Genomic DNA, 56654 nt, shown 5'->3' with positions numbered 1-56654 from the left:
GGTTTGATAATGGCTGCAAACGAGGTCGGAATTAAATCCGTTTGCATTCAACACGGTAGTTTTAGGGATGAAAATATCATTGCTGAGCGAGATGGTTTTCTCTGTGCACATAATATTGTTAGGAGCGCCGAAGACGCAAGTATTATTTGCAAAGCGAATGATGCAACTAAAATCCATCTGCAGATCGATTTTTTTAAATTAAAGATTGGTGGAGGGAATGGCAAGTCTATTGGCCCGACAGTTCTTCTCTTGGGGGAGGGTTATCATATCGTCGATAAGTATTTTAATGAACAATACTTAACTTATCTCGAGTTAATGCAGGATCAACTTTTAAAGCATAAGTTTAATGTTGTATTTCGACCGCACCCTTCAGAAAGAAATTTGAGGTGGAATGATAGATTCTCAATTATTAGCAGGGAGCCCCTACAATCCTGCTTGTCTAAAGTTGATGCCGTAATTGGTTACTCTTCTACATTGCTGCAAGAATCTGCAGAAGTAGGTATTCCTGCTTTTTATGTAGATCCCTTGGGTGATGGTCATCACATAATGGGCAGAAATGGGGTGATCATTCATAGGTATGCTGATGTGGCGCAAATTGACCAAGAAATTACAAAAAAAATAAGAGCCAGTGGGAATTTTGAATTCATCGATAATCGGCCCGAATCATATGAGGAAGTAGTGAATATCTTGGTTGAATGACTCGATTAAGGCGATCTAATATTTTTTGGATAACATTAGTGCAAATAAAGAAAACTTTAGAAAATACACACTTGGCCGTCCTTTGGCTTTTAATATTTTCTCCGAAGATTGTTATAAGCTCAATCCCTGGCCTATCATCGGCTATGCGTATTGATGTTATTCTTGCGCTGATATATTCGGTAATTTTTTTGCTCAAGATTGTTTTGAAAAAAGATTGCCAAAAAAATAAATCATTATATTTATTGTTTTTGTTTTTTGGGGCTTGTGCTTACGTCTTTAATTCGAAAGATTATATTGTTGCGGTCGGTCAATTTCTTTTATATATTTCCTTGGTTGGTGCATTTGCACATGGTGCATCATTTGTAGGTAAGGAAAGTTGGGATGTAAAAAGAATAATTTTTTCTCTTCTTAAGTTAAACATCATTATCCATATTTTATTTTATTTTCTTGATATTGGGACGTATTCTGGTACATATGTAAATGATGCCGGTCTTGAAGAAAATTATTATATCTTTGGGTTGTATGGAATATCTAGCATGCCATTTCAGTTTGCAGTGTATGTAGCTGCATTTGTTTTTATTCTTATGCATGGCGGGTTGGGGAATAGAAAATCCTTTGTTCTTTGGTCTTTGATTGCATGTGTTGCCATGTTAACTGGTGATTCACGAATCTCCTTGGTGGCACTAATTTTGGCTGTATTTGGATTTTGGACAATATTGATAAGTCCGTTGCTATTTTTTATTTCTGATTTTTTTCAGACGAAGTCAATTTCTGTTTTCTCAAACTATGGAGATATATCTGCTGATCCGTCATTGGGAATGCGCCTTCTTAATGTAGAAAACTACCTTGATTGGCTCTCATTAAAAAAATTTGTGCTAGGCGGGGGAGCTCAATCCTTTTTGGAATTTTCTGAACAATACGGGTTCCCCGGGCCGCTGGATATGGGATACGTAAGGATGGTTTCTGAATTTGGTGTTATTGGCTTCGTGTTTGCAATGATTACATCGATGTGGTTTGTTAAGAAGAGATTTTTAATTAAGCATAAAGGGTTGATGTCGGCTTTGATTTTCTGCGCGGTTTACAGTGTTCTTAACGAAGGTTTGCTTGCAACTAGATCTGGGCATTTGATGATATTCGTTCTCGGCTTGTTGTATTTTAAACCTGTGAGCGCACGGATGACCTCATCAAAATGACCTGAATTAATCAAACTTTGGATACGGTAATGAGTACTCTAGGCATCTCAATTGTTACTTACAACACAGATGAAGCACTTTTACGTTCTTCTTTGGGTTGCATAATGCAGTCAAATATAGCAGCCCATGTTTTTATTGTTGATAACTCGCCCGAAGATAGCCTGAGAGAGGTTTGTTCAGAATTTTCGTGTGAATACTACCATAATCCATTAAATCCTGGGTACGGCGCTGCACATAATATTGCTATAAAACACTCAATTGAGAGTAATTTTGATTATCATTTAGTTTTAAATGCTGATGTAACATTTAAAGAAAATGTGCTTCGTGAAATTGTCGATTTTATGAATATTAACCCAAGGATTGGACATGTTATGCCAAAAGTTCTCAATCCTGACGGTTCAGTACAGAGGCTATGCAAACTCGTTCCTACACCTTTAGATTTATTGCTTCGTCGATTTATGCCGAAACCTTTATCGATTAGGGCACGTCGCAATTTTGAACTTTGGGATAGCGGGTATGACAATATTATGTTTGTGCCTTATCTTTCTGGGTGCTTTATGTTTTTGAGATGTAGCGCTTTAAAGGAGGTCGGTGCTTTCGATGATCGTTTTTTTATGTATCCGGAAGATATAGATCTTACTCGACGTATGTCTCTTAAATACGATACAATTTTTTTTCCAAATGTGTCGGTTGTACATGAGCATGGCGCTGCTTCGTACAAATCGGTTCGAATGCTCTTAATTCATATGTTCAACATATTCAAATATTTCAACAAGTGGGGCTGGTTTTTTGATAGTGGGCGTCGTGAATTAAATGAAAAGACACTTCGATTGATTTCGGAGGGTAAGAATAGATGGTCGGTCCAGTAAAACGCCTAAAACACGTGCTAGATCGTACACTCACGCACAAACTCGCTGCCTAAAACTCACAGAAAAAAATAATTTTAGCTCCGGAACCCGAGCGGAAACCGCATGGTCACCAACGACTTTTCCGCGCCCCTCTGGACTAAATGATCGACCTGAGCCATTCACTCGCCGTCTTGGCGAGAGGGACCGTGTTTGCAGAGGCTGATCCTTTCGATTAATGAAGAGAAATATTAAATGCAGAAAATCAACGTAATTGGCGGCAGTGGGTTCATCGGGACGAGATTAGTTCGACGTCTAAGAAACAATGAGCAACTCTCAGTTCAAATAACCGATAAAGCGCCGAGTAAAACGTATCCCGATTCGGTTACACTGGGCGATGTAAGATCGGTTGAACAGCTAAGGGCATCTATTTCCAATGAATCTGTAATCGTCAACCTTGCTGCTGAACATCGAGATGATGTTCGGCCATTGAGTCTTTACGATGAGGTCAACGTTGGGGGGGCAAAAAACATCTGCACCGTGGCACGCGAAAGAAGCGTGAAGAAGATTATCTTTACCAGTACTGTTGCTGTATATGGTTTCGCACCAATCGGTACAGATGAGTCTGGAAGAGTTGCCCCTTTTAATGACTATGGCCGCACCAAGTATGAAGCTGAGCAAGTGTTCAAAGCTTGGCAAGCTGAAGCGCCAACTGAACGTACCCTAGTGATTATCCGACCAACCGTTGTGTTTGGTGAACAGAATAGAGGCAACGTTTACAACCTGCTACGACAGATTGCTTCCGGCAAGTTTGTAATGGTAGGCAGTGGTGAAAATCGGAAATCGATGGCCTATGTTGAGAACGTTGCTGCGTTCATCGAATACGCTATGAGCTTTAAACCAGGCGTGTATATCTACAACTTTATCGACAAACCTGATTTTTCTATGAACAGTCTGGTGGCTAACGTCAATCACATACTTGGCCGATCTGAGAAAATCAGCTTCAGACTTCCCTTTAGTCTTGGGTATGCGATCGGCAAAGGTTTCGATTTGGCTGCTGTGCTGACTGGCAAACGGTTTGCCATCAGCTCAATACGCGTTAAGAAGTTCTGTGCAAATTCGGTTTACGACACGGCAATCGAACAAACTGGCTTCGTTCCGCCGGTGCTAATTGAACAAGCCCTTGCACAAACAGTTCGATATGAATTCATTGAATCGCATGAGCACGAGGGAGTGTTCTACACCGAATGAGTTAGACACGAGGTTAATGTGATGGCTAGCCCATCTGCAGCCCTGCCGGCGTAAGCTGGTAGGGCTGTTTCTCTTTTCACAGAGGAGGTCATCATGACAGCGCCTATCAACTCGCCCCTAGTGGCGATTTTTTTATGCGAGCTTTTTGATATACGCCGCCACGCCACCTAGTAGCATTTCGATAGAGATGGCCGTCAGTACCAGACCCATCAGGCGCTCCAGGGCGGTGATGGCTTGTTCGCCTAGGGCGCGGTGGATTTTGCCGGAGAACAAAAAGACCAGCAGCGTCACCAGCATGGTGAGGGTGAGTGCGCCTATCCACTCCAGCATGCGTTCCGGTTCGCGGGTGGACATCAGCAGTACGGTGGCCATGGCGGAGGGGCCGGCGATCAGTGGGACGGCGATGGGCACGATGAAGGGTTCGCCGTGCATTTTGTCGCCGCCAAACATGCTGCCTTCGCCGGGGAAGATCATCTTGATGGCGATCAGGAACAGGATGACGCCACCCGCTACGCGCAGGCTTTCGTCGGTAAGGTGCATCAGCTCCAGGAAGCCTTTGCCAAAGAACATGAAGGTGAGCAGTACGGCGAAGGCGATGAAGCATTCGCGGAATACCACGCGGCGGCGGCGTTCCGGCTTCACCTGCTTGAGCGCAGAGATGAAGAGGGGGATGTTGCCTAGCGGATCGGTAATCAGGATCAGCAGGATGGTGGCAGACAGGAATGAGGTATCCATAGCTTTTACAGTATGCGGTATTCGATAAAAAACAAAGCCCGTGCTGCGCTGTCTGGCCATGGCCGTCGACTTGGGCGATGGCATGGGACAGACAAAGGTTGGCCGCAGGCAGTAAGAAAGGCCTTGCGCAGAGCGTAAGGCCTTTTGGGTGTGTGCGTGCCAGGTACTGGCAGGGCGTGATTATGTCACGCCCTGTTTTTTATTGGCAGCGGGCGTGTCCGTTTACTGACCGCTTGTGTCGTCTTTTTCCTTGCGATTAGAACCTTCTACCAGTGTGAAGGCGTAAACGCGGCATTCCAGTGCGCCGTTGTACAGCATGGGGCGGCTGTCGGCTGCCAGGCGCATCAGGCTGGGCAGGCGGGTATCGGCGGTCATCAGGTGGGCTGTCCAGCCAGCAAACTGGCGCTTGAGCCAGGTGGCCAGCAGCGGGTACAGCTCGGCCAGGCTGTCTTGCTCATCCAGACGGATACCGTATGGCGGGTTGCACACAATCAGGCCTTGCTTGGCTGGTGCGGCCAACTCGGTGGCGTCGCCCACGCTCAGGGTAACGAGCTCGGCCAGGCCGGTGCGTTCCAGGTTGCGGCGGGTGATGTCTACCATGTGGGCGGCGCGGTCGTTGCCGTACAGCGGCAGGGTAGCCAGCTTGCGGCTGGCCAGCTCGGCGTCGTTCTTGATGCTGTGCCACAGCAGGTCGTTGTGGTTTTTCAGCAGTTCGAAGGCAAAGCCACGGTCGCGGCCGGGGGCGCGGTTCAGCGCGATGTCGGCGGCTTCTACCAGGAAGGTACCGCTACCGCACATCGGGTCCAGCAGGGGCTGGGTGCCGTTGTAGCCGGCCAGCAGCAGGATGCCGGCGGCCAGGTTTTCGCGTAGCGGGGCTTCGCCGGTTTCGTCGCGCCAGCCGCGTTTGAACAGGGCTTCGCCGCTGGTATCCAGGTAGATCTGCACGTCAAAGCCGGACAGGAATACGCGGATACGCATGTCGGGAGTGCGGGTGTCTACACTGGGGCGCTCGCCGCCCAGGTCGCGGAAGCGGTCGCAGATGGCGTCTTTTACGATCAGCGACACGTAGTCGATGCTCTTCAGGCGGGCGTGACCGTCGGTTTTTACTTTGATGGTGCAGCTTACGTCGAACAGCTCTGGCCAGTTGATGTCTTTGGCCAGGGTGTAGATGTCGCGCTCTTCGCGGAAGGTGCCCATGGCCAGCTGCATCAGCAGGCGGCTGGCAGTGCGCGAGTGCAGGTTCACGCGCATCATCACTTCTTGCGTGCCGGTAAAGGCCACGCCGCCGTCGGTCAGCTGCAGCTCGGTGCCGCCTTGCAGGGCGATTTCTTCACCTAGCAGTTTTTCCAGGCCGCGCGGGCAGCTGGCAAACAGGGCGAATTCGCCGTCTTTCAGCGTACGCGGCTGGGCTTTGACAAAGGGCGTGCGGCCAACCTTGTCGCCACCGCCTTGTTTGCCAAAGCCTTGGCCTGGTTCGCGGGCTTCGCCTTTGCCGAACAGGGTGCGGGCAGGGGCGGCATCGCGCTGGAAGCCGCCTTCGCGACGCTCGCCACCGAAGCGTGGCTTGTCGAAGCTGCGTTCTTCGCGCTGGAAGCCACCGTCGCGAGGCTTGTCGCCGAAGCGTGGCTTGTCGAAGCTGCGCTCTTCGCGCTGGAAGCTGCCTTCTCGACGTTCGCCGCCGAAGCGTGGTTTGTCGAAGCTGCGTTCTTCGCGCTGGAAGCCACCTTCACGGCGCTCGCCGCCGAAGCGAGGTTTGTCAAAGCTGCGCTCTTCGCGCTGGTAGCCACCTTCGCGGCGTGGCTCGTCGCTACGCGGGGTTGCCGGGGTATCGATGTCGCTGACGCGCTTCAGGAAACTGGTGCGTACCGGGCCGCCTGCCGGTTTGTTTTCTAGCGGGGCAGGCTCGTTGTCGCGTGGTTCGGGTGCCACGTAGTCGGGGTGGGCTTTGCCACCACGGCCAGCTACGCGGTCACGGGTATAGGTTTTTTGCGGGCGCTCTGCGGGTGCGGCTTCCGGGGCCGGGGCGTAATCTTCAGGCTTTACCGAAAACAGTGTGCGCGGCTTGTCCAGCCCGTGTTCGCCACGTGGCTGGTGATCGTTGGGTTGTTCGCGGCGGAAGTCGCCTTCGCGTTTGAAGCCACTATCGCGGTTGCCTTCAAAGCGCGGTTTGTCGAAGCTGCGTTCACCGCGTGGCTGGAATTCGCCGTCGCGCTTGAAGCCGCCTTCGCGGTTGTCGCGATTGCCTTCGAAGCGGGGCTTGTCGCCGCCGAAGCGTGGTTTGTCGAAGCTGCGCTGTTCGCCGCGTGGCTGGAACTCGCCATCGCGCTTGAAGCCACCTTCGCGGTTGTCGCGGTTGCCTTCGAAGCGGGGCTTGTCGCCACCGAAACGTGGTTTGTCGAAGCTGCGCTGTTCGCCGCGTGGCTGGAACTCGCCGTCACGCTTGAAGCCGCCTTCGCGGTTGTCGCGATTGCCTTCGAAGCGGGGCTTGTCGCCGCCAAAGCGTGGTTTGTCGAAGCTGCGCTGTTCGCCACGTGGCTGGAACTCGCCGTCACGCTTGAAGCCGCCTTCGCGGTTGTCGCGATTGCCTTCAAAGCGGGGCTTGTCGCCACCGAAGCGGGGTTTGTCGAAGCTGCGCTGTTCGCCGCGTGGCTGGAACTCGCCGTCACGCTTGAAGCTGCCTTCGCGGTTGTCGCGATTGCCTTCAAAGCGGGGCTTGTCGCCACCGAAGCGGGGTTTGTCGAAGCTGCGCTGTTCGCCGCGAGGCTGGAATTCGCCGTCACGCTTGAAGCCGCCTTCGCGGTTGTCGCGATTGCCTTCGAAGCGGGGTTTGTCGCCGCCGAAACGGGGTTTGTCGAAGCTGCGCTGTTCGCCGCGTGGCTGGAACTCGCCGTCGCGCTTGAAGCCACCTTCGCGGTTGTCGCGATTGCCTTCGAAGCGGGGCTTGTCGCCACCGAAGCGGGGTTTGTCGAAGCTGCGTTGTTCGCCGCGTGGCTGGAACTCGCCGTCGCGTTTGAAGCCGCCGTCGCGGTTATCGCGATTGCCTTCGAAGCGGGGCTTGTCGCCGCCGAAACGTGGTTTATCGAAGCTGCGTTCGCCACGTGGCTGGGCATCACCGTCACGACGATGCTCGCCGCCGAAGCGTGGTTTATCGAAACCACGGCTGTCGTTGCCAAAGCGCGGGTTGTTGCCGGCCTGGCCTGCTGGCGGAGCGTTATTCCCGGCAGGTGGTGCGTTGCGCTCGGCAAAAGATGTGGGCTGACGGCGTTGCGCGGCGCGCTGGCGGGAACGGAAGGTGGACATCGTGCGGTAATCCTTTGAAATCAATCCACCATTCTAGCCTATTCGGGGCTTGCCTGCTTGGTACTCCCCGCGCTTTGGTTTAACATGGCCGGTTCGATTTTGAGTGGCTAAGCCGTGTCTACGCTAGAAACCCAGTTTGGCAGCCGCTTGGTGGCGTGGCAGCGCCTGTATGGCCGCCATGGCCTGCCGTGGCAGGTAAGCGATGCTTATCGCGTGTGGCTGTCCGAGATCATGCTGCAGCAAACCCAGGTTAGTACCGTGCTGGGCTACTACCCGCGCTTTCTGGCCCGCTTTCCCGATCTGCCCACCTTGGCCGCCGCGCCGGTGGACGACGTGCTGGCGCTGTGGAGCGGCCTGGGCTACTACACCCGGGCGCGCAACCTGCACAAGGCCGCGCAGATGGTGATGCGCGACTTTGGCGGCGAGTTTCCGCAGCAGCGCCAAGACATCGAACGCCTGCCAGGCGTGGGCCGCTCTACCGCGGCAGCCATTGCGGCGTTTGCTTTTGGCCAGCGCGAAACCATTCTGGATGGCAATGTCAAACGTGTGCTGACGCGCTGCTTTGGCGTAGAAGGCTACCCCGGCGACAAGGCGGTGGAGGCGCAGCTGTGGCAGCTGGCCGAGCGGCTTACCCCCGCCAGCCGCGCCGATATGGTGCCGTATACCCAAGGGCTGATGGATCTGGGCGCCACGGTATGTACGCGCAGCAAGCCCGCTTGTACCGCCTGCCCGATGCTGGATGGCTGCGTGGCGGCCAACAGTGGCCGCACCGCCGAGTTGCCGCAGCGCAAGCCGAAAAAAGCCGTGCCCGAGCGCGAGACGGTGATGCTGATTGCCCTGTATCAGGGCCGTGTGCTGCTGCAGCGCCGCCCGCCGGTAGGTATCTGGGGCGGGCTGTTGAGCCTGCCGGAATTCGATAGCACACTGGCGGTTGATAGCTGGCTGGCGGCCAACGCGGTTGGCGAGCTGTTGCCCGCCTGGCCCGAGCTGGTGCACGTGTTTACCCATTTCCGGCTCACCATTACGCCGCAGCCGGTACAGCTGCAGCAGAGGTTGGCCGATAGCTGTCACGAGGACAGCTGGCAGTGGCTGCCGCTGGCCGACGCGCTGGATGCCGGTGTGCCGGCACCGGTGCGCAAACTGTTGTTGCAAGCACTGGCGATTACCCCCTAAACCCAGCCGCGGCGTGGCCGCAAGGTGAGCTGAAAGATGGTTTCCGTAGTACGTTCCGTAGCCGATACCCTGGCCGACGCCGCCGACCCGGCCGTGTGGCTGGCCCAGCTGTCGGCAGCGCTAACCGATGCCGAGCGCGCCATGCTGCAGCGCGCGTTTGATGCCGCGCGTGCCATGTACGCCGGCAAAACGCTGCCGCATACCGGTGAAGATGTGTTCAGCCATGCGGTGGCCGCCGCCGCCATTGTGGCCGACCTGAACCTGCTGCCGGACGCCATTGCCGCCACCTTGCTGTTTGCCGCCCCCGATTACCGCGAAGACTGGCAGGAGTGGCTGCCCAATACCTTCAACCGCACCGTGCTGACGCTGGTAGACGGCGGCAACCGGGTGCGCCGCCTCACCGAGCTGGCACGGCTGGACCGCCTGGCCACGCCGGAAGACCGCGCCCGCCAGGCCGAAACCATGCGCAAGATGCTGCTGGCCATGGTGGCCGACATCCGCGTGGTGCTGATCAAGCTGGCGTGGCGCACGCAAACCATGCACTACCTGTCGCAGGTGGCCGAGCCTGGCCTGCGCCGCCAGATTGCCCAGGAAACGCTGGAGCTGTTTGCGCCGCTGGCCAACCGCCTGGGTGTATGGCAGATCAAGTGGGAGCTGGAAGACCTGGGCTTTCGCCATACCGAGCCGGACAACTACAAGAAAATTGCCAAGCTGCTGGACGAGCGCCGGCTGGAGCGCATCGGCTATATCGACCGCCTGCTGGACACCCTGCGCGGCGAGCTGAAAGGCGCCGGTATCAAGGGGGACGTGGCCGGCCGGCCCAAGCACATCTATTCCATCTGGAAGAAGATGAAGAAAAAGAAGCTCGATTTTTCCGAGCTGTACGATATTCGCGCCGTGCGCATCCTGGTAGAGCGCCTGCAAGACTGCTACACCGTGCTGGGGCTGATCCACAGCATGTGGCAGCCGATACCCGGCGAGTTTGACGACTACATCAGCAACCCCAAGGCCAACGACTACCGTAGCCTGCACACCGCCGTTATCGGCCCGGAAGGGCGCGGGGTAGAGGTGCAGATACGCACCTTCGAAATGCACGAGCACGCCGAATTCGGCGTGGCCGCCCACTGGCGCTACAAAGAAGGCGGCAAGGGCGACGCGCAGTACGAGGAGAAAATCTCCTGGCTGCGCCAGCTGCTGGACTGGCGCGAAGAAATGTCGGATTCCGACCGCAGCGACCTGGCCGACGCCTTCAAGACCGAGCTGTTTTCCGACACCATCTACGTGCTGACGCCGCAGGGCCGCGTGCTGGATTTGCCCTCCGGTGCCACTGCCATCGATTTTGCCTACAGCCTGCACACCGACCTGGGCCACCGCTGCCGCGGTGCCAAGGTAGAAGGCCACATCGTGCCGCTGTCCACCCCGCTGCAAAACGGCCAGCGGGTGGAGATTCTCACTGCGAAGGAAGGCGGCCCGTCGGTAAACTGGCTGCACGAAGGCTGGGTGAAGAGCCACCGTGCCATCAGCAAGATCCGCCAGTACGTCCGCCAGCAAAACGCCGACGTGGTACGTGAAACCGGCCGCCAGCTGTTCGAGCGCGAGCTGTCGCGCCACCAGCACGTGCAGCCCAGCCTGGCGCAGATTGCCGACAAGCTGGGTTACTCGCGCATGGATGAGCTGTACGCCGCGCTGGGCCACGGCGAGCTGGGTACGCGCGCCATCAGCAATGCCATCGAAAGCTTTGCGCCGCAGCAGCCGCTGGAGGTGGCACCGGAAGACTTGGTGCGCCGCAGCCGTGGCGGCCACGACTCCGGCGGCGTGCTGATCGAGGGCGTGGGCAACCTGATGACCATTCTGGCCAAGTGCTGCAAGCCGGCACCGCCGGACAGCGTGGCCGGCTTTGTTACCCGTGGCCGCGGTATCTCGATACACCGTAGCAACTGCATTACGCTCAAGCGCCTGTCTGCCGACGCGCCGGAGCGGCTGATTGCTGCCGACTGGGGTGACCAGAAAAACGGCGTGTTCCCGATCGATCTGGAAATCCACGCCAGCGACCGCCCCGGCCTGCTGCGCGATATTTCCGACGTGTTCTCGCGCGAAAAGCTGAACGTGATCGGCGTGAACACCCTGTCGCGGGCGCAGAAAGCCAAGCTGCGCTTTACCGTAGAAGTGCGCCAGGTGCGCGACATCAGCCGCGTGCTGGCGCACATCATGGAAGTGCGCGGCGTGCACGAGGCGCGGCGCGTGTAAATGGCTTGCGGCGTGCGGCCAACCCTGGCCGCATGCGTGTTCTCGCCAGCTACCCAGGTAGCTGGCGCCGGGCCCGGGACGGGCCTGCAATCACTGTTAACCGAATGCATCATGCAAGACCTGAAACAGCAGGCACAGCTGGCGCTGTCGCTGATGGACCTGACGTCGCTGAATGACGACGACAGCGTAGCCACCATAGACGCCCTGTGCGCCAAAGCGCGCAGCGACGCAGGCCAGGTCGCCGCCGTATGCGTCTACCCGCGCTTTGTGCCGTACGCCCGCCGCGCGCTAGCGCGTGCCGGTGCCAGTGGCGTACGCATTGCCACCGTCACCAACTTTCCGCACGGTGACGACGATGTGGCGATTGCCGTGGCGGAAACCCGCGCGGCCATCGCCTACGGTGCCGACGAAGTAGACGTGGTGTTCCCCTGGCGTGCCCTGCAAGCGGGGGACGCCGATGTTGGCCGCGCGCTGGTGTCAGCGTGCAAGGCGGCTTGTGGCGACAAGGTGCTGAAGGTGATTATCGAAAGCGGCGAGCTGGCTACGCCAGCATTGATCCGTCAGGCCAGCGAGATTGCGCTGGCCGCCGGTGCCGACTTCCTGAAAACCTCTACCGGCAAGGTGGCGGTCAACGCCACGCCGGAAGCCGCGGCCATTATGTTGCAGGCCATCCGTGACAGCGGCCGCTGCTGCGGCTTCAAGGCTGCCGGTGGCGTGCGTACGGCTGACGATGCGGCAGTCTATTTGCTGCTGGCAGCCCACATCATGGGCGAGGCCTGGCTGACCGCGGCCAACTTCCGCTTTGGCGCCTCCGGCTTGCTGGCCAACTTGCAAGCGGTCGTGCTGGGTGGCGACATCACACGGCACAGCGGCTACTAAGCGGCGCCAAGGGTGGATTTGGCACCCGGCAAGGTTGGCCGCAGCGATGCGGCCAACCTTTTTTATGGATGGCCAGCTGGCCTGGCGGGCACTGTCCTTGCCGCCGCCAGCGTGCTAAAAACACAGATAAAGCGCAGCAAATACTGCGCCGCCAACACGACGAGGCAACACCATGACAAACCGACGCGCCATCATTCTGGTACTGGACTCCCTGGGCATAGGTGCCAGTGCCGACGCCGATAAATTTGGCGATGTAGGCAGCAACACCCTGGGCAGCATCGCCCGCACCGCCGCCAATGGTGCGGCCAACGTTGGCCGCAACGGCCCGCTGCAATTGCCCAACCTGTCCCGCCTGGGGCTGGGGCACGCCTGCGCGCTATCGTCCGGCTACTTCCCCGAGGGCATGGACCCGGCCGCGCCGGTGGCGGCCTACGGCTACGCCCGCGAGTTATCCAGCGGCAAGGACACGCCGTCCGGCCACTGGGAAATCGCCGGCGTACCGGTGCTGTTCGACTGGGGCTACTTCCACGACAAGCAGAACAGCTTCCCGCCGGCGCTGCTGGACGAGCTGGTGGCCAAGGCCGGCCTGCCGGGTTATCTGGGCAACTGCCACGCCAGCGGTACCGAGATTCTGGACCGTCTGGGTGAAGAGCATATGGCCAGCGGCAAACCCATTTTTTATACCTCGGCCGACTCGGTGTTCCAGATTGCCTGCCACGAGGAAACCTACGGGCTGGAACGCCTGTACGAGCTGTGCCGCATCACGCGCGAGGCGCTGGCGCCCTACAATATCGGCCGCGTGATTGCCCGCCCGTTTGTTGGCAGCGGCAAGGGCCAGTTCAGCCGCACCGGCAACCGCAAGGACCTGGCGGTAGAGCCGCCAGCGCCCACCGTGCTGCAGAAGCTGGCCGAGGCGGGCGGGCAGGTGGTGTCGGTGGGCAAGATTGCCGATATTTACGCCCACGTCGGTATCACGCAAAAGTACAAGGCCACTGGTCTGGACGAGCTATGGGATACCACCTTGGCCGCACTCAAGACCACGCCGGGCCACAGCATCATCTTTACCAACTTTGTGGATTTCGATTCCAGCTACGGCCACCGCCGTGACGTAGTCGGCTACGCCCGCGCGCTGGAGCAGTTCGACGCGCGCCTGCCCGGGCTGCTAGCGGCCATGGGTGACGACGATATCGTGATCCTCACCGCCGACCACGGCTGCGACCCCACCTGGCCGGGCAGCGACCACACCCGCGAGCACATCCCCGTGCTGTGCTACGGCAAGCAAGTGAAGCCCGGTAGCCTGGGCGAGCGGGCCACTTTTGCCGATATCGGCCAGAGCGTGGCCAGCTGGCTGGGTGTGCCGGCGATGGATTACGGCACGTCTTTTCTGGACTAACGCCTGAATGGCATCTTGCCGGTGGCTGCAGTGCCTATGGCACCGGCCGCCGGCCTGTTTTTGACTGCGGCCAACATACACGTACAGGGGCGGACGTGTTGGCGCATACCATCTCCGACGGCGGGCAGAGCACCGTTCCGGCCTTTGGCACCCGTGTATCAGCCGGCCGTCGTGACCATAGCAAGGAGATAAAACATGGCTACACCGCATATTGGCGCCGAAATGGGCGATTTCGCCGACATCGTACTGATGCCGGGCGACCCGCTGCGCGCCAAGCTGATTGCCGAAAACTACCTGGATAACGCCGTGCAGGTGACCAGCGTGCGCAACGTGTTCGGCTATACCGGCACCTACAAGGGCAAGCGCCTGTCAGTGATGGCGCACGGCATGGGTATTCCGTCTGCCAGCATTTACACCACCGAGCTGATCAAGGATTTTGGCGTGAAAACCATCATCCGCATCGGCTCTTGCGGCTCGGTTGACCCGGCACGCCTGGGCCTGCGCGATATCGTGATCGCTATGGGTGCCTGCACCGACAGCAAGGTGAATCGCATGCGCTTTCTGGACCACGACTACGCCGCCATTGCCGACTTCGAGGTGCTGCGTACGGCGGTAGATACGGCAGCCCAGCTGGGCAAGAAGGTGCAAGTGGGCAATGTGTTCTCGGCCGACCTGTTCTACGGTGTACAGCCGCAGCTGCTGGATACGCTCAAGAGCATGAATGTGAACGCGGTGGAAATGGAAATTGCCGGTATCTACGGTGTGGCCGCGCAATATGGTGCACGCGCGCTGGGCATTGTGACCGTGTCGGACGTGATTCCTACCGGAGAGGCCATGGATGCCGAAGCGCGGCAGACGACCTTCCGCGACATGATGGATATCGCGCTGGAAACGGCGCTCAAGCTGTAAAGCGGGCTTGGCGTTGCTGCATGGCACAGTGTTTGTAGCGTGCGAAGAACATTTTTTGGTGCAATGCACAAAATTGCCTTGCAAAGTGCCTAGCGCAATTCCATAATCAAGCTACATCAGGACGTTGCGTGAAAGTGTGCGTTTTGGTGTTGTCTCCTCCATCCTCCTTCTATAGGTGGAACTTGGCGCAATCAGGCAAGCCCGATTGCGCTCTTTTTTTGCCTTTTTGCCCAATGTGTACCGAAAACGGTTTCTCTTTGCCCGACAAGGCCTTGAATCGTGACTTAGGTTTGACAGCAGGGTATCTCTGTAATAGAATCCGGAACTTTCAAGAATTACGATGGAAGAGTTCCATGAAGACCTTTTCTGCCAAGCCGCATGAGGTAAAGCGCGAGTGGTTCGTGGTCGACGCCGAAGATAAGGTGTTGGGCCGTCTCGCTGCTGAAATCGCTCGTCGTCTGCGCGGCAAGCATAAGCCGGAGTTCACTCCGCACGTTGATACCGGTGATTACATTGTTGTCGTTAACGCAGAGAAACTGCGCGTTACCGGTAACAAAGCACTGGATAAGAAGTACTACCGTCACTCCGGCTACCCAGGTGGTATCTACGAGCGCAACTTCACCGAACTGCAAAACCAGTTCCCGGAGCGCGTTCTGGAAAAAGCCGTTAAAGGTATGCTGCCGAAGGGTCCGCTGGGTTACGCCATGATCAAGAAGCTCAAGGTATACGCCGGCACCGAGCACCCGCACACTGCGCAACAGCCAAAAGTGCTGGAAATCTGATTTCTGAGGCAAGTATAGATGAACGGTAAATACTACTACGGTACCGGCCGTCGCAAGAGCTCCGTAGCTCGTGTGTTCATGCAAAAAGGCTCCGGCCAGATCATCGTTAACGGCAAACCAGTTGACCAGTATTTCGCTCGCGAAACCGGTCGCATGGTTATCCGTCAACCACTGCAAATCACCGAGCACCTGGAGTCTTTCGACATCATGGTTAACGTGAACGGCGGCGGTGAAACCGGCCAAGCTGGTGCCATCCGTCACGGTATCACCCGCGCCCTGATCGACTTCAGCGCCGAGCTGAAACCTACTCTGTCCCACGCAGGCTTCGTTACTCGCGATGCCCGTGAAGTGGAACGTAAAAAAGTGGGTCTGCGCAAAGCACGTCGTCGCAAGCAGTTCTCCAAGCGTTAATCTGCTTGTTGCGAGACAAAAAAAGCCACCGTTCGCGGTGGCTTTTTTCTTTTGTGCCGAGCAGAAACTGCCACGCCTTGCCCTCTGCAGGCCGGCTTGCTGCCGTGGCGCAGCGGATACGGGGCAGGGCATGTGGCAGCCCGGTTTTGCCGGTTGCATTGCGCTGCAGCACTCCTTACCATGTCGCCTTTGCGACATTTTTTTATATCCAGAGGAGCCTCGCATGATCAAGGTGGGCATTGTCGGCGGTACCGGTTACACCGGTGTCGAGCTGTTGCGTTTGTTGGCCAACCATCCGGGTGCACAGGTTGTGGCGGTGACGTCGCGCAAGGAAGCCGGCATGAAAGTGGCCGAGATGTTCCCCAGCCTGCGTGGCCGTGTGGACGTGGCGTTCAGTACGCCCGACGAAACCGATCTGAAAGCCTGCGACGTGGTGTTCTTTGCCACCCCGCATGGCGTGGCCATGGCCCAGGCGCGCGAGCTGCTGGAAGCCGGCGTGAAGGTGATCGACCTGGCGGCTGACTTCCGTCTGAAAGACCCGGCCGTATTCGCCAAGTGGTACGCGATGGAGCACAGCTGCACCGACCTGCTGGCCGAGGCGGTATACGGCCTGCCCGAGGTCAACCGCGAGGCGATCCAGCAGGCGCGTCTGATCGGGATGGCGGGCTGCTACCCGACGTCGGTACAGCTGGGCCTGTTGCCACTGCTGGAAGGTGGCAAGCAGTACATCGAAACCGATACCCTGATTGCTGACTGCAAGTCTGGCGTATCCGGTGCGGGCCGCAAAGCCGAGGTGGGTACCCTGTTTGCCGAATCCAGCGATAACTTCAAGGCCTACGGTGTGAAGGGCCATCGCCACAGCCCGGAAATCGAGCAGGGCCTGTCGGCTATCCATGGTGCGCCGGTCAAGCTGACCTTTGTGCCGCACCTCACGCCGATGATCCGCGGCATTCACTCCACCATCTATGCCCGTCTGACACCGGCAGGCCGTGATGTGGATTACCAGCAGCTGTTCGAGGAGCGCTTTGCCGGCGAGCCATTTGTGGACGTGCTGCCCGCGGGTAGCTGCCCGGAGACCCGCTCGGTGCGCGGTGCCAATACGGCACGTATCGCTGTGCACCGCCCGGGCAATGGCGACTTGCTGGTGATTCTGGTGGTAGAAGATAATCTGGTAAAAGGCGCTTCCGGCCAGGCGGTACAGGTGATGAACCTGATGTTTGGCCAGCCGGAAAATGCCGGCCTGAATATCGTGCCGCTGCTGCCCTGATGTTGAAAACTCGCCAGGCGGCCCAATATCCTACTAAAATAGTAGGATGAAGGGCCGCTGGCGCGGTCCGTCCTTGTACCGAAAGGCTTGTGAGATGACTGCTGCTACCGAAACCCCGTCCCCGATCAACTTTACCGACAGCGCTTGCGACAAGGTGCGTGACCTGGTGGCCGAAGAAGGCAACCCGGATCTGAAACTGCGCGTTTTCGTTACCGGCGGCGGCTGCTCCGGCTTCCAGTACGGTTTTACATTTGACGAAATCGCCAATGAAGACGATACCGCTATTGAGCGCGCAGGCGTAACCTTCCTGGTCGACCCGATGAGCTATCAGTATCTGGTGGGTGCCGAGATCGACTACCAGGAAAGCCTGGAAGGTTCCCAGTTTGTGATTCGCAACCCGAATGCACAAACCACTTGTGGCTGCGGCTCGTCCTTTTCGGTGTAAGCCCGAGCGTTGCCTGATGCACAAACCCGGGTCTTGCCCGGGTTTTGTTTTTGCGGAGAGACACCATGCATAACAAGATTCCGCCCATCGTGTTGCCCAAGGTGGAGTTCACCCGTGAGTTTGCCTTCAGCGAACAGGATTTCGAACGCGTACGGCAGCTGATTTACAAAGAAGCCGGCATTTCGCTCAACCCCACCAAGAAAGACATGGTGTACGGCCGCCTGGTGCGCCGCATCCGCGAGCTGAAGCTGGATGGTTTTGCCGCGTATGTGGATTTCTTGCAAAGCGCGGGTGGCAAGCGCGAGTTCGAGCTGTTTGTGAATGCGTTGACCACCAACCTGACGTTCTTCTTCCGTGAAGAACACCACTTCCATATGCTGGCCGATTACCTGAAAACCCTGCCGGCAGGGCAGGAGATCAGCATCTGGTGCGCGGCCTCGTCCACCGGTGAAGAACCGTACTCCATCGCCATGACCGCGCTGGAAGCGCTGGGCGGGCGCGGCAATATCAGCATTCTGGCTACCGACCTGGATACCAGCGTGCTGGAAGTTGGCCGCAAGGGCATTTATAGCGCCGACAAGATCACCAAGCTGCCAGCCGGCTACGCCGCGCGCTATTTCGATAAACTGCCCGACGGTAACTACCAGGCCAAAGCGCAGCTGCGCAATATGATTACCTTCAGCCAGCTGAACCTGGTGCATAACAACTGGCCGATGCGCAAACAGTTCGACGCACTGTTTTGCCGCAACGTGATGATCTATTTCGACCGTGACACGCAGTTTGCCGTGCTGAAAAAGTTTCACCCGCTGATCAAGCCGCAGGGCTTGCTGTTTGTTGGCCACTCGGAAAACTTCTATTTCGCCTCGGAGTATTTTGCCCTGCGCGGCAAAACCGTGTACGAGCTGGCGCGCCGTAAGGCTTGACGTTTGCGGCAGCTTGGCATGCTGCCTGCATCGCTTTACCATGCTTGCCGGCAAGGCCCCTTGTGGGCCTTTTTTTTGTGTGCCAGGGGGTGAAATGAAGGTTGCCATACTGGGTGCCGGCATTATCGGTATTTCCACCGCGTGGTTTTTACGCCAGGCAGGGCATGATGTGGTGGTGGTAGACCGTGCCAGCGGCCCGGCCCGCGAGACCAGCTTTGCCAATGGCGGGCAGATTTCCGTGAGCCAGTCCGAGCCATGGGCGCACCCGTCCACGCCGTGGCGCGTGCTGCGCTGGATGCTGCGCGAGGATGCGCCGCTGTGGTTCCGCCCGCATCTGGACCCGGCGCAGTGGCGCTGGGCACTGCAGTTTTTGCGGGAATGCCTGCCCGGCCGCCATGCGGCCAACCTGCGCCATATGGTGGCGCTGGGGCGCTACAGCCAGCAGACCTTCGCTCAGCTGCGCCAGCAGCTGCCGCTACAGTACGCGCACCGTCAGCAGGGTATCCTGGCCTTGCTGTTCAGCCGCCAGGAGGTAGAGCATGCGCTGACCGCCTGCAAGCTGTTGGCCGCCGAGGGCGTGACGCGCCGGGTGGTGTCGGTAGACGACGCGGTAGCCCGCGAGCCGGCGCTGGCGGCCATCGCCCCGCAGCTGTTGGCCGCTACCTGGTGCGAGAGCGATGAATCCGGCGACGTGCACCAGTTTACCTGCCAGCTGGCGGCGGCCTGCGCCGATGCGGGCGTACAGTTTGCCTGGCAAACGCGCATCAATGCCCTGCAGCCACAGGGCGGGCGCATTGCCGGCGTATCGCTTACCGGTGCGGATGGCCGCTTTGAGACACTACAGGCCGATGCTTATGTGCTGGCGCTAGGCAGCCATACCCCGCTATTACTGGCGCAGCTGGGCCACCACATTGCGGTGTACCCGGCCAAAGGTTACTCGGCTACCCTGCCGCTGCGCGATGCAGCCAGCGCGCCGCAGGTCAGCATTACCGACGAGTCGCACAAGCTGGTGTTTTCGCGCCTGGGGGACACGCTGCGTGTGGCCGGTACCGCCGAGCTATCGGGTTATAGTAGCCACCTGAACCCGGTGCGCTGCGCGGCGCTGGTACGGCGCACGCAGCAGCTGTTCCCCGACGCTTGCCACTGGGACGCCGCGCAGTTCTGGACCGGCTTGCGCCCGGCCTCGCCCGGCAATGTGCCGCTGATCGGCCGCTATCGTTACAGTAATCTGTGGCTCAATACCGGCCACGGTACCCTGGGCTGGACCGAGGGGCCCGGCTCTGGCCGTGCGCTGGCGCAGCTGCTTAGCGGGCAGGTGCCGGAGATCGCTTTCCCGTTTTTGCACGGCTAGTGTGTGTGCTAGCTTGATCGCACCGGTTTTATTGATGTGGGGCAGGGTAGGCCATCGCCGCCGTGCTACCATGCAGCCCTTGTTTTGCAGGAAACCATCATGCAGGAAATGACCCCTTACGAGCTGCTGGGCGGTGCTGGCGTGGTGCGCTGGCTGACCGACCGCTTCTACGACATCATGGATACCGACCCGTCGGTAAAAAGCCTGCGCGATATGCACCCGGCCGACCTGGCTGGCTCGCGCGAGAAGCTGTACATGTTCCTGTCCGGCTGGCTGGGCGGCCCGCCGCTGTTCATGGATACTTTTGGCCACCCGCGTTTGCGCATGCGCCATATGCCGTTTGCCGTTGATAGCGTGGCGCGCGACCAGTGGATGCAGTGCATGACGCAGGCGGTGAACGAGCTGGTGTGCGAAGACTGGCTGAAAGCCAAGCTGATCGAGGCGTTTTACAATACTGCCGACTTCATGCGGAACCGCGAAGACGCCTGAGCCGGTATTCACGCAGCGCTGAATAAAACAATGCGGCCAACCTGGTAACAGGGTTGGCCGCATTGTCTTGTCTGGCAGCGTGTTTAGTGCGGGCGGTGGCCGCGCTCTATCATCACGCCCACGTGTTTGACATCCGGCAGGATGTTCAGCTTGGTGACCGCTACGCGTACCCACGGCGCGCCGAACTCGTCGCGCACGATGCTGGCAATGTGTTCGGCCAGCGCTTCGATCAGCAGGAAATGCTGCGCCGCCAGCGAGGCGCGCACGCGCTCGACGACTTCGCCGTAGTGGATGGTGTCGCCAATATCATCACTGTGGCAGGCTACTTCACTGGGGATGCCGTACTCGATATCCAGCAGCACCGTCTGGGGCGCGGTACGCTCCCAGTCGTATACGCCGATGACTGTGTCGGCGCGCACTTCGCGCAAAAAGATAATGTCCATCGTTGCGGGCTTTGGGTTTGTTGCCCGATACCGTAAAATGCCAAGCCTTGCATTCTAGTGGATAAGCCATGACCACAACAGCGTTTGCCTTTATTTTGGGTGCCTATCTGATTGGCTCCCTGTCTTTTGCCGTGATCGTGACCAAGCTGATGGGCATGGCCGATCCGCGTACCTACGGCTCCAAAAACCCCGGCGCCACCAATGTACTGCGCTCTGGCAAAAAGCTGGCCGCTGCACTGACCCTGCTGGGCGATGGCCTGAAAGGCTGGGTTGCGGTACTGCTGGTGCAGCAGTTCGGCCCGGCTTACGGCCTGGGTGAGCAAGCCGTGGCCATGGCAGGCCTGGCGGTGCTGGCAGGCCATATGTGGCCCGTGTTCTTTGGCTTCAAGGGTGGCAAGGGCGTGGCCACGGCCGTGGGCGTACTGGCTGCGTTCAACGGCTGGCTGGCCTTGGCCGCACTGGCAACCTGGCTCTTTATGGCGTTTGTGGTGAAGATTTCATCGCTGTCTGCCATTGTGGCCTGTGTGCTGGTGCCGGTTTATGCGTTTTTTATTGTCGGGCCGCAAAGTGTGTTCTGGGGCACCAGCATTATCATTGCGATTCTGGTGATCCATCGCCATAAATCCAACCTGATAAACCTGTTGACCGGCCAGGAAGACAAGATTGGCCAAGCCGAGCCGGGAGACAAAAAACAGCCCTGAGCCATGACCATTCGCCCGATACTGCCCCTGAGTGACCCCAGCCTGCGCCGCCAGGCCATGCCGGTAAACGATGTCAGTCAGGTGCAGTCTCTGGTGGATGACTTGCTGGATACGCTGTACGCCACCCGCAACGGTGTGGGGATGGCAGCCAACCAGCTTGGCGAGGCGCTGGCCGTGGCGGTAGTGGATGTCAGCGACGGGCGCAACGCCCCGCTGGTAATGATCAACCCGCGCATCGTGGCGCAGCGCGGTAGGGTACGTGGCAAGGAAGGCTGCCTGAGCGTGCCGGGCTACCGTGCCACTATTGCCCGTGCCGAAGTGATAGAGCTGGCTGCGCTGGATCGGTGCGGCCAACCTTTTACCCTGACGGCCTGCGATTTTCAGGCTGCCGCCATCCAGCACGAGCTGGACCATCTGGCTGGCCGCGTGTTTGTAGACCATCTGCCGCGCTGGCGCCAGCGCTGGGTGTACTGGCGCCACCCGCAGTGGCGGCAAGCTTTGCCGCAGGGCTGATGCGGCGAACCAGTAAAAAACCGGCCTGGTGGCCGGTTTTTTCATATCAATGGCGGGCAGGGCAGGGTTAGCCGTCCGACAGCACTTTCACGTGCGCCGCCACGCTGCGTGCCAGCGACGACAGGTCGTAGCCACCTTCCAGTGCCGACACGATGCGGCCTTCGCAGCATTCTGCTGCCACCATCATCAGCTGCCGTGTTACCCACTCGTAGTCGGCCTCCACCAGGCCCAGCGAACCCATGTCGTCTTCGCGGTGCGCATCAAAGCCGGCCGAGATGAAAATCATCTGCGGCTGGAACTCTCGCAGCTGCGGCAGCCACAAATACTCCACCGCTTCGCGGAACTCGCGGCTGCCGCTACCGGCTTTCATCGGCACATGGTGCATATTGCTGCCCATGGGATTATCGCCGCTATAGGGGTAGAACGGGTGCTGGAAGATGGACACCATCATCACGCGCGGGTCGTCGTGAAAGATTTCCTCGGTGCCATTGCCGTGGTGAACGTCAAAGTCCACTACTGCTACGCGTTCCAGCCGGTACTGCGACAAGGCGTGGGCAATGCCCACAGCAATATTGTTGAAAAAGCAGAAGCCCATGGCTTTGTCGCTTTCGGCGTGGTGGCCGGGCGGGCGGATGGCGCAGAAGGCATTGGGGGCTTCTTTGTTCATCACCATGTCCACCGCCTTGACCACGGCACCGGCTGCACGCTGTGCCGCCGGCAGGGTGCCGGGGTTCATGGCGGTGTCCGGGTCCACGCGGAAGGTACCGACCGACGGCGCGCAGGCCTCGATGTACTCGACGTAATGTGGCGGGTGCACCCTGGCCAGCTGTTGTTCGCTGACCTGTGGGGCATCGATTTCCTGCAGGCTGTCGAAGATTTGCGACGCCATCAATTGGTCCTTGATGGCCACCAGCCGCTCGGGGCATTCCGGGTGGCCCACGCCCATATTGTGCTGCAGGCAGTCGCTATGGGTGATGTAGGCGGTGAGCCCGCCGCCGGTAATATGAGATTTCAACCAGTTAAGCACAAGCGTTTCCTTATTGCTTTGCCGAGGCAAAAGGGATATATGATTTTTTAATAAATAGTGCGCGTAAGCAGGCCCGAATGCAATCCATCACCTTTGCGTATCGTCAACTTAATGCCTTGATATTGGGGAAACCACAGCAAACCCGGCTAGCGCTGGCGTGTTTGCTGGCGGGTGGCCACTTGCTGATCGAGGATGTGCCCGGCGTGGGCAAAACTACCCTGGCGCATAGCCTGGCTGCCGTCTTGGGCCTGGACTACCGCCGCGTGCAGTTCACCAGCGACTTGCTGCCGGCAGATGTGCTGGGCGGCAGCGTGTTTTTGCCGGGGGAGGGGCGCTTCGAGTTCCGCCCCGGGCCGGTGTTCTCGCAGCTGTTGCTGGCCGATGAAATCAACCGCGCCTCGCCCAAAGTACAGTCCGCGCTGCTGGAAGCCATGGAGGAGCACCAGGTGTCCGCTGATGGCGCGACGCATGCGCTGCCCGAGCCGTTCTTTGTCATTGCCACGCAGAACCCGGATGGCCAGCGCGGCACCTTCCCCTTGCCCGAGTCGCAGCTGGACCGCTTCCTGATGCGCATCTCCCTGGGCTACCCGCCGGCTGACGCCGAGCTGAAGCTGCTGCAAGGCGGCGACCGCCGCCAGGTCATGCACAAGCTGACTGCCGCGCTGAGTACGGCTGATTTGCTACAGCTGCAGCAGCAGGCGGCCAACCTGCATGTGTCCCCTGCGCTGGCTGGCTATGTGCTGGCGCTGCTGCAGGCCACGCGCCAGCCCGAGCTGTTTGTGCATGGGCTGAGCCCGCGTGCCGGCCTGGCCTTGTTGGCCGCAGCGCGCGCGTGGGCGCTGCTGGATGGCCGTGACCATGTGTTGCCGGAAGACATCAAGGCCGTGTTTGTGCCGGTGGCTGCGCACCGACTGACACCTCGCCTGCCGGGTAGCGACAGCAGCGCGCTGCTGCTGCGGATACTGGGCAATGTGGCGCTGGCGTAAGGCGCTGCAGCAATGGGTGCTGCGCCATACCCCTCGTGAGGCGCAGGCACGGCTGACGCAGCGGCGCATTTACCTGCTGCCCACCCGCTTTGGCGCCATCATGCTGGTGGTGGCGCTGGCGGTGTGGGTCGGCGCGCTGAACTACGCGGTAAGCCTGGCCTACGTGCTGTCGTTCTGGATTGTGGCGCTGATGCTGCTGTCGGTGTTGCTGGCTTACCGTCAGCTGGCGGGCTTGCAGCTGCAGGCACGCGCGGCGGCCAACGTGTTTGCCGGGGACGAGGCGCGCTTTCTTGTACACCTGCAATGGGCCGATACCCAGCCACGACGCTTGCGACTGCGCTGGTATGAAGGGGATACCGTGCTGGCTGAAAGCACCGCCCCCGGTGACTATGCCTTGCCGCTGGCTGCTCCGTATCGCGGGCAGCTGGCCATGCCGGTGTTGCGGGTATGGTCGGAGGCACCGCTGGGCCTGGTGCGGGCGTTTAGCCATGTCCGTTTGCAGGCGGCGCTGTGGGTGTACCCGCAGCCGCTGGCTGACCCGCGCGAGCTGGCCTGGCAAGGGGAAGAGGGAGAAGCCGCCGCCACAGCGCCCGGCGGCGACGAGTTCGCCGGCCTGGCCCCTTGGCAGGCAGGGCAGAGCCTGCACCGTATCGCTTGGCGCGTGTATGCCCGGCGCGGCAGCCTGGCCGCCCGCGAGTTTGCCAGCCCTGCGGACGCTGGCGGGCTGCCCAGCCTGAGCTGGGATGACTACGCGGCCAACGTGCCGCCCGAGCAGTGCTTATCCCACTTATGCTGGCATGTCTTGCAGGCCACCCGCGCCGGGGCCGGCCTGCGGCTGCGGCTGCCGCAGGGGGAATACCACGTCGATGCGGGTGACGGCGAGCCGGCTTTGCTGGCGCTGGCCCGCTTTGGAGTACACGATGCTGGCGGATGAACTCAGGCTGGCCAGCTTTGCCGTGCTGGCGGCGCTGGCCTTGGTCGCGCTGCCCTTGTTCTTGCACCTGCCGGGCTGGGTACCGCTGGTGTTTGCCCTGCTGCTCGCCTGGCGCGCTACGCTGGTGTGGCAGCGTCGGCCTTTGCCACGCCGCCTCTGGCTGATGCTGGGTTTGCTGCTGCCCATCGCTGCCTTGTGGCTGAACCTGCGTACGCTGGTGGGGCGCGAGGGTGGGGTGGCTTTTCTGTTGCTGCTGGTGGGCGGCAAGGCGCTGGAAACGGCCAGCCTGCGCGACTGGCGCGTGCTGCTGGCGCTGGGCTTTTTTCTGGCGGCCATGCCGCTGCTGTTTGACCAGAGCCCGCTGTCAGCGTTGTGGTTATTGCTGTCGCTGTTTGCGCTGACCTGGGCCATGGTATTGCTAGCGGGCGAAGACGCCCGCCTGAGCCCGGCGGTGACGGCGCGGGCGCTGTTGTTATCGTTCCCCTTGATGGCGGTGCTGTTTGTGGTGATGCCGCGTTTGCCCGGCCCGTTGTGGAGCATGCCCACCGAACAACAAGGTGCCACCACCGGCCTGGCCGATAGCATGAGCCCCGGTGCCATCGGCAAGATGATCCCTTCGCGTGAGCCGGTGTTTACCGCCGAGTTTCGTGGTAGCCAGCCGCGCGTCAGCCAGCTGTATTGGCGTGTGATGGTGTTCGACCAGTTTGACGGTGCGCGCTGGACGGCGGCCAACCTGGCTTTGCCACGCGGGGTTGAGGTGGGTGCCGATACGGCGGCGCTGCGATACGACGTGGTCGCCGAGCCGTTCCAGGGCTACCTGCCCATGCTGGAGCAGGGCGTAGCAGCGGGCGAGGGCGTGGTGCTGGGCTATCAGCAAAAGCTGCGCCGCGTGGAGGCGGCCAACACCGCCAGGCTGCGCTACAGCGTGCAGAGTGTGGCCAGCAGCCAGTATCGCGACGCGCTGGGCGAGCGGGAGCAGGGGTTTTATCTACAGCTGCCCGCCGGTAACCCGCGCACCATCCAGGCCGGGCAGTCGCTGGCGCAGCGCCACCCGCAGCCTGCTGCGCGCCTGCAGGCGCTGCAGCTGTGGCTGGCCGAGCAAGGCCTGCGCTATACGCTCAACCCGCCCACGCTGGCTGACAATGTGGTGGATGGTTTCCTGTTTGGCAGCCGCCAGGGTTTTTGCGAGCACTTTTCTTCGGCATTTACCGTACTGGCGCGCGCTGCCGGGCTGCCCGCACGTGTTGTGGTAGGTTTCCAGGGTGGGGAATTCAACGCGCAGGGGCGCTTCTGGCAGATCCGCTCGTCCGACGCCCATGCCTGGAGCGAGGTCTGGGTAAACGGCAGCTGGCAGCGGGTGGACGCTACCGCGCTGGTGGCCCCGCAGCGGGTGGATGCCGGCATCGACAATACCCTGCGCGAGGTGGCACCGCGCATGCCGCTGGTCGGCGGCCGCCCGCCGGGCTGGGCGCAGTGGGTAGGCCAGCAGTGGCAGCTGGCCAACTTTAGCTGGCAGCGCTGGGTGGTGGGCTACGATGCCGCCAGCCAGCAGAACCTGTTTCAGAAACTGGGTCTGGGCGAGGTGTCTGCGGCCAACGTGGCGAAGGCTTTGCTGGGCGGCATGGCGCTGGTCCTGCTGCCGCTGGCGGCCTATGTGTTGCATGGCCGCCGCGTGCGGCGCAGCCTGCCGCAGCAGGTATGGCAAGCGCTGGTACAGCGCTTGCGCCGTGCCGGCCTGGCGGTGGCGCCGGGTGATACCGCTGGCGAGCTACAGGCCCGTGCAAGGCAGCTGGCAGAGGCCGACCAGCAAGCGCTGGCCGCCTTGCTGCAGCAGTGGCAGCGTTTGCAGTACTCGCCGCAAGGGGGCGATAAGGCGGCCTGGCGCCGTTTATGGCGACAGGTGCGGGCGTTTCGCCCGGCCAAGGTTGGCCGCAAGCGCTAGTCTGGCTGGCGTTGCACAATAAAAAACCGGCAGCGCGCGGGCTGCCGGTGGTGTGTGTGCTGCGATGGTGTCAGATCAGGTAGTCTTTGGTGACACCTTTGCGGCGCAGGATGCGGCGCAGGTGTTCCAGCCCCTCGATCTGGATCTGGCGTACCCGTTCGCGCGTCAGGCTCAGGGTGGCGGCCAGCTCTTCCAGTGTGCAGACTTCCTGCCCATTCAAACCGTAACGACGCTCAATGACCATGCGCTGTTTGTCGGTAAGCTGGCCCAGCCAGTCGTGCACAAAGTGTTCTATCTGTGCGTTATGCAGCTGGATATCCGGCTCTTCGTGCTGCTCGTCCGGGATGGATTCGCCGATGGACAGCATCGGGTCGATATCCAGTGGTGCATCCAGCGATGCCATGCGTTCGTTCAGGTTCAGCACCTTGCGAACTTCGTCTACCGGTTTGCCTGTCAGGTGGGCAATGTCTTCCAGCGTCGGCTCGCGACCCATCTGGCTTTCCAGATGGCGTGCAGCGCGCAAGTAGACATTCAGCTCCTTGATGACGTGTACCGGCAGGCGGATGGTGCGCGACTGGTTCATGATCGCGCGTTCAATGCTCTGGCGTATCCACCAGGTGGCGTAGGTAGAAAAACGGAAGCCACGTTCCGGGTCGAACTTTTCCAGCGCATGCATCAGGCCGATATTGCCTTCTTCAATCAGGTCCAGCAGCGCCAGGCCGCGGTTGATGTAGTGTTTGGCAATATTTACTACCAGGCGCAGGTTGTGCTCGATCATTTTCTGTCGCGCACTGAAGTCACCTTGTACGACACGCCTGGCCAGTTCGACTTCTTGTGCCGGTGTCAGCAGGGCATTACTGCCGATGTCGTTCAGGTAAATCTGGGTGACATCGGCAATATCTTCAAAACCCTTGCTGGCCGACGCTTCTTCTGCGTCTTCCGCTTCGGCACGGGGCTCGTCATCGGCCTCTACTTCTTCGTCCAGTACTTCTTCCAGCAGATCAAGATCGTCGCTCATGATAATTCCCCCGCTTGCGCTCCTGATCAGGACTGGGTCCGGTCAGGGTCTGGTTTCCAGAAATTTGCTCGGGTCGACAGGTTTGCCTAGCTGACGGATTTCAAAATGCAGTTTTACCTGGTCAGCATCGGTATTCCCCATTTCGGCAATCTTCTGTCCTTTCTTGACAGACTGGCCCTCTTTCACGAGTAACTGGCTGTTGTGGGCATAGGCCGACAGGAAGGTTTTGTCGTGGCGCAGGATGATGAGCTTCCCGTAACCGCGCAAACCGCTACCGCTATACACCACTTTGCCATCGGCGGCGGCATTCACCGGCTGCCCTGCTTTGCCGGCAATGTCGATGCCTTTGTTCTGGTCCGAAAAACCGCGAACCACGTTACCCTGGGTAGGCCAGGCCCATACCACACCGGTAGAGGCAGCTTTTGGGCTGCTGGCTTCGACAGGCGTGCCTGCCGGAGCGACGGGTGTTGCTGCTTCTACTTTGCTGGCCGGTTTGTCCGGCGTGTTCTTGGCGGTTGGTACGTTGACGGCAGGTTTACCGCTTCCTTCGCTCTGGGCCGGAAGGCTCTTGATGGCCTCCTCCGAGTACGGCAGCTTCAAGGCTTTCGGATAGCCCTTGCTGGCTGCCTGAGCGTCGGCACCGCTTATCGGTGCCTTGGCTTCAACCGGCACTTGGCCTGCTGCCGGTTTGGTTTCTGCCGGCTTCACTACGGTAGTAGTGCTGCTGGCGGCTGGGGCGGTTACCGTTGCACCAGTACGCGGTGCATCGGGTGGGGTTAGCCGTAAAACCTGGCCAACCTTGATGGTGTAACCGTCCAAATTGTTCCATTCAGCTAGGTCCTGGTAGCGCAGGCCGTTATTCACAGCAACGCGGTACAGGGTTTCACCGGCTTGAACGGTGTGGGTTGTCTGGCCCGCTACCGCTCTGGCTTGCGGGGACGTACCCAGTGCAATGGCTTGTGTACTGGCCTTGCCGGTCGAGGCCGGCTGGGTCGCTGCCGGCTTGGCTGGCGCATCGCTACGCGGTTTTTGCGTAGTGGGCGTGCCTTTCACGATTTCTGCAGGGTTTTCCTGGTGCAGCTGTGCGCAGCCTGCCATTAGCGAGGCTACTGCGATGCTGCTGCCGATTAGTGCCAGTTTTTTTAACAAGATGTTTTGCATTGAGTACCGATTTTATATGTCAGCTATCTGCCTGCTGTAAATTGTCAGACAAGAATCTATAGGAACGGGTGTTGCTTTTTTGCTTATTGCTTACCGGGCAGCAGGGGGACAAACTTGGCTGGCTCCAGCTGGGTTTGTCGCATGCCCTCGGGGGTTTTCTCGTATAACCACAGGTGTTGCTCCTGGTCGCCTACCGGAATGACCAGGCGGCCATGGTCGGCCAACTGCGCCAGCAGGGCAGGCGGCACCTGGCGTGCCGCTGCCGTGATGATGATGCCGTCGAACGGCGCGACATCCGGCAGCCCCAGGTGGCCATCGCCATGTACCAGGCGGGCGTGAACCAGCTTGGCCTGGCGCAGGTTCTGTCTGGCTTTGTCCAGAATGCCGCCCAGACGTTCAATGGAAAACACCTCGGCGCCGGTTTTCAGCAGTACGGCCGTCTGGTAGCCGCAGCCGGTGCCGATTTCCAGAATGCGCCCGGGTTTGTCGCGGCCTTCCAGCAGCTTTTCGGTCATGCGGGCCACGGTGAGTGGCTGCGAGATGGTTTGCCCCTGGCCGATAGGCAGCGATACATCGTCGTAGGCCCGGGTGGCCAGCGCCTGGTCGATGAACAGGTGGCGGGGTACCTCGTACATGGCGGCCAGCACGCGTTCTTCGCTAATGCCGTTCTGGCGCAGCCGCTCCACCATCCGCATACGGGTACGGTCGGAGAACATGCCGAAATTGCTGCCTGCAACTAGGGATTGAGCCATGTGTGTATTTCATCCAGTTGATCGCGTGCGGTCAGGTCTATCATCAGCGGCGTAATGGACACGCGCTGCTGGCGGATGGCGTGAAAATCGGTGCCGTTGCCGGCGTCTTGCTCGGGGCCGACCGGGCCTACCCAGTACACAGCTTCACCGCGCGGATTGTGTGCGCGGATCACCGGTTCGGCGTGATGGCGGCGGCCCAGGCGGGTGACCTCGGTGCCGGTTAGCTGTTCGGCCGGGATGTCGGGTACGTTGACGTTCAGCAGCATCGGGCGGCTGAAGGGCTGCGCCTGAAAGCGTCGTACCAGGTCTGTGGCAACCTGGCCTGCGGTATCGAAGTGGCGGTTTTTACCCGCTAGCGATACGGCAATGGCCGGGATGCCCAGCAGGAAGGCTTCGGTGGCCGCGGCGACGGTGCCGGAGTACAGCGTATCGTCGCCCATATTGGGGCCGTGATTGATGCCGGACACGACGATGTCCGGGCGGAAATCCAGAAAGCCGGTGATGGCAACGTGCACGCAGTCGGTTGGCGTGCCGTTGACATAATAAAAGCCGCTGGCGGCTTGCCTGACCGATAACGGGCGGTCCAGGGTCAGCGAATTGCTGGCGCCACTGCGGTCGCGCTCGGGCGCGACCACCACGACCTCGCCCAGGGTGGCGAGGTGTGCGGCCAACGTTGCCAAGCCGGGTGCAAAATAACCGTCGTCGTTACTAATCAGAATTTTCATCGCAGCTTTCCATCAAGACTTAACGATTGTATCCGCGTATGGGCATGGCGCAAACCGCCGTGCCCGTTGCATAAACAAAAACAGCCCGCGTTCGGCGGGCTGTGTGGTTTTGCGCTGGCTTACTGGTAGTAGCGCTGGCTGAAGTCCAGCATGCGTTCTATCGGCAGGCGTGCGGCGTCCATTTCGGCCTCGGACAGGTAGTCGATGCGGGTGCCTTCGCCCTGCTGGGCGCGTTTTACCGCGTCGATGGTATTCATCTTCATGTACGGACAGGAGTTGCACTGGCAGCCGGCGTAGATCGGTGCCTGGCGGATGTCCAGGTCCGGGCGGGCCAGGCGCATGTTGTACAGGATGCCGTCTTCGGTGGCGACAAAGATCACTTCGCTGCTGCTGCCCTGGAAGGCTTTCACCCAGTTCAGCATGCCGGAGGTGGAGCCAACGTACTGGGCGCGCTTGAGCACCGGCAGCGGGCTTTCCGGGTGGGCAATCAGGTGGGCTTTGCCGTGGGTGGCGGTCAGGGCTTCGTTCAGTGCGGCTTCGTTGAACTTGTCGTGTACCTCGCACACGGCCGACCACAGCGGCATGTCGTAGCCGTACTGGTAGTTCAGGTAGGCGCCCATGTTACGGTCTGGCGAGAAGATGACTTTCTTACCTTCTTCATACAGATGCGCAATGATGTCGTCCACGTTGCGGCTGGTGACGATCCAGTCGGACAGCGCCTTGTGCGCGGCGGACGAATTGATGTACGACACGTGCACGTGGTCCGGGTGGCTTTCGCGCCACTGTTGCAGCGCAGCAACGTCGGTCTGGGTAACCAGCGAACAGGTGGAGCCTGCATCGGGCAGAATCACTTCGGCCTGCGGGTTCAGGATCTTGGCGGTTTCGGCCATGAAGCGGACACCGGCAAACACGATGATGTCAGCCTTGGACTCGCGGGCAAACAGCGACAGCTCCAGGCTATCGCCGACCTTGTCGGCCATCTGCTGGATTTCAGGCTGGGTATAGTAGTGTGCAAGGGTAACGACGCGTTTGCTCATGATGACGGTTCTCCCGTGAGGGACTGGCCTTTTCCGGATCTGGGTAATCGTTTGATGCGGCACAACATGGCTGTACCGCGAAACCGCGAAGATTAGCAATATTGTGCAAGCCGCGCTACTAGCTTGATACGCTTGATGCAACTGTCAATACTACGCGTGTACCACGCAGCACGCACGAATGCCGCTATGGCCAGGGCGTGGCTGCTGCGGCAGGACGCCGTCAAACCATCGGGATGGATAAATCATGAAACCGCATTACCTCACACCTTTGTTTTCACCACGCAATGTGGCCGTGGTGGGTGCCAGCGATACGCCAGGCTCGGTGGGGCAGGCGATTTTTGCCAACCTGTTGGCCGGCAATTTCCAGGGCAAGCTCTACCCGGTAAACCTGCACCACCGCGTAGTGGGCGGCATACCGGCCTATACCTCGGTCAAGCTGATCGAAGGCCCGGTGGACATGGTGGTGGTGACCACGGCGCTGCGCAGCTTGCCCGGCATCGTGAAGGACTGTGGCAAGAAAGGCGTGAAGGGTATTTTGCTGGCCAAGGATTTTGGCGATAGCGAAGCGCAAGAGCGCGAGGCGCTGAACGAGGCGGTGTCCATTGCCAAGCATTACGGTATCCGCATCCTGGGGCCGAACGTGCTGGGCCTGATGCGCCCGGTAGCCGGTTTCAACGCCAGCAACTACACCAGTAAGGTCAAGGCCGGCAATCTGGCGCTGGTGTCGCAATCGTCGGCACTGTGTACTGCCATGCTGGACTGGGCTGATAGTAAAGGCATCGGTTTTTCCAGCGTGGTCTCGGTGGGCGAAGCGCTGGACGTGGAGTTCGGCGAGATTCTGGATTACCTGGTATCAGACAACTTCACCCAGGGTATTTTGCTGCATGTGCACCACGTGCACGACGCCCGCCGCTTCATGAGCGCCCTGCGCGCCGCCGCGCGTACCAAGCCGGTGGTAGTGGTGAAATCCGGCCGCTACGAAGACGACGTCACCGGCTTGATGCACTCGTCCAACCTGGTAGAAAGCGGTGACGTGTTCGATGCGGCGCTGTCCCGCGCCGGTGTGCTGCGCGTGGCCACCATTGCCCAGCTGTTTACCGCCGCCAAGGTGCTTGCGGCCAACTATCGCGTGGCCGGCAAGCGCCTGGCCATCGTCACCAACGGCATTGGCCCCGGCGTGTTGGCCGCAGACAGTGCCTATATGTACGGTGTGGAGCTGGCCAAGTTGACACCGCCCACGCTGGAGCTGCTCAATGAATCGCTGCCGGCCAACTGGTCGCACGGCAACCCGGTAGACATCATCGGCGATGCTAGCCCGGTGCGCTTCCGTACCGCGGTCAAAGCCTGTCTGGATGATGCCAATGTCGATGGTGTGTTGGTGATTTTTACCCCGCAGGCCGGTACCGACCACCTGACTACAGCCCAACTGATGGTGGGGCTGCAGCGCGAAAGCAGCAAGCCGATGTTCCTGTCGTGGCTGGGGGATGCCAAGGTGTCCGAAAGCCGCGAACTGTTTTCCAAAGCCAAGTGCGCGCACTTCCGCGCCCCCGAGTTTGCCATCGAGGTGTTCCGCAACCTGGCGTCTTATCACCATAACCAGAAAATGCTGCTGCAGACGCCTGCGCCGCTGGAAGGCGAGCAGGTGGTGCCCGACGTGCTGAAAGCCCGCGCCGTCATTACGACGGCCTTGCTGGAAGGGCGCTCGGTGTTATCCGAGCGGGAAAGCAAAGAAGTGCTGGCGGCGTTCAATATCCCGGTAAACCGTACCACGCTGGCCAAGGATGTAGACGAGGCTATCGGGTTGGCCGCAGAGATCGGCTACCCGGTAGTGCTGAAGATCGACTCGCCAGACATTATCTACAAGTCCGACGTGGGCGGTGTGGAGCTGAATATCGGTAACGAGCACTCCCTGCGCGAAGCTTTTGCCGGCATCATGAGCCGCACGCGTGAGGCACAGCCGGACGCGCGTATCGAAGGCGTGTCGGTACAGGCCATGCGCAAGCGCCGCCACGCGCGCGAGCTGATGGTAGGGGTAACGCACGATGCGTCGTTTGGCCCGGTGATTACCTTCGGTGCGGGCGGCATTGCGGTAGAAATCATGCAAGACCGGGCGCTAAGCCTGCCACCAGTGAACCACTATCTGGTCGAGCGTATGATAGACAAAACCCGCATCGGCAAGATTCTGGGGCCCTTCAAGAACATGCCTGGCGTGGATATCGACACCCTGAAAAGCGTCTTGCTGCATGTGTCCGAGCTGGTGTGCGAGCTGCCCGAAGTGCGCGAGATGGACATTAACCCGCTGGTGGCCGACGAATCCGGCGTGATCGCGCTGGACGCCCGCATCATCGTGCAGACCGTCAAACGCACCAAGCCGTACGGCCATATGGCCATCATGCCTTACCCCATGCACATGGTGCACTGCTCAATGCTGAAAGACGGTACCGCGGTTAACATACGCCCGGTACGCCCCGAAGACGCCTACATGACGCAGGAGTTTGTGCGCAACCTGTCGGAAGAAAGCCGCTACAACCGCTATATGTCCAGTATCAAGCAGCTGTCGCAGTCCATGCTGGTACGCTTTACCCAGCTGGATTACGACCGTGAAATGGCACTGGCCATGACGCACGAAACGGCTGAAGGTGAAGAGCAGTTGGCCGTAGCCCGTTACGTCACCGACCCGGATAACGAAAGCTGCGAGTTCGCGCTGGAGGTGGCCGACCACTGGCAGGGCAAAGGTATTGGTGTGATTCTGATGAATGCGCTGTTTGACGCAGCGCGCGAGCAGGGCCTGAAAGTGATGGTGGGCGAGGTGCTGGCCGGCAACAAAGGCATGCTTAAACTCATGTCCCGCTTAGGCTTTGTAGTGCAGGTGCACCCGGAGGATCGGGCCCTCACTATCGTGACCAAAGACCTGCTGCAAGCACCCCCTGTGCAAAACAGCCAATAAGCACTTGCAGCGTAAGGGAAAAATGCCATAGAATCGGGGGCTTTTCTACGATTCCGTATATTTAAGGACAATCGACAATGGTAGTAATTCGTCTCGCACGTGGCGGCTCCAAGAACCGTCCGTTCTACAACATCGTTGTTACCGACTCCCGCAACCGTCGCGATGGCCGCTTCATCGAACGTCTGGGTTTCTACAATGCTGTCGCTAACGACAAGCAAGAGCGCGTTCGTCTGGCCATGGACCGCGTTAACTACTGGATCGGCGTTGGCGCGCAAGTGACCGACTCCGTAGCCAAGCTGCTGAAAGACCAGCCGAAGGCTGCCTGATCAGTTTTGATCAGTCTACAGTACGGAAGCAAGGCGCATGCGTGACGCTGATCTAGTTGTAATGGGGTTTGTCCGCGGCGCCTTTGGCGTTCGTGGCTGGGTGAAAGTCCAGGCGGATACCCAGTACGCCGACAGTCTTTTCGACTACCCGCAATGGTGGCTAAAGAAAGACGGCGAATGGAAACCCTATACCTTTACGGATGGCTCCGCCCAGCCTAAGGGTCTGGTTGTCAAGTTTGATGGCGTTGACGATCGGGAAATCGCCGCAGGGATGCGTGGCATGCAAATTGCCATCGCCCGCGATCAGCTGCCGGCAGCGGCAGATGATGAGTATTACTGGATTGATTTGATCGGCCTTGACGTGGTGAATAAGGAAGACATCGTGCTGGGCAAAGTTGCCGAGCTGATGGAAACCGGCGCCAATGACGTCCTGGTTGTCCGTGGTGATACGGATGAGCGGCTGATACCTTTTGTGTCCGATTACATTGTCGATGTAGATCTGGCCGCAAAACGGATTACCGTGGACTGGGGTCTGGATTATTAATGCAGCTTGATGCGATTACGCTGTTTCCCGAGATGTTTGATGCAATTACCCGCTTTGGCGTAAGCCGGCGGGCAATTGAACAATCGATCTGGCAGTTTTCAGCGTGGAATCCACGCGACTTCACCAGTGACAACCATCGCACCGTAGACGACCGCACCTATGGTGGCGGCCCCGGTATGGTGATGCTGGTAGAACCGCTGGAAAAAGCGATTGCTGCAGCGCGCGCACGACAGGCCGCTGCCGGTGTGGATAAATCACACGTGGTTTATTTGTCGCCGCAGGGTGCCCCCCTGACGCACGACAAGGTCAGCAAACTGGCTAGCATGCCAGGCCTGATTTTGCTGTGTGGCCGTTACGAAGGGGTAGACGAGCGCCTGATCGATCGTGAAGTCGATGAAGAAATTTCGGTAGGTGATTATGTGCTGTCCGGTGGCGAGCTGCCGGCGATGGTCCTGATGGACGCCATTGTGCGTCTCTTGCCTGGGGTGTTGAACGACGCCCAGTCTGCTTACGAAGATTCGTTTGTGGATGGCTTGCTGGACTGCCCGCATTACACCCGCCCTGAAGAATATCGTGGTGTGCGCGTACCGGATGTCCTGATGTCCGGCAATCATGCCATGATCGCCAAGTGGCGTTTGAAGCAGTCGCTGGGCCGCACTTTCGAGCGCCGCCCGGATTTGCTGAAAAACCGCACTTTATCCAAACAGGAATCTCGGCTGCTGGCAGAGTACCAGCAGGAACAAGATCTCCTCAAAAACAAGGAGCAGTAACATGGATCTGATCCAGAAACTGGAACAGGAAGAAATCGCCCGTCTGGGTAAAACCATCCCTGAATTTGCACCGGGCGATACCGTTATCGTTCAGGTAAAAGTAAAAGAGGGTAACCGCGAGCGTCTGCAGGCTTACGAAGGCGTTGTTATCGCCATCCGTAACCGCGGTCTGAACAGCTCCTTCATCGTGCGCAAGATCTCTTCCGGCGAAGGCGTTGAGCGTACTTTCCAGACTTTCTCCCCGCTGGTAGCTTCCATCGAAGTGAAGCGTCGCGGTGCTGTGCGTCGTGCCAAGCTGTACTACCTGCGTGGTCGTACCGGCAAATCCGCACGTATCAAGGAAAAGCTGGTTCGCAAGTAAGCCCAACGGGTTTAACTTGTCGTACCCTGAAAGCGTCAGCCTCGGCTGGCGCTTTTTTCATTTGCAACCAGGTTGGCCGCACCCCCATGCAACAGGCAGCAAAATCGCTTTACCTCGACGCCTTTCTCGATACGCTTTGGCTGGCCGACAACCTGTCGGCCAATACCCTGGCGGCCTATCGACGCGACCTCTTGCGGCTAGAAGCCGCGCTGCAGCCATTTGGCCATACGCTGGATACGGCAGACACCCCTGCGCTGGAGCAGGTCATGCTGGGCCTGATCGATACCGACAAGCCGGCTACGCGCGCGCGGCGCCTGTCCGCGGCGCGGCGCTTTTATCACTACCTGTGCCAGCAGAAGCTGCGCGAAGACGACCCGTCGGCCCGGCTGCAAGCCCCCAGGCTAGGCCTGCGCCTGCCGGGCACACTATCGGAAAGCCACGTTGATGGCTTGTTGGCCGCACCGGATATTGATACCCCGCTAGGGCTGCGCGACCGTGCCCTGATCGAAACGCTGTACGCCACCGGCCTGCGTGTCAGCGAGCTGGTTGGCCTGACACTGGGCCAGCTGTATCTGGGCGAAGGCTATGTGCGTATTGTGGGCAAAGGCAACAAGGAACGGCTGGTGCCGCTGGGCGAGGTGGCCGAGCACTGGCTGCGCCGTTACCTGGCAGAAAGCCGGCCACTCATCATGGGGGCAGCGCGTAGCGAAGACGTGTTCGTCAGCAACCGCAAGCAGGCCATGACCCGGCAAATGGCCTGGCACCTGATTACCCGTTACGGCAAGCAAGCCGGTGCGCCGCCGCTGAGCCCGCATACGCTGCGCCACGCTTTTGCCACGCATCTGGTGAACCACGGTGCCGACCTGCGCGTAGTACAGCTGCTGCTGGGGCACGCTAGCCTATCTACCACCCAGATCTACACGCACGTGGCCCGCGAGCGCCTGAAGGCGCTACACGCCGCGCATCACCCGCGCGGCTAAGGTTGGCCGCAAAAAAAGCCCCGGTAGTCTACCGGGGCTGTCGTGGGCAATGCGCTTTACGCCGTGGCTTCGGCCGGGCTTTCGGCAAACACCAGCTCCACTTTGTCGTCCTGGTCCAGATTCACCGTCACCTCGCCGCCACCCGCCAGGCGGCCAAACAGCAGCTCGTCGGCCAAGGCTTTGCGAATGGTGTCCTGGATCAGGCGTGCCATCGGGCGGGCGCCCATCAGCGGGTCGAAACCTTTCTTCGCCAGGAACTTGCGCAGGCTGTCGCTGAAGTGGATTTCCACTTTCTTGTCCGATAGCTGCTGTTCCAGCTGCATCAGGAACTTGTCCACTACCTGCAGGATGATCTCCTCGTTCAGCATACCGAACGGGATGATGGCATCCAGACGGTTGCGGAACTCGGGGCTGAACAGGCGCTTGATATCACCCATTTCATCGCCTGCCTGCTTGCTGTTGGTAAAGCCGATGCTCGATTTGGACAGCGACTCTGCACCCGCATTGGTGGTCATGATGATCACCACATTACGGAAATCCGCCTTGCGACCGTTGTTATCGGTCAGCGTGCCGTGGTCCATCACCTGCAGCAGCACGTTGAAAATGTCCGGGTGGGCTTTTTCGATTTCGTCCAGCAGCAGCACCGCGTACGGGTGCTTGGTTACCTGTTCAGTCAGCAGGCCGCCCTGTTCGAAGCCGACATAGCCCGGTGGCGCGCCAATCAGGCGGCTTACTGCATGGCGTTCCATGTATTCGGACATGTCAAAGCGCAGCAGCTCCACGCCCAGGAAGTAAGCCAGCTGTTTCGCCACCTCGGTCTTGCCCACGCCGGTGGGGCCGGAGAACAGGAAAGAGCCGATCGGCTTTTGCGGGTTGCCCAGACCGGAGCGTGACATCTTGATGGCTGCGGCCAACGCTTCGATGGCTTTGTCCTGGCCAAACACCACGTTTTTCAGGTCGCGGTCCAGGTTCTTCAGCACGTTCCGGTCGTCACTGCTGATGGTTTTGGCAGGAATGCGGGCAATCTTGGCGATGATCTCTTCGATTTCGCCTTTGTTAATCACCTTCTTCTGCTTGGACTTGGGCAGGATTTTTTGCGCAGCGCCAGCTTCGTCGATCACGTCGATGGCTTTGTCCGGCAGGTGGCGGTCATTGATGTAACGCGCCGACAGCTCGGCCGCAGTCGACAGGGCCGCCAGGGTGTATTTCACGCCATGGTGTGCCTCGAAACGGCTTTTCAGCCCTTTCAGGATTTCGATCGTCTGCTCTACCGACGGCTCTGGTACATCGATTTTCTGGAAGCGGCGCGACAGGGCGCTATCTTTTTCGAAAATGCCACGGTATTCGCTATAGGTCGTGGCGCCAATGCAGCGCAGGCTGCCGTTGGATAGGGCCGGTTTCAGCAGGTTGGACGCGTCCAGCGTACCGCCAGAGGCCGCTCCCGCACCGATCAGCGTGTGGATTTCGTCGATGAACAGCACAGCGTGGCTGTCTTCTGCCAGCTGCTTGATGACTTGTTTCAGGCGCTGTTCGAAATCGCCACGGTATTTGGTGCCTGCCAGCAGGGCACCCATATCCAGCGAGTACACCGTGGCCTTGGCCAGCACATCCGGCACATCACCCGCCACGATGCGGCGCGCGAGGCCTTCCGCAATGGCGGTTTTGCCTACGCCGGCTTCGCCTACCAGCAGCGGGTTGTTCTTGCGGCGGCGGCACAGGATCTGGATCACGCGCTCGACCTCGTGCTCGCGGCCGATCAGCGGGTCGATCTTGCCATCACGTGCCTGCTGGTTCAGGTTCTGCGTGTAGTTTTCCAGTGCGCCGCCTGGTGCGTTGCCGCTGTCTTCACCCTCGTTTTCGCCAGAGGCATCGTGGTGTGGCTCCTGGCTGGCAGCCGGTTTGGCGTTTTGCTTGGTAATGCCATGCGAAATGAAGTTGACCACGTCCAGGCGCGAAATACCCTGCTGATGCAGGTAGTACACGGCGTGAGAGTCTTTTTCGCCAAAGATGGCCACCAGAATGTTTGCACCGGTGACTTCTTTTTTTCCAGACGACTGCACGTGCAGGATGGCGCGCTGGATCACGCGCTGGAAGCCCAGTGTGGGCTGGGTTTCCACCTCGGCATCACCTGGCACGGTGGGCGTATGTTCGTCGATAAAGTCCCCCAGCTGCTTTTTCAGCTGGTCAATGTTGGCGCCGCAGGCGCGGAGGACTTCGGCTGCAGACGGGTTGTCAGTCATCGCCAGGAGCAGGTGCTCCACGCTGATGAATTCGTGCCGTTTGCGGCGTGCATCCATAAAGGCCATGTGCAGGCTGACTTCCAGTTCTTGGGCAATCATCAGTTTTCCTCCATGACACACTGCAGTGGATGCTGGTGCGTTTGTGCGTGCTGCGAAACTTGCTCTACCTTGGTGGCGGCGATGTCTTTGGTATAAATGCCACAAAGACCCTTACCTTCATTGTGGACCTGCAGCATCACGATTGTGGCTTTTTCCGCATTCATGTGAAAAAAATGCTGCAGTACCTCAACGACAAAATCCATCGGCGTGAAATCATCGTTCAATAACAATACTTTATACATCGGGGGGGGCTTTACCTCGGCCTTGCGGGCTGCCGTCGAGACATCATCCTTGTGCTGCGTAGACATGGGAACCTTCTGCGAATTCGCGCTTATTTCAATTTTGGTTCGTATGGCGGCTTTTTCAAGCCCCTTAACTTTTACCGGCTTGTCTTGACGTTGTCACACGCTAGGCGTAGAAATACAAACGGTGCTTGGCTTTGCATCGCTGGCTGTGTGTAAACCGTTACCTGCTGCAGCGTGTGTAAGCTTGGATCGTCAGGGCTCACCACCCTGTTTACTTTATGCATGCTAAGGATAGTTACACATGGCAACTGGTATTGTTAAGTGGTTCAACGACGCTAAAGGCTTCGGCTTCATCACTCCGGACGAAGGCGGCGATGACCTGTTCGCGCACTTCTCCGCGATCAATATGCAAGGTTTCAAATCGCTGACCGAAGGCCAGCGTGTAAGCTTTGACGTGGTTCAAGGCCCGAAAGGCAAGCAAGCCTCCAATATCCAGAAAGCCTAAGCTTGCGCTAGCTGATGGATGTGGCGGAAACGCTGCTGACAAAAACCGCATCTGACCGATGCGGTTTTTTTGCGTCTGTTGTCAGGCAGGCTGGGCCAGCGCGGCTGCCGTGCCCTTGTGTAGCAGCTGGCGATACAGCGCCACAAAGGTCAAGCTGCCAATTGCCGCGAGTATCAGCCAAGGCAGGGCTGGCATGGCCAGGCTACGCGAGATATCCAGCAACCAGCCACCGCCCAGGTAGCCGGTAGCCCCGCCCAGTGCCAGCCCCAGGCGGCTGGTGCCGCTGTAGCTGGCGCGGGCTTCGCTTTGTGCGTAGCTGGCCAGCAGTGCCTCGCGCGCGGGCTCGGTGACCAGGCTGCCGGTATAGAACAGCGCCAGTAGCGGCATGGCCTGCCACAGGTTTTGCGCTAGCGCCATCAGCAGCAGGCTGCCTGTCATCAGGGCAATGCCTGCCAGCATGCGCTGCGCCAGGCTCAGGTAGCGTTCCCCCAGCTTGGCCAGCGGGTAGAGCAGGGTAAGCGACAAGGTGGTTTCCATGGCGTATAGCCAGCCCACGATTTGCGGGGTTCCCGCCATTTGCTTGAGTACGATGGGTACCAGCAGCATGATCTGCACCCCCAGCACATAGTAGCCGCTCAGGGTCAGTACCAGCCGCATATAGCGCCGGTCTGCCAGCACGGTGCGTACCGAGGCTAAGGGCGAGGCCTTGCCGCTGGCCACGCGGTAAGCCGGTAGTAGCCACAGGTTGGCCGCAGCCGCCAGTACGAAGATGGCACAACCACACATGCCCACCCACCAGAAATCGAAATGCAGCAACCACGAGCCCAGCATGGCGCCGCTTACGGCGGCAGCGCTTTCCCACATGATCAGTAGCGTATAAAAGTGGTTGCGCTCGTGTTGTCGGGTCAGTTTGATGATGAGCGCCGCACGGGGCGGGTCGAACAGCATGCCGCCCAGGCCCGACAGAATGCAGGAAAACACCAAGGTAGCCGGTGTTTCGGCCATGGCCATGGCGGCAAAGCCGGCGGCGCGTAGCAGCATGCCGCCCACAATCAGTGGTTTGGCACCGTAGCGGTCTGCCAGCGAGCCACCCAGTAGGCCCAGCCCTTGTTGCATGAGCTGGCGGATAGCCAGCGCCAAGCCCACTGCAGCAGCAGCCCAGCCTAGCTGATCGACAAAGTGCAGGCTGATCAGCGGAAACACGCTGAAAAAGCCGAATACCACCAGAATGTTGTCGAGCATGATGAAGCGCCTGCCCAGACGCCGCGCCTGTTCTGCCGAAGCCATGATGTGCCCCTGTAGGAAGTAGCCATCATTGTCATGCGGCATCAGCTATCATAGAAGCCGTTAACTGCTAATATTTCCTATGGTTTTTCATTATGGCTATATCGCTGGATGACCTGGCTTTGCTGATCGATATCGTGGACTGCGGCAGCTTTAGCCAGGCGGCTGCGCGCCGTGGCTGGTCGCAGCCGCAAGTGAGCCAGCGGGTAGCCGTGCTGGAGGCCAGCATCGGGGCACAGCTGTTTCGTCGCCACCGCCGTGGTGCGGTGCCTACGCCAGCGTGCGATGCCTATTTGCCGGCCGCGCGCGAGGCGCTGGCCGTACTGCACGCAGGCAAGCAGGCCGTACAGGGGGTGCCCGCCTTGCCCAGGCTGACCTTGGCTTGCCTGCCGTCGCTGGCTTCGGTGGTGTTCGGCCCGGTGCTGGTGGCATTGGCCGAAGCGCCATTCGAAATCCGCTGCAGTACCGATCATTCGCCGGCCATCATGGAGCGGCTGCTGACTGGCGCCGTGCAAGTCGGCTTTGTACTGAAGTGCCCACCCATGGCCGGTATCCAGATGGAGCGGATCTGGTGCTCGCCCATTGTGCCGGTGGTACACAAACGCCACCCCTTGGCGCAGCGTGACGAGCTGCTGCTGGCCGATGTGGCCAACGCGCGGCTGGCGCCGCAGTACTGGGGGGAGGGTTGTGATACCTTGCTGGCCCAGCTGCGCCAGTACCGTACGGCCACTGGCCCGCTGCACGCTATCCAGCCGGCCAGCGCTGCGCGCGAGCTGGCCATGGAGCACGGTTTTCTGACCTTCATGCCCGAGGTGGCAGTACGGCGCGATCTGCGCGAAGGCCGGCTGGTCAAGCTGGCTATCCGCGACCTGCCAGTGTGGCAGTGGGAGGTGATGATGGCGTGGCGCGCCGGCAAGCGTGCCGATGCACCCAAGCAGCAGGTGCTGGATACCGTGCGTGCCATGGCACCAGACTGGGCCTGATGCGGCCAACGTTGGCCGCAGAGCGTGGGTAACACGGGCCATAGCGTGGTGGGTCTGCCAGCGTGTTGATACATGCTTAAGCTGCTTGGCCTGCCAGCTTGCAGCCAATGAAAAACCCCCTGTTTGCAATGCAAGCAGGGGGTTTGTTATTCACACCAGGGCACGCCCTGGTGCGGTGCGTAGCGGAAGGCTTATACGCGGGCGCTGGCCAGAATCTGGTTCAGCGTGGCGCTTGGGCACATCACGGCGCGGGTTTTTTCTGCGTCTGGCAGGTAGTAGCCACCGATGTCGGCCGGTTTGCCCTGTACGGCTTTCAGCTCGTCGATGATCTGCTGTTCCTGACCGGCCAGCTGGGCGGCAACCGGCGCGAAGTGGGCTTTCAGCTCAGCATCGTCGTTCTGCTCGGCCAGCGCTTGCGCCCAGTAGGTGGCCAGGTAGTACTGGCTGCCACGGTTGTCCAGCTCGCCAGTGCGGCGCGATGGCGACTTGTCGTTGTCCAGCAGTTTGCCGGTGGCTTCGTCCAGCGTCTTGGCCAGGATCTTGGCCTTGGTGTTGCCGGTTTTGATGCCCAGCTCTTCCAGACTCACCGCCAGGGCCAGGAACTCGCCCAGGCTGTCCCAACGCAGGTGGTTTTCTTCCAGCAGCTGTTGTACGTGTTTCGGGGCCGAACCGCCGGCGCCGGTTTCGTACATGCCGCCACCGGCCATCAGCGGCACGATGGACAGCATCTTGGCGCTGGTGCCCAGTTCCATGATAGGGAACAGGTCAGTCAGGTAGTCGCGCAGGATGTTACCGGTGACCGAGATGGTATCCAGGCCGCGTGCGACGCGCTCCAGGGTGTAACGCATGGCGCGTACCTGGGACATGATGTGGATGTCCAGACCGCTGGTGTCGTAGTCCTGCAAGTAGGTTTTCACCTTCTTGATCAGCTCGTTTTCGTGCGGACGGTACGGGTCCAGCCAGAATACGGCCGGCATGCCGGAGTTGCGGGCACGGGTAACGGCCAGTTTTACCCAGTCGCGGATCGGCGCGTCTTTCACCTGGCACATGCGCCAGATGTCACCGGCTTCCACATTCTGGCTTAGCAGCACTTCGCCGGTAGCCAGGTCAACGATGTTGGCTTGGCCGTCTGCGGAGATCTCGAAGGTCTTGTCGTGCGAACCGTATTCTTCCGCTTTCTGTGCCATCAGGCCCACGTTCGGTACGGTGCCCATGGTGCGCGGGTCGAAGTTGCCATGCCATTTGCAGAAGTTGATCATCTCCTGGTAAATGCGGGCAAAGGTGGATTCCGGCATCACGGCCTTGCAGTCGGCCGGCTTGCCGTCGGCACCCCACATCTTGCCGCCATTGCGGATCATGGCAGGCATGGAGGCATCCACGATCACGTCGTTTGGCGAGTGGAAGTTGGTAATGCCTTTGGCGGAGTCCACCATGGCCAGACGCGGACGGTGTTCCTGGCAGGCGTGCAGGTCGCGGATGATTTCTTCGCGCTTGGAGGCCGGCAGGGTTTCGATTTTTTCGTACAGGGTGGCCATGCCGTTGTTGACGTTGATGCCCAGTTCGTCAAACAGCTTGCCGTGCTTCTCGAAGGCGTCCTTGTAGTAGATCTTCACGCAGTGGCCGAACACGATGGGGTGGGACACCTTCATCATGGTGGCTTTCACGTGCAGCGAGAACAGGATGCCGGCTTCGCGGCAGTCTTCCATTTCGCGCTCGTAGAATTCGCACAGCGCTTTCTTGCTCATGAACATGGAGTCGATGATCTCGCCATCCTGCAGCGCTACTTTCGGCTTCAGCACGATGGTCTCGCCGGTGTTGGTCACCAGTTCCATTTTCACGTCACGGGCGCGGTCCAGGGTCATGGACTTTTCACCGTGGTAGAAGTCACCGTGGTGCATGTGGGAAACGTGGGTCTGCGACGCCTGTTTCCATTCGCCCATGCTGTGCGGGTGCTTCTTGGCGTAGTTCTTCACCGCCAGCGGGGCGCGACGGTCGGAGTTGCCTTCGCGCAACACCGGGTTGACAGCGGAGCCCAGACATTTGGCGTAGCGGGCCTTGATGGCCTTTTCTTCGTCGGTAGTCGGGTTTTCCGGGTAGTCGGGGATAGCGTAGCCCTTGGCTTGCAGTTCTTTGATGCAAGCAATCAGCTGCGATACCGATGCGCTGATGTTCGGCAGCTTGATGATGTTGGTGTCCGGGTTCTGGGTGAGTTTGCCCAGCTCGGCCAGGGTGTCGGGTACTTTCTGCTCGTCGGTCAGGTTTGCCGGGAACTCGGCCAGAACGCGGGCGGCTACCGAGATATCGGCAGTTTCCACGTTGATGCCGGCTGCGCCGGTAAAGGTACGTACGACCGGCAGGAAGGCGCTGGTAGCCAGCGCTGGAGCTTCGTCGGTCAGGGTGTAGATGATGGTCGGCTGTTCCGAAGGCATTACTCTATCTCCATGATTATTTTTTGACGCCAGAACGATTGCGCGGGGCAGCTTTGGCACGGGGCAGCATCCCGCCTGTGCAAGTGAAAGGTATGGGAAAGCCGCTTTTACCGGCGACTTGTCAGGGGAAGACAGGCGCCAGGCGGTATGCAGGCTTTCGGGTGACTTTTCAAAAATGAATTATACCTCTCATTGCTGGTTCTGATTGTAGCGTATCCGAACTTTGCTGCGGGTTTGAATGTAAACAACTGTTCGAATCTGAATGGTCGCCACACTGTCATCTGCCAGACGCTGCGGCCAACCTTTGTCTGCATGCCGGTATACGTTGGCTGCCATGGCTGCCTGGCGCCGTGCTTGTTATCATCCGCCGCATATCTTGTTTACGCTTGGCTGCCCCATGCCCCAACTCATTCTGTTCAATAAGCCTTATGGCGTGATTTGCCAGTTCTCCCAGCACGAGCTGCACCCCACGCTGAAAGACCATATCGCCCTGCCCGGGGTGTACCCGGCTGGCCGGCTGGATACCGATAGCGAAGGCCTGCTATTGCTTACCGGTGATGGCGAGCTGCAGCACCGCATTAGCGACCCGCGCTGGAAGCAGCCCAAAACCTATTGGGTACAAGTAGAAGGCCGCGTGACCGAAGCCCAGCTGCAAGCGCTGCGCGACGGTGTAGACCTGGGTGACTTCGTGACCCAGCCGGCCCAGGTGCGCCAGCTGCCGGAAACGCCAGCACTGTGGGAACGCAAACCGCCGGTGCGTTTTCGCAAGACGGTGCCGGATGCCTGGCTGGAAATCATCATTAGCGAAGGTAAAAACCGCCAGGTCCGCCGCATGACGGCCAAGGTTGGTCTGCCTACATTGCGCCTGGTACGGGTAGCGGTCGGGCCGTGGCAGCTGGATGGGCTGCAACCTGGCGAGATGCGCACCCTGACCGTGTCGCTGGCTGACCTGCCGCGCACCGCGCACGCCAAACCTGCGGCCAAAGCACCCGCGCGGCAAGGCCCGCGGGAGCCGGCTGCCGCGCCCGCACCAGCACGCGCGGCGCCGCGTTTTCGCTTTGCCAAAAAGTGAGCCAGCCAGGCGCACCGCAGCGGGTCGGCAGGCTGGCCTTCATCGCGCTATAACGGTAACCACTTGATGCGCTGCGTCCAGCGAGTATGGCGTGCATGAGCTTGCGCGCTGGCTTGCTGCTGCACTTCACCACGGTTGGTGTGTTGTCCTGCCGTGGCAGAAACGTTATCGGCAAGCGCTTGCAACGTCCCGATTGGCATGTTGTTCAGAAACTTTGGGGTGGTGTGCCCAGGCCGACGGATCTTTCATGGTTATGACGAAATTGAATACATGACTGATTGCCAATGCGCTTGCATCTGCATGACAGCGCATTGGCTCAGGTGGTGGCAGGGGGCCAGGTTGCCGGATGGCTGGTGTTGAGGCTGCCTTGGCTTGCTGGCAACAGGCAGCTGCTACCGTGCCCCATCATGCTGTGTGGCTGGATCGTGTCCTGCTAGCCCGGCCCTGCTATCGCTGCTTCGAATCTCTTCGGCTTATCTTATCGAAAAATCCTGATGCGCCAGCAGTGCCGCGAAGGCTGGACAAAGAGGTTGCACCATAAAACAAGCCCCTTCCACAGGGTGGAAGGGGCGGCGTGTCTAGCGCTGGCACGGCTGCGGGTGGTTTATCCGTCGCAGCGATGGCTATCAAAGTAGGCCACAGGCCCGGCACTGGTGAGCCCGATATGGAAGCAGCTGTCTTCCGGGAATATTTCGCCGGCGTTTTCTGCCGCCCGTACCAGTTCGAACAGTACTTCTACTTCCTTGAAATACTTGGCGACGCGATCGTTGCCTTCCAGCCAGCCCAGAATCGCGTCCCGCTGCGGGTGCTCGTTTTCCAGTGTCAGCGCGCAATGGTTACAGCTGACGAAACTGATGGCAGGCGGGATGGCGATACCGAGTGGCGCCAGTTCACTACGCACCAGGCCGGCAAATTGCGACAGTTCCTTACTGGCACGCTCACGGATACCGGATAGTGGCAGTGCCTCGCCACCATTAGCCGAACCAAAAAGACGGGCCAGGGCAGACGAGACGGCAGTACCTTCTGCATACATAGTGCTTATATCTCCTTGTCGTAGATAGTATTAAATCCATTGTAGGAAATATTGTGCAGATTACCTGAATTTATTTTGACATTTTTTTCAGGGTATACAGCAGTTCCAGTGCCTGGCGTGGTGTCAGGTCGTCTACGTCGGTATCGGCCAGCAGCTCCACTGCCGGGTGCGGCTCCGGTTCGTGCTGAATCACCACCGGCGTGCTGAACAGGTCGGGCTGGGCGCGGGCGGCGGATTCGTTTTCCAGCTCGGTCAGGTAGCGGCGCGCTTCGCGGATCACCTTGGGTGGTACGCCCGCCAGCTGTGCCACGGCCAGGCCGTAGCTCTGGCTGGCCGGGCCGTCTTCCACGTGGTGCAGGAACACGATGCGGTCTTTGTGCTCCACCGCCGACAGGTGCACGTTGGCCACGCTGTTGTACTCGCCAGCCAGGCTGGTGAGCTCGAAGTAGTGGGTGGCAAACAGCGTGTAGGCGCGGCTTTTTTCGATCAGCGCCCGCGCAATGGCCCACGCCAGGGCCAGGCCGTCGAACGTAGACGTGCCGCGGCCAACTTCGTCCATCAGCACCAGCGATTTATCGGTGGCGTTGTTCAGGATGTTGGCCGTTTCGGTCATTTCCACCATGAAAGTGGAGCGGCCGCCGGCCAGGTCGTCGCTGGCACCGATGCGGGTGAAGATGCGGTCGATCTGGCCCAGCACGGCGCGCTCGGCCGGCACAAAGCTGCCGATATGTGCCAGCAGGGTAATCAGCGCATTTTGCCGCATATAGGTGGATTTACCGCCCATGTTCGGGCCGGTAATCAGCAGCAGCTTGCGTTCTGCGGCCAACCTGGTGTCGTTGGCAATAAAGCGTTCCACCTCGGCCTCTACCACCGGGTGGCGGCCGCCGATGATCTCTAGCCGCGTCTCGTTGACGAACAACGGCTGCACGTAGTGATTGCTTTGCGCGCGCTCGGCAAAGGCCGCCAGCACGTCCAGGCCGGCTACGGCCTGCGCCATCAGCTTGAGCTCGCTGATATGGGGGGCCAGCTGGTCCAGTACCGCCTCGTACAGCTGTTTTTCCAGCGCCAGCGATTTGTCCTGCGCCGACAGCGCTTTGTCTTCGAAGGTTTTCAGCTCGGGCGTAATGTAGCGCTCGGCGTTTTTCAGCGTCTGGCGGCGGCGGTAGTCGTCCGGCACTTTGTCCGATTGCGCTTTCGATACCTCGATGTAGAAACCGTGCACACGGTTGAATTCCACTTTCAGTGTGCTGATGCCAGTGCGCTCTTTTTCGCGTAGCTCTAGCGCCAGCAGGAAGTCGCCGCAGTCGGTCTGGATGGCGCGCAGCTCGTCCAGGTCGGCGTGGTAGCCGTGGTTGATCACGCCGCCGTCGCGCAGGAAGGTGGCCGGTTCGGGCAGAATCGCGGTGGCCAGCAGGCTTTCTACCGGCGATTCGGCCGGTAGCAGTTGCACCAGCTCGGCCAGTAGTGGCGCATCCAGCGTGGCGGCAATGGCCTTGACGCCAGCCAGCGCACGCAGCGAATCGCGCAGCGCGGCCAGGTCGCGCGGGCGGGCGGTGCGCAGCGCTACACGGGCGGTAATGCGCTCGATGTCGGCCACTTCGCGCAGCTGCGCGTGGATGTCCTGATGGGCGGCCAACAGCGCGCGCACCGCCTGCTGGCGGCGCAGCAGCTTGTCGTGGCGGCGGATAGGGTGGTGCAGCCAGTGCCGCAGCATGCGGCTGCCCATGCTGGTGGCGCAGGTGTCCAGTAGCGAGGCCAGCGTGGGCGAGGCTTCGCCACGGATGGTTTCGGTCAGCTCCAGGTTGCGGCGCGTAGCGGCGTCCATGCGGATCAGCTCGCCCGGTTCTTCTACCGCCAGCTGGGCGATGTGGGCCGGGTTCACGCCCTGGGTGGATTTCACGTATTCCAGCAGCGCACCGGCAGCGCCTACGGCCACCGGCAGCGTGTCGGCGCCAAAGCCGGCCAGGTCGCGGGTACCAAAGTGGCGGGTGAGCGCCAAGGTGGACGATTCGGTATCGAACTGCCACGGCGGCAGTTTCTTTTTCGGGGTGCCAATGCTGTCAAACACCGCCAGGCCGGTGTCGTCTGCCAGCAGCAGCTCGGCCGGTTTCAGGCGCTCCAGCTCGCTGTGCAGCTCTTCCACGCCGGTTTGCATGACTTTGAATTCGCCGCTGGCCAGCGACAGCCAGGCCAGACCCAGCGTGCCTTTGTGCATATTGACGGCCAGCACCAGGTTGTCGCGCTTGTCGTCCAGCAGTGCGGCGTCGGTGAGCGTGCCGGGGGTGACGATGCGTACCACTTTGCGTTCTACCGGGCCTTTGCTGGTGGCCGGGTCGCCGATTTGCTCGGCAATGGCGACCGACTCGCCCATCTTCACCAGCCGTGCCAGGTAGCCTTCGGCGGCGTGGTAAGGAATGCCGGCCATTTTGATAGGTTGGCCGCCGCTGGCGCCACGTGCTGTCAGGGTGATATCCAGCAGGCGGGCGGCTTTTTCGGCATCGTCGTAGAACAGCTCGTAGAAGTCACCCATGCGGTAAAACAGCAGCTTGTCGGCGTGGTCTCGTTTCAGAGCCAGATATTGCTGCATCATGGGTGTGTGCTGAGGCGTGGTCATCGATAGTTCCGTGCTGAAAAAGGTTGGCCGCAATAGACAACGCCCCGTCTGGCGGGGCGCGGCAAGCTATTTTACGGGATGCGCGTCAGCGCGTCACGGCGGCAGCATCACCATGCGGTTGCGGCCCTGGTGCTTGGCCTGGTACAGCGCCATGTCGGCGCGGGCCAGCAGGCTGCGGCTGTCGTCGCCAGGCTGGTACAGGCTCAGACCGAGCGAGGCGGTGAGATGGATGGTGTGCCCGGCAAAGTGCAAGGGTTGCCCGGCAATAGTGGCCAGCAGCTGTTGGCCGCAACGGGCGGCGGCTTGCGCCGTGCTGCCGGGTAACAGCACGCAGAACTCTTCGCCCCCCAGGCGGCCGGCACAGCTCTCCGGGCCCAGCTGTTGGCGCATCTGGCTGGCAATATGGGCCAGGGTCGCATCGCCGCAGGCGTGGCCGTAGTGGTCGTTGACCTGTTTGAAGTGATCCAGGTCCAGCATCAGCAGGGCCAGGGTGGTGTGGGCCGGGCTGGCCAGCAGCGTTTCCAGCTGGGCCAGTAGAGTGGGGCGGTTGTACAGGCCGGTGAGCGAGTCGATGGTGGCTTGTTCGCGCAGCAGACGTTCCTGCTGCTTGCGCAGGCTGATATCGCGGGCAGAGCCCCAGATCACCGGCTGGCCGTCCAGTACCAGGCGACGCACGCTGACTTCTACATCGATGATCTGGCCATCTTTGGTGCGGTTCTGGCTGTCGAAGGTTTCCGGGGTGTCGCCGGTATGGGCCAGCTGCTGGCGCAGCTCGGCCTCGCTGCGGTGCGACACCATGTCCCACAGGTGCAGCTGACGGATCTCGGCCTGGCTATAGCCCAGCAGCTTGCACAGCGAATCACTGGCTTCCAGCACGCGGCCATCCATGTCGATGATGGACAGCGCATCTGCTGCGTTCTGCAAGATAGCCTGGTACCACTGCGTGCGGCTATCCAGCGCCTGGCGGTTAGCGTCGTTTTCCATCAGCACCGCCAGCAGGCGGGCGGTGTCTTCAATCACGGTAATGGCTTCCAGCGTGGGCGCGCTGGGGGCATGGTGATACACGGCAAAGGTACCGTGCACTTTGCCTTTGCTGTCGATAATGGGTTCGGACCAGCAGCTACCCAGCGCAAACTGCCGTGCTACCTCGCGATAGGGGGCCCAGTTCGGATGCTGCTGCAGGTCTTCTGCCACCAACCGTTTGCGGTGCCACGCCGCGGCCCCACAGCTGCCCACCATGGGGCCGATGGCCAGGCCATCTATTAGCGCGGTATAGGCGGGGGGCAGCGAGGGGCCTACTAACGGGCGTAGCCGTTGCGTGGCGTCCACTTGCAAGATGGTACACAGCCAGCCGGGCAGGGCTTGCTCGATATGCTCCACCATGTCGCCCAGCAGGGCCGGCAAGGGTTGGCCTTGTATGTACTGGCGCAGAAAGTGCGAGTGCAGCGCGTCCCAGCTGGCCCGCGCGCTGCTGATGCGCTCGTGCTCCAGCCTTTGCAGCTCGGCCGCGGCACGGGTAACGAAGGGGGCAATATCCTGCAGCAGGGTGTCCGGCAAGGCATGTGCCCGCTCGTCAAACAGCGCCAGATGCCCCAGACAGTGCCCATGCTTGTCCACCAGCGGCCAGCCGGCATAGCTTTGCCAGGCGGTGTCTTGCTCGGCTGAAAAGTCCTGGTTGACCCCGCGATGGCACATGGTGGCCTGTTGCTGGTGGATCACTTGCTCACACGGGGTGCCCGCCAGTGGGTAGCGCCCAGGGTGCTGGCTACGGTTGGCTACCATCACCTCCACATGCCGCAGCGGCAACGGCAGCGGCCGGCTGATAAAAACCAGCTGGGCACCGCTGTGTTGAGCCAAGCTGTTAACCAGCTGCTGCAGGTAGTCTTTACCCAGTGCGGCGGCGGTGTCTTCTAGCAGGGCATGGCGTATCGAGGGCGGGGTGGGCATAAGGACGGTGATGAGTGTCGATACATATCAGTATCGTCCAACTGCAAGCGTTTGATAAAGCATCATTGTTTGTGTGGTGTCTATCTTGGCAGGTGCGCATTGACAAGGCCTATTTTCTAAAACTATGATCCATATCAAACTTTCAGAAAATACTGAAAATTCAAAAAGGCCACACACATGAACCTGCCACCCCTGATTCAATCCTTTGTGCTCCATTTTGGCGAAATGGGCAGCCACTGGGGCATCAACCGTACCGTCGGGCAGATTTACGCCCTGCTCTATGTTTCCGACCGCCCGCTGAACGCCGACGATATCGTGGAAGCCATTGGCTGTTCGCGCTCCAATACCAGCATGGCGCTGAAAGAACTGCAGGCCTGGCGACTGGTCAAACTGCAACACCTGCCGGGCGACCGCCGCGAGTACTTCAGCACGCCGGAAGACGTGTGGGCCATCTTCAAGACCCTGGCGGAAGAGCGCCAGAAGCGAGAAGTCGAGCCCACGCTGACCATGCTGCGCGGCGCCATCATGGAAACGCCAGCCGGCGAGGCCGAGCGCCACGCGCAGGCGCGCATGAACGAGATGTACCAGCTGATCGAGCTGGTGACCAAGTGGTTTGCCGACATCCGCGACATGGATGTGGAAACACTGGAAAAACTGATGAAGCTGGGTAGTCAGGTAGGCAAGGTGCTGCAGTTTACCCAGAGCCTGGGCCGGCTGGCCGGCCGTGACAGTGGCAAGGAGGATTAGCCATGGACAGCCTGGACCCGGTCATACTGGCGCGCATCCAGTTTGCGGCCAACATTACTTTTCATATCCTGTTCCCCACCATCAGCATTGCCATGGGCTGGGTGCTGCTGTACTTCAAGGCGCGCTTTAACCGTAGTGGCGACGAAGCGTGGATGGACGCCTATGGCTTCTGGGTAAAGATCTTCGCGCTGACCTTTGCGCTGGGCGTGGTGTCCGGCATTACCATGAGCTTTCAGTTTGGTACCAACTGGCCGGGCTTCATGCAGCACGTGGGTAATGTAGCGGGGCCACTGCTGGCTTACGAAGTACTGACCGCGTTTTTCCTGGAAGCCACCTTCCTGGGCATCATGCTATTCGGCCGCTCAAAAGTATCCAACCGCGTACACACGCTGGCGACCTTTCTGGTGGCGTTCGGTACCACCGTGTCGGCGTTCTGGATCATCGTGCTGAACTCATGGATGCAGACCCCGGCCGGGGTAGAGGTCATCGCCGGCAAGGTGCACGTGCAAAGCTGGCTGGCGGTGATCTTCAACCCGTCCATGCCCTACCGCCTTAGCCATATGCTGCTGGCGTCCGGTCTGACCGTGGCGTTTCTGGTAGCGGGTGTCTCGGCCTACCGCTGGCTGCGCGGCGACCGCGCCGCTGCCGTGGCGCACACCCTGAAAACCGGCGTAGGGCTGGCCGCGCTGCTGATTCCGCTGCAGGTACTGGTGGGCGACATGCACGGCCTGAATACCTTCCACCACCAGCCGGCCAAGCTGGCCGCCATAGAAGGCGTGTGGCACACCGAGCGCGGCGCGCCGCTGCTGCTGTTTGCCCTGCCGGATGAAACCACGCAAAGCAACCGCTTCGAGGTGGGTATTCCAAAGCTGGCCAGCCTCATCATCACCCACGACCTGAATGGCGAGATTCGCGGCCTGAACGAGTTCCCCAACGCGCACCCGCCGGTCGCCAAGGTGTTCTGGAGCTTCCGCGTGATGGTGGGGGTGGGCATGCTGATGCTGGCGGTAAGCTGGCTGGCGTGGTGGCAGCTGCGCCGTGGCGCACTGTCGCCATGGCTGCTGCGTGGCCTGGTGGCCATGACCTTCTCGGGCTGGGTGGCCACGGTGGCTGGCTGGTACGTGACCGAAATCGGCCGCCAGCCGTGGCTGGTGACCGGCATCCTGCGCACCGCCGATGCAGCCTCCAGCGTAGGTAGCGGCATGATTTTGTCTACCCTGCTGATGTACCTGTTGCTGTACGCCGTGCTGCTGGCCAGCTATGTGTCGGTGGTGTTTTATCTGGCGCGCAAGGCAGCGCCTGCGGCCAACCCTGAAGGAGTACAGCCATGAATGCCGAACTGTGGTTGCCGGTGATCTTTGCCGGGCTGATGGCGCTGTCCATGCTGATTTATGTGGTGCTGGACGGCTACGACCTGGGCGTGGGCGTGCTGCTGCCGCTGGGTAACGACGAAGAGCGCGACGCCATGATCGCCAGTATCGGCCCGTTCTGGGACGCCAACGAAACCTGGCTGGTGCTGGGCGTGGGCCTGCTGCTGGTGGCGTTCCCCATGGCGCACGGCATTATCCTGGGCGAGCTGTACCTGCCGGTGGCCATCATGTTGCTGGGGCTGATTCTGCGCGGCGTGGCGTTTGATTTCCGCGTGAAAGCGCAGGCGCACCACCAGCCGGCGTGGAACCTGGCGTTTGCTGCCGGCTCGCTGCTGGCTGCGCTCAGCCAGGGGGTGATGCTGGGGCGCTACCTGACCGGCTTTGCGCCGGGGGCGGGAGCCTGGGGCTTTGCCCTGCTGACCGGCCTGGGGCTGACCGCCGCCTACGTACTGCTGGGCGCTGGCTGGCTGATCATGAAAAGTAGCGGCCCCTTGCAGCAGCGCGCTACACGCTGGGCGCAGTACGCGCTGGCCGGTACTGCGCTGGCGGTATTGCTGGTGTCGGTGGCCACACCGCTAACCAGCAGCCGCATTGCCGCCAAGTGGTTTGTGCTGCCGGACTTCTTGCTGCTGTTGCCGCTGCCGCTGATTAGCCTGGCGCTGTTCGGCCTGCTGGCCGCCAGCCTGCCCAGGTTGGCCGCACGCCAGCGCGCGGGGCAAGACAGCCTGTGTTGGCTGCCGTTTGCGTGCACCGTGGGTATTGTGCTGCTGGCGTTCTGGGGCCTGGCGTACAGCGTGTTCCCGGAAATCGTCATCGGCCAGCTGGATATCTGGCAGGCCGCCAGCGACCCCGAAGCACTGTGGGTGATTCTGGCCGGCGCAGCCGTGGTGCTGCCCACCATTATTGCCTACACGGTGTTTGCCTACCGCGTGTTCTGGGGTAAAGCAGGCAAGCTCAGTTACAGCTAGAAAATATTGCGCCAAATCAAAAGAGCAGGGTTTATTCCTGCTCTTTTTTTATTTTTATCATGGACTTAAATCGCATGGTGTCTGCCGGGCGCACAAATACGATACGTTACATTTTGATAGAGCGATTCGCTTGACTTGGGTCAAAGCCCCTAGGAAGGGCAGGGGTAAGATGGCTGCATCCAGATCGAATACCGGGCTGCCGGGGGAGCAATATCATGGAACTGTGGAAACAACTTCTCTCTGACGACGTAGGTTTGCTGAGCATTATCACCATCACGGTGACGACCATCATCGTGTCGACCTGTATCGCCATCTTTATCAAAAAGACGCACGACGACAAATAAGCTTTAAATGCATGCCGCGGCATGTGTGTGTGATTTCCTCTTGATGTGTGTGTGTTTGGGGGTACGGTGGTGGGCCGTACCCCTTTTTTTATGGTTTTTGCCATCGTCTGCTCTGCTTGCCGGCATCGTATCCCGCCTGTGTGTTCCCTTTCTGCGCCACTTTCCCGCTCTCTTCATTTTTCTGTCACATGGCTGGCCTAGACTTCATTTCAATTATTCTTGTAATATTGATTTTTGCCGGAGCCCAGACATGACTCACCCCTTCGACACACTTGCCATCCCCGCTGTGGATGGCCGATTACTGCTGACACCGTGCCCCGGTACCCAGGCCGCCAGCCTGGCCCAGGCGCTATCCACCCTGCAGCAGGCCGGTGCCAGCGGCGTCATTAGCCTGATGCCGGCTGCCGAGCTGCAGCAAAACGGCGCCGATGGCCTGGGCGATGCGTGCGGCCAACTTGGCCTGGCCTGGTTTCACCTGCCGGTAGCGGACGACCGCGCACCGCTGGCCGATTTCGATAGCGCCTGGCAAGCCGCCGCGCCCGACCTGCTGGCGCGGCTGCGTGCTGGCCAGTGTCTGGCCATTCATTGCAAGGGCGGGTCTGGCCGTACCGGCCTGATTGCCGCCCGCATCCTGATTGCGCTGGGCGTGCCGCGCAGCGATGCCATCGCGCAGGTGCAGGCGTTGCGGCCCAAGGCGATCCAGCACCCGGTGCACCAGGCGTGGATCGGCCAGTACGACGCCGTTTAACTTTTTAGCGAGACACCCCACCATGACTATCAAGATCGGTATCAACGGTTTTGGCCGCATCGGCCGCCTGGCACTGCGTGCCGCCTGGGCCTGGCCCGAGTTCGAGTTTGTCCACATCAACGACCCGGCCGGCGATGCAGACACCCACGCCCATCTGCTGAATTTTGATTCGGTGCACGGTCGCTGGGGTCACGAGGCCAGCGCGGTAGACGGCGCCATCGTCATCGACGGCAAGCGCATTACCGTGAGCCACAACAAAGCCATTGCCGATACCGATTGGCGCGGCTGTGATGTGGTGATCGAAGCCAGCGGCAAGATGAAAACCGTGGCCGTATTGCAGGCGTATCTGGCGCAGGGCGTAAAGCGCGTGGTGGTGAGTGCGCCGGTGAAAGAGCCGGGCGCGCTGAACGTGGTGATGGGCGTGAACCAGCAGCTGTTCGACCCCGCCGTGCACCGCATCGTTACCGCCGCCTCCTGCACTACCAACTGTCTGGCGCCGGTGGTGAAGGTGATTCACGAAACCTTTGGCATTCGCCACGGCAGCATCACCACCATTCACGACCTGAC

Annotated in this window: 53 protein-coding genes (2 of these 53 cut by a window edge); 37 read left to right on the top strand and 16 right to left on the bottom strand. The window is 59.9% G+C overall.

Annotated features, from left to right (window positions below; genetic code table 11):
- The 4 genes from ACZ9XP_RS11775 to ACZ9XP_RS11760 form a co-directional block, all read left to right on the top strand.
- Nucleotides 1-699, top strand: partial view of a glycosyltransferase family protein gene (locus ACZ9XP_RS11775; RefSeq protein WP_147688341.1) — the 3' portion only. It extends 489 nt beyond the left edge of the window; 699 of the gene's 1188 nt are visible here — the last part of the coding sequence; its start codon lies off the left edge, out of view; it ends in the stop codon at nt 697-699.
- A gap of 38 nt (nt 700-737) precedes the next feature.
- A complete protein-coding gene (locus ACZ9XP_RS11770; protein WP_147688340.1) occupies nt 738-1892 on the top strand; it encodes a hypothetical protein in 1155 nt (384 codons plus the stop codon).
- A gap of 29 nt (nt 1893-1921) precedes the next feature.
- A complete protein-coding gene (locus ACZ9XP_RS11765) occupies nt 1922-2761 on the top strand; it encodes a glycosyltransferase (RefSeq protein ID WP_147688339.1) in 840 nt (279 codons plus the stop codon).
- A gap of 231 nt (nt 2762-2992) precedes the next feature.
- Nucleotides 2993-3988 (top strand): NAD-dependent epimerase/dehydratase family protein, encoded by a 996-nt coding sequence (locus ACZ9XP_RS11760; RefSeq protein ID WP_465188499.1) that lies wholly within the window; start codon nt 2993-2995, stop codon nt 3986-3988.
- 132 nt (nt 3989-4120) lie between these two features.
- Here the strand turns inward: ACZ9XP_RS11760 and ACZ9XP_RS11755 are convergent, their stop codons facing one another.
- Together ACZ9XP_RS11755 and ACZ9XP_RS11750 are read right to left on the bottom strand one after the other, a co-directional pair.
- Nucleotides 4121-4723 (bottom strand): MarC family protein, encoded by a 603-nt coding sequence (locus tag ACZ9XP_RS11755; protein ID WP_017510384.1) that lies wholly within the window; start codon nt 4721-4723, stop codon nt 4121-4123.
- A 222-nt stretch (nt 4724-4945) separates the two neighbouring features.
- Nucleotides 4946-8023 carry a THUMP domain-containing class I SAM-dependent RNA methyltransferase gene (locus ACZ9XP_RS11750; RefSeq protein WP_465188498.1) on the bottom strand — a complete coding sequence of 1026 codons (3078 nt, stop codon included), beginning with the start codon at nt 8021-8023 and terminating at the stop codon, nt 4946-4948.
- Nucleotides 8024-8137: 114 nt separating this feature from the next.
- On the opposite strand from ACZ9XP_RS11750, the gene mutY reads away from it, so the two are divergent.
- The 12 genes from mutY (at nt 8138) to ACZ9XP_RS11690 (ending at nt 20292) form a co-directional block, all read left to right on the top strand.
- Nucleotides 8138-9196, top strand: coding sequence for an A/G-specific adenine glycosylase (gene mutY / locus ACZ9XP_RS11745; RefSeq protein ID WP_465188497.1), 1059 nt, complete (start codon nt 8138-8140; stop codon nt 9194-9196).
- Between the two features lie 36 nt (nt 9197-9232).
- The gene (locus ACZ9XP_RS11740; RefSeq protein ID WP_147686052.1) at nt 9233-11443 is read left to right on the top strand and encodes a RelA/SpoT family protein; all 2211 of its coding nucleotides are present in this window, start codon (nt 9233-9235) and stop codon (nt 11441-11443) included.
- Between the two features lie 111 nt (nt 11444-11554).
- Entirely contained in the window at nt 11555-12322 is a 768-nt protein-coding gene (gene deoC / locus ACZ9XP_RS11735) for a deoxyribose-phosphate aldolase (protein WP_147686050.1), read from the top strand.
- Nucleotides 12323-12494: 172 nt separating this feature from the next.
- The gene (locus tag ACZ9XP_RS11730) at nt 12495-13715 is read left to right on the top strand and encodes a phosphopentomutase (protein ID WP_147686048.1); all 1221 of its coding nucleotides are present in this window, start codon (nt 12495-12497) and stop codon (nt 13713-13715) included.
- Nucleotides 13716-13910: 195 nt separating this feature from the next.
- Complete coding sequence (deoD, locus tag ACZ9XP_RS11725; protein ID WP_147686046.1) at nt 13911-14624, top strand: purine-nucleoside phosphorylase; 714 nt, start codon at nt 13911-13913, stop codon at nt 14622-14624.
- 353 nt (nt 14625-14977) lie between these two features.
- On the top strand, nt 14978-15406 hold the full coding sequence (gene rplM / locus ACZ9XP_RS11720; RefSeq protein ID WP_017509912.1) for a 50S ribosomal protein L13: 429 nt from the start codon (nt 14978-14980) through the stop codon (nt 15404-15406).
- 18 nt (nt 15407-15424) lie between these two features.
- A complete protein-coding gene (rpsI, locus tag ACZ9XP_RS11715; protein ID WP_017509911.1) occupies nt 15425-15817 on the top strand; it encodes a 30S ribosomal protein S9 in 393 nt (130 codons plus the stop codon).
- A gap of 223 nt (nt 15818-16040) precedes the next feature.
- Nucleotides 16041-17084, top strand: coding sequence for an N-acetyl-gamma-glutamyl-phosphate reductase (gene argC, locus ACZ9XP_RS11710; protein ID WP_147686044.1), 1044 nt, complete (start codon nt 16041-16043; stop codon nt 17082-17084).
- Nucleotides 17085-17178: 94 nt separating this feature from the next.
- Nucleotides 17179-17529 carry an iron-sulfur cluster insertion protein ErpA gene (gene erpA, locus ACZ9XP_RS11705; RefSeq protein ID WP_017509909.1) on the top strand — a complete coding sequence of 117 codons (351 nt, stop codon included), beginning with the start codon at nt 17179-17181 and terminating at the stop codon, nt 17527-17529.
- A 65-nt stretch (nt 17530-17594) separates the two neighbouring features.
- The gene (locus tag ACZ9XP_RS11700) at nt 17595-18452 is read left to right on the top strand and encodes a CheR family methyltransferase (protein ID WP_147686042.1); all 858 of its coding nucleotides are present in this window, start codon (nt 17595-17597) and stop codon (nt 18450-18452) included.
- 94 nt (nt 18453-18546) lie between these two features.
- The gene (locus tag ACZ9XP_RS11695) at nt 18547-19803 is read left to right on the top strand and encodes a D-amino acid dehydrogenase (RefSeq protein ID WP_147686040.1); all 1257 of its coding nucleotides are present in this window, start codon (nt 18547-18549) and stop codon (nt 19801-19803) included.
- 99 nt (nt 19804-19902) lie between these two features.
- The gene (locus tag ACZ9XP_RS11690; RefSeq protein WP_147686038.1) at nt 19903-20292 is read left to right on the top strand and encodes a group II truncated hemoglobin; all 390 of its coding nucleotides are present in this window, start codon (nt 19903-19905) and stop codon (nt 20290-20292) included.
- Nucleotides 20293-20375: 83 nt separating this feature from the next.
- Here ACZ9XP_RS11690 and folB read toward each other — a convergent pair whose 3' ends face one another.
- Nucleotides 20376-20735 (bottom strand): dihydroneopterin aldolase, encoded by a 360-nt coding sequence (gene folB / locus ACZ9XP_RS11685; RefSeq protein ID WP_017509905.1) that lies wholly within the window; start codon nt 20733-20735, stop codon nt 20376-20378.
- Nucleotides 20736-20803: 68 nt separating this feature from the next.
- On the opposite strand from folB, the gene plsY reads away from it, so the two are divergent.
- Nucleotides 20804-21436, top strand: a complete 633-nt coding sequence (gene plsY / locus ACZ9XP_RS11680) for a glycerol-3-phosphate 1-O-acyltransferase PlsY (protein ID WP_147686036.1) — start codon at nt 20804-20806, stop codon at nt 21434-21436.
- 3 nt (nt 21437-21439) lie between these two features.
- A complete protein-coding gene (gene def / locus ACZ9XP_RS11675; protein ID WP_147686034.1) occupies nt 21440-21949 on the top strand; it encodes a peptide deformylase in 510 nt (169 codons plus the stop codon).
- A 67-nt stretch (nt 21950-22016) separates the two neighbouring features.
- Here def and ACZ9XP_RS11670 read toward each other — a convergent pair whose 3' ends face one another.
- Nucleotides 22017-22976: a histone deacetylase family protein gene (locus ACZ9XP_RS11670; RefSeq protein WP_170253678.1), complete on the bottom strand. Its 960-nt coding sequence runs from the start codon at nt 22974-22976 to the stop codon at nt 22017-22019.
- 77 nt (nt 22977-23053) lie between these two features.
- On the opposite strand from ACZ9XP_RS11670, the gene ACZ9XP_RS11665 reads away from it, so the two are divergent.
- Genes ACZ9XP_RS11665 through ACZ9XP_RS11655 form a run of 3 tightly spaced genes read left to right on the top strand, consistent with a single transcriptional unit; the run spans nt 23054 to nt 26838 of the window.
- Nucleotides 23054-23962 (top strand): AAA family ATPase, encoded by a 909-nt coding sequence (locus ACZ9XP_RS11665; protein ID WP_147686032.1) that lies wholly within the window; start codon nt 23054-23056, stop codon nt 23960-23962.
- Nucleotides 23946-24896: a DUF58 domain-containing protein gene (locus ACZ9XP_RS11660; RefSeq protein ID WP_465188496.1), complete on the top strand. Its 951-nt coding sequence runs from the start codon at nt 23946-23948 to the stop codon at nt 24894-24896. The genes ACZ9XP_RS11665 and ACZ9XP_RS11660 overlap by 17 nt, the downstream gene beginning before the upstream one ends.
- Complete coding sequence (locus ACZ9XP_RS11655) at nt 24883-26838, top strand: transglutaminase TgpA family protein (protein WP_465188495.1); 1956 nt, start codon at nt 24883-24885, stop codon at nt 26836-26838. Before ACZ9XP_RS11660 ends, ACZ9XP_RS11655 begins: the two co-directional genes overlap by 14 nt.
- A gap of 70 nt (nt 26839-26908) precedes the next feature.
- Here the strand turns inward: ACZ9XP_RS11655 and rpoS are convergent, their stop codons facing one another.
- The 5 genes from rpoS to nadA all read right to left on the bottom strand — a co-directional run bounded on the left by rpoS (nt 26909) and on the right by nadA (nt 31531).
- Entirely contained in the window at nt 26909-27856 is a 948-nt protein-coding gene (gene rpoS / locus ACZ9XP_RS11650) for an RNA polymerase sigma factor RpoS (protein ID WP_147686026.1), read from the bottom strand.
- Between the two features lie 42 nt (nt 27857-27898).
- On the bottom strand, nt 27899-29005 hold the full coding sequence (locus tag ACZ9XP_RS11645) for a peptidoglycan DD-metalloendopeptidase family protein (RefSeq protein ID WP_240803438.1): 1107 nt from the start codon (nt 29003-29005) through the stop codon (nt 27899-27901).
- 95 nt (nt 29006-29100) lie between these two features.
- Nucleotides 29101-29769: a protein-L-isoaspartate(D-aspartate) O-methyltransferase gene (locus ACZ9XP_RS11640; protein WP_147686022.1), complete on the bottom strand. Its 669-nt coding sequence runs from the start codon at nt 29767-29769 to the stop codon at nt 29101-29103.
- Complete coding sequence (gene surE, locus ACZ9XP_RS11635) at nt 29754-30494, bottom strand: 5'/3'-nucleotidase SurE (RefSeq protein WP_147686020.1); 741 nt, start codon at nt 30492-30494, stop codon at nt 29754-29756. The genes ACZ9XP_RS11640 and surE overlap by 16 nt, the downstream gene beginning before the upstream one ends.
- A gap of 119 nt (nt 30495-30613) precedes the next feature.
- Complete coding sequence (gene nadA, locus ACZ9XP_RS11630; protein WP_147686018.1) at nt 30614-31531, bottom strand: quinolinate synthase NadA; 918 nt, start codon at nt 31529-31531, stop codon at nt 30614-30616.
- A 244-nt stretch (nt 31532-31775) separates the two neighbouring features.
- Between nadA and ACZ9XP_RS11625 the strand changes: the two genes are divergently transcribed.
- The 6 genes from ACZ9XP_RS11625 (at nt 31776) to xerD (ending at nt 37459) form a co-directional block, all read left to right on the top strand.
- Entirely contained in the window at nt 31776-34478 is a 2703-nt protein-coding gene (locus ACZ9XP_RS11625; RefSeq protein ID WP_147686016.1) for a bifunctional acetate--CoA ligase family protein/GNAT family N-acetyltransferase, read from the top strand.
- Nucleotides 34479-34555: 77 nt separating this feature from the next.
- Entirely contained in the window at nt 34556-34804 is a 249-nt protein-coding gene (rpsP, locus tag ACZ9XP_RS11620; protein WP_017509892.1) for a 30S ribosomal protein S16, read from the top strand.
- Between the two features lie 37 nt (nt 34805-34841).
- A complete protein-coding gene (gene rimM / locus ACZ9XP_RS11615; protein WP_026108130.1) occupies nt 34842-35348 on the top strand; it encodes a ribosome maturation factor RimM in 507 nt (168 codons plus the stop codon).
- A complete protein-coding gene (trmD, locus tag ACZ9XP_RS11610) occupies nt 35348-36118 on the top strand; it encodes a tRNA (guanosine(37)-N1)-methyltransferase TrmD (RefSeq protein WP_147686014.1) in 771 nt (256 codons plus the stop codon). The genes rimM and trmD overlap by 1 nt, the downstream gene beginning before the upstream one ends.
- A gap of 1 nt (nt 36119) precedes the next feature.
- Nucleotides 36120-36479: a 50S ribosomal protein L19 gene (rplS, locus tag ACZ9XP_RS11605; protein ID WP_017509889.1), complete on the top strand. Its 360-nt coding sequence runs from the start codon at nt 36120-36122 to the stop codon at nt 36477-36479.
- An 86-nt stretch (nt 36480-36565) separates the two neighbouring features.
- Entirely contained in the window at nt 36566-37459 is an 894-nt protein-coding gene (gene xerD / locus ACZ9XP_RS11600; RefSeq protein WP_147686012.1) for a site-specific tyrosine recombinase XerD, read from the top strand.
- Between the two features lie 56 nt (nt 37460-37515).
- Here xerD and clpA read toward each other — a convergent pair whose 3' ends face one another.
- Nucleotides 37516-39798, bottom strand: coding sequence for an ATP-dependent Clp protease ATP-binding subunit ClpA (gene clpA / locus ACZ9XP_RS11595; RefSeq protein ID WP_147686010.1), 2283 nt, complete (start codon nt 39796-39798; stop codon nt 37516-37518).
- On the bottom strand, nt 39798-40106 hold the full coding sequence (gene clpS / locus ACZ9XP_RS11590) for an ATP-dependent Clp protease adapter ClpS (RefSeq protein ID WP_026108129.1): 309 nt from the start codon (nt 40104-40106) through the stop codon (nt 39798-39800). The genes clpA and clpS overlap by 1 nt, the downstream gene beginning before the upstream one ends.
- Nucleotides 40107-40344: 238 nt before the next feature.
- On the opposite strand from clpS, the gene ACZ9XP_RS11585 reads away from it, so the two are divergent.
- The gene (locus ACZ9XP_RS11585) at nt 40345-40548 is read left to right on the top strand and encodes a cold-shock protein (RefSeq protein WP_017509885.1); all 204 of its coding nucleotides are present in this window, start codon (nt 40345-40347) and stop codon (nt 40546-40548) included.
- A gap of 81 nt (nt 40549-40629) precedes the next feature.
- Here ACZ9XP_RS11585 and mdtH read toward each other — a convergent pair whose 3' ends face one another.
- On the bottom strand, nt 40630-41835 hold the full coding sequence (gene mdtH / locus ACZ9XP_RS11580; RefSeq protein WP_147686008.1) for a multidrug efflux MFS transporter MdtH: 1206 nt from the start codon (nt 41833-41835) through the stop codon (nt 40630-40632).
- Between the two features lie 92 nt (nt 41836-41927).
- On the opposite strand from mdtH, the gene ACZ9XP_RS11575 reads away from it, so the two are divergent.
- Nucleotides 41928-42815, top strand: a complete 888-nt coding sequence (locus ACZ9XP_RS11575) for a LysR family transcriptional regulator (protein ID WP_147686006.1) — start codon at nt 41928-41930, stop codon at nt 42813-42815.
- A 191-nt stretch (nt 42816-43006) separates the two neighbouring features.
- Here the strand turns inward: ACZ9XP_RS11575 and ACZ9XP_RS11570 are convergent, their stop codons facing one another.
- Nucleotides 43007-45244, bottom strand: a complete 2238-nt coding sequence (locus ACZ9XP_RS11570) for an NADP-dependent isocitrate dehydrogenase (RefSeq protein ID WP_147686004.1) — start codon at nt 45242-45244, stop codon at nt 43007-43009.
- A 397-nt stretch (nt 45245-45641) separates the two neighbouring features.
- On the opposite strand from ACZ9XP_RS11570, the gene ACZ9XP_RS11565 reads away from it, so the two are divergent.
- Both ACZ9XP_RS11565 and ACZ9XP_RS11560 read left to right on the top strand, forming a co-directional pair.
- The gene (locus ACZ9XP_RS11565; protein WP_147686002.1) at nt 45642-46316 is read left to right on the top strand and encodes a pseudouridine synthase; all 675 of its coding nucleotides are present in this window, start codon (nt 45642-45644) and stop codon (nt 46314-46316) included.
- Nucleotides 46317-46514: 198 nt separating this feature from the next.
- The gene (locus tag ACZ9XP_RS11560) at nt 46515-46676 is read left to right on the top strand and encodes an isocitrate dehydrogenase kinase/phosphatase-domain containing protein (protein ID WP_147686064.1); all 162 of its coding nucleotides are present in this window, start codon (nt 46515-46517) and stop codon (nt 46674-46676) included.
- A 244-nt stretch (nt 46677-46920) separates the two neighbouring features.
- Here ACZ9XP_RS11560 and ACZ9XP_RS11555 read toward each other — a convergent pair whose 3' ends face one another.
- From ACZ9XP_RS11555 to ACZ9XP_RS11545, 3 genes are all read right to left on the bottom strand, one after another.
- The gene (locus ACZ9XP_RS11555) at nt 46921-47349 is read right to left on the bottom strand and encodes a hypothetical protein (RefSeq protein ID WP_147686000.1); all 429 of its coding nucleotides are present in this window, start codon (nt 47347-47349) and stop codon (nt 46921-46923) included.
- Nucleotides 47350-47419: 70 nt separating this feature from the next.
- Nucleotides 47420-49963, bottom strand: a complete 2544-nt coding sequence (gene mutS / locus ACZ9XP_RS11550; protein ID WP_465188494.1) for a DNA mismatch repair protein MutS — start codon at nt 49961-49963, stop codon at nt 47420-47422.
- A 93-nt stretch (nt 49964-50056) separates the two neighbouring features.
- Nucleotides 50057-51910 carry a sensor domain-containing diguanylate cyclase gene (locus tag ACZ9XP_RS11545; protein ID WP_465188493.1) on the bottom strand — a complete coding sequence of 618 codons (1854 nt, stop codon included), beginning with the start codon at nt 51908-51910 and terminating at the stop codon, nt 50057-50059.
- A 177-nt stretch (nt 51911-52087) separates the two neighbouring features.
- Between ACZ9XP_RS11545 and ACZ9XP_RS11540 the strand changes: the two genes are divergently transcribed.
- From ACZ9XP_RS11540 to ACZ9XP_RS11515, 6 genes are all read left to right on the top strand, one after another.
- Nucleotides 52088-52657 (top strand): GbsR/MarR family transcriptional regulator, encoded by a 570-nt coding sequence (locus ACZ9XP_RS11540; RefSeq protein WP_147696107.1) that lies wholly within the window; start codon nt 52088-52090, stop codon nt 52655-52657.
- Nucleotides 52658-52659: 2 nt separating this feature from the next.
- On the top strand, nt 52660-53988 hold the full coding sequence (locus ACZ9XP_RS11535; protein WP_465188492.1) for a cytochrome ubiquinol oxidase subunit I: 1329 nt from the start codon (nt 52660-52662) through the stop codon (nt 53986-53988).
- The gene (locus tag ACZ9XP_RS11530; RefSeq protein ID WP_147685992.1) at nt 53985-54995 is read left to right on the top strand and encodes a cytochrome d ubiquinol oxidase subunit II; all 1011 of its coding nucleotides are present in this window, start codon (nt 53985-53987) and stop codon (nt 54993-54995) included. The genes ACZ9XP_RS11535 and ACZ9XP_RS11530 overlap by 4 nt, the downstream gene beginning before the upstream one ends.
- Nucleotides 54996-55210: 215 nt before the next feature.
- On the top strand, nt 55211-55339 hold the full coding sequence (locus ACZ9XP_RS11525; protein WP_081600691.1) for a DUF3149 domain-containing protein: 129 nt from the start codon (nt 55211-55213) through the stop codon (nt 55337-55339).
- A 250-nt stretch (nt 55340-55589) separates the two neighbouring features.
- Complete coding sequence (locus ACZ9XP_RS11520; RefSeq protein ID WP_147685990.1) at nt 55590-56087, top strand: cyclin-dependent kinase inhibitor 3 family protein; 498 nt, start codon at nt 55590-55592, stop codon at nt 56085-56087.
- A gap of 22 nt (nt 56088-56109) precedes the next feature.
- A protein-coding gene (locus ACZ9XP_RS11515) for an ArsJ-associated glyceraldehyde-3-phosphate dehydrogenase (protein ID WP_147685988.1) crosses the window boundary here: on the top strand, nt 56110-56654 show its 5' portion. 466 nt of this gene lie beyond the right edge of the window; the window shows 545 of its 1011 coding nt (coding positions 1-545); the start codon lies at nt 56110-56112; its stop codon lies off the right edge, out of view.

Source organism: Vogesella perlucida (assembly GCF_979366545.1).
The sequence above is the reverse complement of the archived record's forward strand: the minus strand, read 5'-3'. Positions and strand labels throughout refer to the sequence as shown.

Coding starts and splice junctions, on each gene's coding strand:
- ACZ9XP_RS11765 (WP_147688339.1), top strand. CDS start 1,922: ATGAGTACTCTAGGCATCTCAATTGTTACTTACAACACAGATGAAGCA.
- ACZ9XP_RS11760 (WP_465188499.1), top strand. CDS start 2,993: ATGCAGAAAATCAACGTAATTGGCGGCAGTGGGTTCATCGGGACGAGA.
- ACZ9XP_RS11755 (WP_017510384.1), bottom strand. CDS start 4,723: ATGGATACCTCATTCCTGTCTGCCACCATCCTGCTGATCCTGATTACC.
- ACZ9XP_RS11750 (WP_465188498.1), bottom strand. CDS start 8,023: ATGTCCACCTTCCGTTCCCGCCAGCGCGCCGCGCAACGCCGTCAGCCC.
- ACZ9XP_RS11740 (WP_147686052.1), top strand. CDS start 9,233: ATGGTTTCCGTAGTACGTTCCGTAGCCGATACCCTGGCCGACGCCGCC.
- deoC (WP_147686050.1), top strand. CDS start 11,555: ATGCAAGACCTGAAACAGCAGGCACAGCTGGCGCTGTCGCTGATGGAC.
- ACZ9XP_RS11730 (WP_147686048.1), top strand. CDS start 12,495: ATGACAAACCGACGCGCCATCATTCTGGTACTGGACTCCCTGGGCATA.
- deoD (WP_147686046.1), top strand. CDS start 13,911: ATGGCTACACCGCATATTGGCGCCGAAATGGGCGATTTCGCCGACATC.
- rplM (WP_017509912.1), top strand. CDS start 14,978: ATGAAGACCTTTTCTGCCAAGCCGCATGAGGTAAAGCGCGAGTGGTTC.
- rpsI (WP_017509911.1), top strand. CDS start 15,425: ATGAACGGTAAATACTACTACGGTACCGGCCGTCGCAAGAGCTCCGTA.
- argC (WP_147686044.1), top strand. CDS start 16,041: ATGATCAAGGTGGGCATTGTCGGCGGTACCGGTTACACCGGTGTCGAG.
- erpA (WP_017509909.1), top strand. CDS start 17,179: ATGACTGCTGCTACCGAAACCCCGTCCCCGATCAACTTTACCGACAGC.
- ACZ9XP_RS11700 (WP_147686042.1), top strand. CDS start 17,595: ATGCATAACAAGATTCCGCCCATCGTGTTGCCCAAGGTGGAGTTCACC.
- ACZ9XP_RS11695 (WP_147686040.1), top strand. CDS start 18,547: ATGAAGGTTGCCATACTGGGTGCCGGCATTATCGGTATTTCCACCGCG.
- ACZ9XP_RS11690 (WP_147686038.1), top strand. CDS start 19,903: ATGCAGGAAATGACCCCTTACGAGCTGCTGGGCGGTGCTGGCGTGGTG.
- folB (WP_017509905.1), bottom strand. CDS start 20,735: ATGGACATTATCTTTTTGCGCGAAGTGCGCGCCGACACAGTCATCGGC.
- plsY (WP_147686036.1), top strand. CDS start 20,804: ATGACCACAACAGCGTTTGCCTTTATTTTGGGTGCCTATCTGATTGGC.
- def (WP_147686034.1), top strand. CDS start 21,440: ATGACCATTCGCCCGATACTGCCCCTGAGTGACCCCAGCCTGCGCCGC.
- ACZ9XP_RS11665 (WP_147686032.1), top strand. CDS start 23,054: ATGCAATCCATCACCTTTGCGTATCGTCAACTTAATGCCTTGATATTG.
- ACZ9XP_RS11660 (WP_465188496.1), top strand. CDS start 23,946: ATGTGGCGCTGGCGTAAGGCGCTGCAGCAATGGGTGCTGCGCCATACC.
- ACZ9XP_RS11655 (WP_465188495.1), top strand. CDS start 24,883: ATGCTGGCGGATGAACTCAGGCTGGCCAGCTTTGCCGTGCTGGCGGCG.
- rpoS (WP_147686026.1), bottom strand. CDS start 27,856: ATGAGCGACGATCTTGATCTGCTGGAAGAAGTACTGGACGAAGAAGTA.
- ACZ9XP_RS11640 (WP_147686022.1), bottom strand. CDS start 29,769: ATGGCTCAATCCCTAGTTGCAGGCAGCAATTTCGGCATGTTCTCCGAC.
- surE (WP_147686020.1), bottom strand. CDS start 30,494: ATGAAAATTCTGATTAGTAACGACGACGGTTATTTTGCACCCGGCTTG.
- nadA (WP_147686018.1), bottom strand. CDS start 31,531: ATGAGCAAACGCGTCGTTACCCTTGCACACTACTATACCCAGCCTGAA.
- ACZ9XP_RS11625 (WP_147686016.1), top strand. CDS start 31,776: ATGAAACCGCATTACCTCACACCTTTGTTTTCACCACGCAATGTGGCC.
- rpsP (WP_017509892.1), top strand. CDS start 34,556: ATGGTAGTAATTCGTCTCGCACGTGGCGGCTCCAAGAACCGTCCGTTC.
- rimM (WP_026108130.1), top strand. CDS start 34,842: ATGCGTGACGCTGATCTAGTTGTAATGGGGTTTGTCCGCGGCGCCTTT.
- trmD (WP_147686014.1), top strand. CDS start 35,348: ATGCAGCTTGATGCGATTACGCTGTTTCCCGAGATGTTTGATGCAATT.
- rplS (WP_017509889.1), top strand. CDS start 36,120: ATGGATCTGATCCAGAAACTGGAACAGGAAGAAATCGCCCGTCTGGGT.
- xerD (WP_147686012.1), top strand. CDS start 36,566: ATGCAACAGGCAGCAAAATCGCTTTACCTCGACGCCTTTCTCGATACG.
- clpA (WP_147686010.1), bottom strand. CDS start 39,798: ATGATTGCCCAAGAACTGGAAGTCAGCCTGCACATGGCCTTTATGGAT.
- clpS (WP_026108129.1), bottom strand. CDS start 40,106: ATGTCTACGCAGCACAAGGATGATGTCTCGACGGCAGCCCGCAAGGCC.
- ACZ9XP_RS11585 (WP_017509885.1), top strand. CDS start 40,345: ATGGCAACTGGTATTGTTAAGTGGTTCAACGACGCTAAAGGCTTCGGC.
- mdtH (WP_147686008.1), bottom strand. CDS start 41,835: ATGGCTTCGGCAGAACAGGCGCGGCGTCTGGGCAGGCGCTTCATCATG.
- ACZ9XP_RS11575 (WP_147686006.1), top strand. CDS start 41,928: ATGGCTATATCGCTGGATGACCTGGCTTTGCTGATCGATATCGTGGAC.
- ACZ9XP_RS11570 (WP_147686004.1), bottom strand. CDS start 45,244: ATGCCTTCGGAACAGCCGACCATCATCTACACCCTGACCGACGAAGCT.
- ACZ9XP_RS11565 (WP_147686002.1), top strand. CDS start 45,642: ATGCCCCAACTCATTCTGTTCAATAAGCCTTATGGCGTGATTTGCCAG.
- ACZ9XP_RS11560 (WP_147686064.1), top strand. CDS start 46,515: ATGTTGTTCAGAAACTTTGGGGTGGTGTGCCCAGGCCGACGGATCTTT.
- ACZ9XP_RS11555 (WP_147686000.1), bottom strand. CDS start 47,349: ATGTATGCAGAAGGTACTGCCGTCTCGTCTGCCCTGGCCCGTCTTTTT.
- mutS (WP_465188494.1), bottom strand. CDS start 49,963: ATGACCACGCCTCAGCACACACCCATGATGCAGCAATATCTGGCTCTG.
- ACZ9XP_RS11545 (WP_465188493.1), bottom strand. CDS start 51,910: ATGCCCACCCCGCCCTCGATACGCCATGCCCTGCTAGAAGACACCGCC.
- ACZ9XP_RS11540 (WP_147696107.1), top strand. CDS start 52,088: ATGAACCTGCCACCCCTGATTCAATCCTTTGTGCTCCATTTTGGCGAA.
- ACZ9XP_RS11535 (WP_465188492.1), top strand. CDS start 52,660: ATGGACAGCCTGGACCCGGTCATACTGGCGCGCATCCAGTTTGCGGCC.
- ACZ9XP_RS11530 (WP_147685992.1), top strand. CDS start 53,985: ATGAATGCCGAACTGTGGTTGCCGGTGATCTTTGCCGGGCTGATGGCG.
- ACZ9XP_RS11525 (WP_081600691.1), top strand. CDS start 55,211: ATGGAACTGTGGAAACAACTTCTCTCTGACGACGTAGGTTTGCTGAGC.
- ACZ9XP_RS11520 (WP_147685990.1), top strand. CDS start 55,590: ATGACTCACCCCTTCGACACACTTGCCATCCCCGCTGTGGATGGCCGA.